The organism is Vibrio sp. HB236076 (assembly GCF_040957575.1).
GTDB lineage: Bacteria > Pseudomonadota > Gammaproteobacteria > Enterobacterales > Vibrionaceae > Vibrio.
This window is the reverse complement of record NZ_CP162601.1, coordinates 2,076,179-2,133,849: the sequence shown is the minus strand read 5'-3', so window position 1 is coordinate 2,133,849 and position 57,671 is coordinate 2,076,179. Positions and strand designations below refer to the sequence as shown.

At 45.9% G+C, this 57,671-nt stretch carries 43 protein-coding genes and 1 tRNA gene (2 of these 44 running past the window's edge); 27 read left to right on the top strand and 17 right to left on the bottom strand.

What is annotated here, in order from left to right; translation table 11 throughout:
• Positions 1 to 1,430: the 5' portion of an arginine--tRNA ligase gene (gene argS, locus AB0763_RS09360; protein WP_306100480.1), read on the bottom strand. The gene continues 304 nt to the left of window position 1, outside the view; 1,430 of the gene's 1,734 nt are visible here — the first part of the coding sequence; its start codon is at positions 1,428 to 1,430; the stop codon falls past the left edge of the window.
• Positions 1,431 to 1,751: 321 nt separating this feature from the next.
• Here argS and AB0763_RS09355 point away from each other — a divergent pair, with 321 nt between their 5' ends.
• The gene (locus tag AB0763_RS09355) at positions 1,752 to 2,357 is read left to right on the top strand and encodes a VOC family protein (RefSeq protein ID WP_306100479.1); all 606 of its coding nucleotides are present in this window, start codon (positions 1,752 to 1,754) and stop codon (positions 2,355 to 2,357) included.
• 78 nt (positions 2,358 to 2,435) lie between these two features.
• On the opposite strand, the gene purU is transcribed toward AB0763_RS09355, so the two are convergent.
• Positions 2,436 to 3,272 (bottom strand): formyltetrahydrofolate deformylase, encoded by an 837-nt coding sequence (purU, locus tag AB0763_RS09350; protein WP_306100478.1) that lies wholly within the window; start codon positions 3,270 to 3,272, stop codon positions 2,436 to 2,438.
• Between the two features lie 195 nt (positions 3,273 to 3,467).
• Between purU and AB0763_RS09345 the strand changes: the two genes are divergently transcribed.
• The 7 genes from AB0763_RS09345 (at position 3,468) to rnd (ending at position 10,985) form a co-directional block, all read left to right on the top strand.
• On the top strand, positions 3,468 to 5,399 hold the full coding sequence (locus tag AB0763_RS09345; RefSeq protein WP_306100477.1) for an ATP-dependent DNA helicase: 1,932 nt from the start codon (positions 3,468 to 3,470) through the stop codon (positions 5,397 to 5,399).
• Positions 5,400 to 5,407: 8 nt separating this feature from the next.
• Positions 5,408 to 6,106 (top strand): tRNA (adenosine(37)-N6)-threonylcarbamoyltransferase complex dimerization subunit type 1 TsaB, encoded by a 699-nt coding sequence (tsaB, locus tag AB0763_RS09340; RefSeq protein ID WP_306100476.1) that lies wholly within the window; start codon positions 5,408 to 5,410, stop codon positions 6,104 to 6,106.
• A gap of 43 nt (positions 6,107 to 6,149) precedes the next feature.
• A complete protein-coding gene (locus AB0763_RS09335) occupies positions 6,150 to 6,446 on the top strand; it encodes a chromosome partitioning protein ParA (RefSeq protein ID WP_306100475.1) in 297 nt (98 codons plus the stop codon).
• A 44-nt stretch (positions 6,447 to 6,490) separates the two neighbouring features.
• Complete coding sequence (locus AB0763_RS09330; protein ID WP_306100474.1) at positions 6,491 to 7,045, top strand: Slp family lipoprotein; 555 nt, start codon at positions 6,491 to 6,493, stop codon at positions 7,043 to 7,045.
• A 10-nt stretch (positions 7,046 to 7,055) separates the two neighbouring features.
• Positions 7,056 to 7,913, top strand: coding sequence for an alpha/beta fold hydrolase (locus AB0763_RS09325; RefSeq protein WP_306100473.1), 858 nt, complete (start codon positions 7,056 to 7,058; stop codon positions 7,911 to 7,913).
• Positions 7,914 to 8,015: 102 nt separating this feature from the next.
• A complete protein-coding gene (gene fadD, locus AB0763_RS09320; RefSeq protein ID WP_306100472.1) occupies positions 8,016 to 9,704 on the top strand; it encodes a long-chain-fatty-acid--CoA ligase FadD in 1,689 nt (562 codons plus the stop codon).
• Positions 9,705 to 9,860: 156 nt separating this feature from the next.
• A complete protein-coding gene (gene rnd, locus AB0763_RS09315; protein ID WP_306100471.1) occupies positions 9,861 to 10,985 on the top strand; it encodes a ribonuclease D in 1,125 nt (374 codons plus the stop codon).
• A gap of 68 nt (positions 10,986 to 11,053) precedes the next feature.
• Here rnd and minE read toward each other — a convergent pair whose 3' ends face one another.
• From minE to minC, 3 genes are read right to left on the bottom strand one after another with little or no spacing between them, the layout of a single operon-like run.
• Positions 11,054 to 11,323, bottom strand: coding sequence for a cell division topological specificity factor MinE (minE, locus tag AB0763_RS09310; RefSeq protein WP_306100470.1), 270 nt, complete (start codon positions 11,321 to 11,323; stop codon positions 11,054 to 11,056).
• A gap of 3 nt (positions 11,324 to 11,326) precedes the next feature.
• Entirely contained in the window at positions 11,327 to 12,139 is an 813-nt protein-coding gene (minD, locus tag AB0763_RS09305) for a septum site-determining protein MinD (protein WP_306100469.1), read from the bottom strand.
• Between the two features lie 20 nt (positions 12,140 to 12,159).
• Positions 12,160 to 12,825: a septum site-determining protein MinC gene (minC, locus tag AB0763_RS09300; RefSeq protein WP_306100468.1), complete on the bottom strand. Its 666-nt coding sequence runs from the start codon at positions 12,823 to 12,825 to the stop codon at positions 12,160 to 12,162.
• Positions 12,826 to 13,008: 183 nt separating this feature from the next.
• Between minC and AB0763_RS09295 the strand changes: the two genes are divergently transcribed.
• Positions 13,009 to 13,287 carry a YcgL domain-containing protein gene (locus tag AB0763_RS09295; RefSeq protein ID WP_306100467.1) on the top strand — a complete coding sequence of 93 codons (279 nt, stop codon included), beginning with the start codon at positions 13,009 to 13,011 and terminating at the stop codon, positions 13,285 to 13,287.
• 23 nt (positions 13,288 to 13,310) lie between these two features.
• Complete coding sequence (locus AB0763_RS09290) at positions 13,311 to 14,300, top strand: lytic transglycosylase domain-containing protein (protein WP_306100466.1); 990 nt, start codon at positions 13,311 to 13,313, stop codon at positions 14,298 to 14,300.
• Between the two features lie 109 nt (positions 14,301 to 14,409).
• Here the strand turns inward: AB0763_RS09290 and nagA are convergent, their stop codons facing one another.
• Complete coding sequence (nagA, locus tag AB0763_RS09285; protein WP_306100465.1) at positions 14,410 to 15,570, bottom strand: N-acetylglucosamine-6-phosphate deacetylase; 1,161 nt, start codon at positions 15,568 to 15,570, stop codon at positions 14,410 to 14,412.
• Positions 15,571 to 15,573: 3 nt separating this feature from the next.
• Positions 15,574 to 16,389, bottom strand: a complete 816-nt coding sequence (nagB, locus tag AB0763_RS09280; protein WP_306100464.1) for a glucosamine-6-phosphate deaminase — start codon at positions 16,387 to 16,389, stop codon at positions 15,574 to 15,576.
• 217 nt (positions 16,390 to 16,606) lie between these two features.
• On the opposite strand from nagB, the gene nagE reads away from it, so the two are divergent.
• The gene (nagE, locus tag AB0763_RS09275; protein WP_306100463.1) at positions 16,607 to 18,115 is read left to right on the top strand and encodes an N-acetylglucosamine-specific PTS transporter subunit IIBC; all 1,509 of its coding nucleotides are present in this window, start codon (positions 16,607 to 16,609) and stop codon (positions 18,113 to 18,115) included.
• 294 nt (positions 18,116 to 18,409) lie between these two features.
• On the opposite strand, the gene folD is transcribed toward nagE, so the two are convergent.
• Positions 18,410 to 19,270 (bottom strand): bifunctional methylenetetrahydrofolate dehydrogenase/methenyltetrahydrofolate cyclohydrolase FolD, encoded by an 861-nt coding sequence (gene folD, locus AB0763_RS09270; RefSeq protein ID WP_306100462.1) that lies wholly within the window; start codon positions 19,268 to 19,270, stop codon positions 18,410 to 18,412.
• A gap of 206 nt (positions 19,271 to 19,476) precedes the next feature.
• On the opposite strand from folD, the gene AB0763_RS09265 reads away from it, so the two are divergent.
• Positions 19,477 to 19,553, top strand: a tRNA-Arg gene (locus AB0763_RS09265).
• Between the two features lie 166 nt (positions 19,554 to 19,719).
• On the opposite strand, the gene AB0763_RS09260 is transcribed toward AB0763_RS09265, so the two are convergent.
• Complete coding sequence (locus AB0763_RS09260) at positions 19,720 to 20,730, bottom strand: transposase (protein ID WP_306100461.1); 1,011 nt, start codon at positions 20,728 to 20,730, stop codon at positions 19,720 to 19,722.
• Positions 20,731 to 21,321: 591 nt separating this feature from the next.
• On the opposite strand from AB0763_RS09260, the gene AB0763_RS09255 reads away from it, so the two are divergent.
• The 8 genes from AB0763_RS09255 (at position 21,322) to AB0763_RS09220 (ending at position 37,182) form a co-directional block, all read left to right on the top strand.
• A complete protein-coding gene (locus AB0763_RS09255) occupies positions 21,322 to 22,896 on the top strand; it encodes a diguanylate cyclase (protein WP_306100460.1) in 1,575 nt (524 codons plus the stop codon).
• A 460-nt stretch (positions 22,897 to 23,356) separates the two neighbouring features.
• On the top strand, positions 23,357 to 24,811 hold the full coding sequence (locus tag AB0763_RS09250; RefSeq protein ID WP_306100459.1) for a circularly permuted type 2 ATP-grasp protein: 1,455 nt from the start codon (positions 23,357 to 23,359) through the stop codon (positions 24,809 to 24,811).
• Position 24,812: 1 nt separating this feature from the next.
• On the top strand, positions 24,813 to 25,757 hold the full coding sequence (locus AB0763_RS09245; protein WP_306100458.1) for an alpha-E domain-containing protein: 945 nt from the start codon (positions 24,813 to 24,815) through the stop codon (positions 25,755 to 25,757).
• Entirely contained in the window at positions 25,754 to 29,107 is a 3,354-nt protein-coding gene (locus AB0763_RS09240; protein ID WP_306100457.1) for a DUF2126 domain-containing protein, read from the top strand. The genes AB0763_RS09245 and AB0763_RS09240 overlap by 4 nt, the downstream gene beginning before the upstream one ends.
• A 102-nt stretch (positions 29,108 to 29,209) precedes the next feature.
• Positions 29,210 to 31,750, top strand: coding sequence for a circularly permuted type 2 ATP-grasp protein (locus AB0763_RS09235; RefSeq protein ID WP_306100456.1), 2,541 nt, complete (start codon positions 29,210 to 29,212; stop codon positions 31,748 to 31,750).
• Entirely contained in the window at positions 31,747 to 32,628 is an 882-nt protein-coding gene (locus tag AB0763_RS09230; RefSeq protein ID WP_306100455.1) for a transglutaminase family protein, read from the top strand. The genes AB0763_RS09235 and AB0763_RS09230 overlap by 4 nt, the downstream gene beginning before the upstream one ends.
• Positions 32,629 to 32,872: 244 nt before the next feature.
• Positions 32,873 to 34,048, top strand: a complete 1,176-nt coding sequence (locus AB0763_RS09225; RefSeq protein ID WP_306100454.1) for an efflux RND transporter periplasmic adaptor subunit — start codon at positions 32,873 to 32,875, stop codon at positions 34,046 to 34,048.
• Between the two features lie 5 nt (positions 34,049 to 34,053).
• Positions 34,054 to 37,182, top strand: coding sequence for an efflux RND transporter permease subunit (locus AB0763_RS09220; RefSeq protein WP_306100453.1), 3,129 nt, complete (start codon positions 34,054 to 34,056; stop codon positions 37,180 to 37,182).
• 324 nt (positions 37,183 to 37,506) lie between these two features.
• Here AB0763_RS09220 and AB0763_RS09215 read toward each other — a convergent pair whose 3' ends face one another.
• The 3 genes from AB0763_RS09215 to AB0763_RS09205 are packed head-to-tail and all read right to left on the bottom strand — an operon-like array spanning position 37,507 to position 40,707.
• Positions 37,507 to 39,108: a sensor domain-containing diguanylate cyclase gene (locus AB0763_RS09215; protein WP_306100452.1), complete on the bottom strand. Its 1,602-nt coding sequence runs from the start codon at positions 39,106 to 39,108 to the stop codon at positions 37,507 to 37,509.
• A complete protein-coding gene (locus AB0763_RS09210) occupies positions 39,092 to 39,520 on the bottom strand; it encodes a hypothetical protein (protein ID WP_306100451.1) in 429 nt (142 codons plus the stop codon). Before AB0763_RS09210 ends, AB0763_RS09215 begins: the two co-directional genes overlap by 17 nt.
• Before the next feature lie 2 nt (positions 39,521 to 39,522).
• On the bottom strand, positions 39,523 to 40,707 hold the full coding sequence (locus tag AB0763_RS09205; protein ID WP_306100450.1) for a hypothetical protein: 1,185 nt from the start codon (positions 40,705 to 40,707) through the stop codon (positions 39,523 to 39,525).
• A gap of 711 nt (positions 40,708 to 41,418) precedes the next feature.
• On the opposite strand from AB0763_RS09205, the gene AB0763_RS09200 reads away from it, so the two are divergent.
• Positions 41,419 to 42,702 carry a PAS domain-containing methyl-accepting chemotaxis protein gene (locus AB0763_RS09200; RefSeq protein ID WP_306100449.1) on the top strand — a complete coding sequence of 428 codons (1,284 nt, stop codon included), beginning with the start codon at positions 41,419 to 41,421 and terminating at the stop codon, positions 42,700 to 42,702.
• Between the two features lie 132 nt (positions 42,703 to 42,834).
• Here the strand turns inward: AB0763_RS09200 and AB0763_RS09195 are convergent, their stop codons facing one another.
• The 3 genes from AB0763_RS09195 to AB0763_RS09185 all read right to left on the bottom strand — a co-directional run bounded on the left by AB0763_RS09195 (position 42,835) and on the right by AB0763_RS09185 (position 46,314).
• Positions 42,835 to 44,430, bottom strand: coding sequence for an ABC-F family ATPase (locus AB0763_RS09195; RefSeq protein ID WP_306100448.1), 1,596 nt, complete (start codon positions 44,428 to 44,430; stop codon positions 42,835 to 42,837).
• Positions 44,431 to 44,696: 266 nt separating this feature from the next.
• Positions 44,697 to 45,605: a methyl-accepting chemotaxis protein gene (locus AB0763_RS09190; RefSeq protein ID WP_306100447.1), complete on the bottom strand. Its 909-nt coding sequence runs from the start codon at positions 45,603 to 45,605 to the stop codon at positions 44,697 to 44,699.
• Between the two features lie 235 nt (positions 45,606 to 45,840).
• Positions 45,841 to 46,314 (bottom strand): peroxiredoxin, encoded by a 474-nt coding sequence (locus AB0763_RS09185; RefSeq protein WP_306100446.1) that lies wholly within the window; start codon positions 46,312 to 46,314, stop codon positions 45,841 to 45,843.
• Between the two features lie 270 nt (positions 46,315 to 46,584).
• Here AB0763_RS09185 and AB0763_RS09180 point away from each other — a divergent pair, with 270 nt between their 5' ends.
• From AB0763_RS09180 to AB0763_RS09160, 5 genes are all read left to right on the top strand, one after another.
• Positions 46,585 to 47,901 (top strand): PAS domain-containing methyl-accepting chemotaxis protein, encoded by a 1,317-nt coding sequence (locus tag AB0763_RS09180; protein WP_306100445.1) that lies wholly within the window; start codon positions 46,585 to 46,587, stop codon positions 47,899 to 47,901.
• A gap of 36 nt (positions 47,902 to 47,937) precedes the next feature.
• A complete protein-coding gene (locus AB0763_RS09175) occupies positions 47,938 to 49,413 on the top strand; it encodes a YdiU family protein (protein WP_306100444.1) in 1,476 nt (491 codons plus the stop codon).
• Between the two features lie 207 nt (positions 49,414 to 49,620).
• Entirely contained in the window at positions 49,621 to 50,619 is a 999-nt protein-coding gene (locus AB0763_RS09170; protein ID WP_306100443.1) for a TRAP transporter substrate-binding protein, read from the top strand.
• Between the two features lie 64 nt (positions 50,620 to 50,683).
• Complete coding sequence (locus AB0763_RS09165; RefSeq protein WP_306100442.1) at positions 50,684 to 51,331, top strand: TRAP transporter small permease; 648 nt, start codon at positions 50,684 to 50,686, stop codon at positions 51,329 to 51,331.
• The gene (locus AB0763_RS09160) at positions 51,328 to 52,689 is read left to right on the top strand and encodes a TRAP transporter large permease (RefSeq protein ID WP_306100441.1); all 1,362 of its coding nucleotides are present in this window, start codon (positions 51,328 to 51,330) and stop codon (positions 52,687 to 52,689) included. Before AB0763_RS09165 ends, AB0763_RS09160 begins: the two co-directional genes overlap by 4 nt.
• 282 nt (positions 52,690 to 52,971) lie before the next feature.
• Here the strand turns inward: AB0763_RS09160 and AB0763_RS09155 are convergent, their stop codons facing one another.
• Complete coding sequence (locus AB0763_RS09155; protein ID WP_306100440.1) at positions 52,972 to 54,306, bottom strand: sigma-54 dependent transcriptional regulator; 1,335 nt, start codon at positions 54,304 to 54,306, stop codon at positions 52,972 to 52,974.
• An 11-nt stretch (positions 54,307 to 54,317) separates the two neighbouring features.
• Positions 54,318 to 56,099: an ATP-binding protein gene (locus tag AB0763_RS09150; RefSeq protein ID WP_306100439.1), complete on the bottom strand. Its 1,782-nt coding sequence runs from the start codon at positions 56,097 to 56,099 to the stop codon at positions 54,318 to 54,320.
• A gap of 604 nt (positions 56,100 to 56,703) precedes the next feature.
• Between AB0763_RS09150 and tig the strand changes: the two genes are divergently transcribed.
• On the top strand, positions 56,704 to 57,671 hold the 5' portion of the coding sequence (gene tig / locus AB0763_RS09145; RefSeq protein WP_306100438.1) for a trigger factor. It continues 337 nt past the right edge of the window; only the first 968 of its 1,305 coding nucleotides appear in the window; its start codon is at positions 56,704 to 56,706; the stop codon falls past the right edge of the window.

The window sequence follows — 57,671 nt, the reverse complement described above, 5'->3', positions numbered from 1 at the left end:
ATACCGGCTTTGGCAAAAATAGACTTCACACGAGTGTAAGCGTATTGCATATAAGGGGCGGTGTTACCTTCAAAAGCGAGCATATTATCCCAATCAAACACATAATCTGTGGTACGGTGCTTTGAGAGATCAGCGTACTTAACCGCAGCCATGGCGACGGTTTGCGCAATGTGGGCTTTTTCTTCGCTATCGAGCGCTGAGTTCTTCGATTCAATTAAGGTTTTAGCACGCTCTTGAGCTTCGTCGAGCAAGTCTGCGAGGCGAACGGTTCCGCCAGCACGCGTTTTAAACGGGCGACCATCTTTGCCTAGCATCATACCAAAGGCGTGGTGTTCTAGTGAGACGTTCTCTGGCACATAGCCCGCCTTGCGCACGATAGTCCAAGCTTGCATGAGGTGTTGATGTTGACGAGAATCGATAAAGTACAACACGCGATCAGCGCCTAGGGTTTCGTAGCGGTATTTGGCGCAGGCAATATCGGTTGTGGTGTAGAGGTAGCCGCCATCGCGTTTTTGGATAATGACACCCATGGCTTCGCCGTCTTTGTTTTTGTACTCATCGAGAAATACAACTTGCGCGCCTTGGTCTTCTTGCGCCAATCCTTGTTCTTTAAGATCGGCAACGATACCAGCTAACATGTTGTTGTACATGCTTTCACCCATCACATCATCACGGGTTAGTGACACGTTAAGACGGTCGTAGTTGCGCTGGTTTTGGATCATGGTGATGTCGACCAGTTTTTTCCACATTTGCGCACAATATTCATCGCCACTTTGTAGCTTAACGACATAATTTCGCGCTTTTTCGGCAAAAGCTTGGTCTTCGTCGTAGAGTTTCTTGGATTCGCGATAAAAAGCCTCAAGATCAGAAAGCTCCATTGAAAAGTCGCCTTGCTCCTGTTGAACGCGCTCTAAGTTGGCAATCAACATACCAAACTGAGTCCCCCAGTCACCAATGTGGTTGGCGCGGATCACTTTGTGGCCGAGAAATTCAAGTGTGCGAACGACGGCGTCACCGATGATGGTTGAGCGCAGGTGGCCAACGTGCATTTCTTTGGCCACATTGGGGGCAGAGTAGTCGGCAACGATGGTTTGCGGTGCCGCTTTTTCTACGCCTAAACGCTCGTCATCTAAGGCTTTTTGCGCTTGAGTGGCAAGAAAAGCAGGGTCGAGAAAAATGTTGATAAAGCCCGGGCCGGCAATCTCGGTTTTACTGGCGATGCCATCGAGGTCTAAAACGTCCAATACTTTTTGAGCAAACTCGCGCGGGTTAGTACCAAGCTTTTTCGCGACGCCCATAACGCCGTTGGCTTGATAGTCACCAAATTGAGGTTTAGCGGATTGACGAACCGCTGCTGGAGAGCCTGCTGGTGCGCCGGCGGCTTCGAGAGCCAAAGAGACTTTGTCATTTATCAGTGCTTGGATATTCACTCGGGTTTCCTTCCTGTCAAGGAGTCAGTTAATCAAGGCAAAGTGAGCGCAATGCACTCTGTTTTGCTCGATCCTTGTTCAAGTTCACAAAAATAACCGACATAGTAGCAATTTTATCGCTTTTCATACAGCGCTCATGCGAGGAAATTTATCTTTTTATCCTCACATCATACCGGTGTTTTTGCTCGGTCATTGCTACGCCCTTGCACTTAGCGCATCTCCTGTTACACAGCATCCGATAACCCTTTCACATTCATCAATAGACTGGGCAATCGGTTAGACCTCTCACGATTTTCGTACTAGTATGGCGGCGAACAAATAATGAGGAATGTAACTGTGGCCGCGACACTGACAGAGCACAATCTAGAGCCGAGACAAATGATGGCAAACTTAGCCCCTTTTGCCGAAAGGGTTGAGCGTTTAGCCGAGCGACTGGGATTGGACATGACCGATTTGACCATTGACCATATTGCGCTGCGCATTAACTGCCCTTTGTTGGCGAGTGAGGCCCATCAAGCGTGGTTAGCATGGGGAGATCCTATCTCAACGGCAGAAATCAACGGCCGACCGATTGTGGTGATAAAATTTACTCAACCATTAACGTTTAAAGCATGGTCGATAGCGTGCTTAGAGTTGCCATACCCCAAAGCGGGGAAAATGTACCCGCAGCAAGGGTGGGAGCATATTGAGTGTGTGATCCCAAGTGAGGCGCAAGACATCGAGAGCTTTAAGCAAGAAGTGTTCGCCCAGTGTCCACGCTTGGCACAACGCTGGTCGCAATTAGCCTCGCTTGGTATAGACTACAAAGAATCAAGCCCAAAAGGGGAAGGAGAGAGATTAGCCAATCCGACTTTGGCTTTTAAAGCCGATGGCGTGTGCATTAAATTACACCCACACCGCTTAAGTGACATTATTGCCTCGGAGTAATAAAAAAGTTGGCGATGTCATGCCAACTTTTTTCTTCGCGTGATTTGCTGACGCAACGGTCAATGAGTGCTGAAAGACTTATAAAATGACCGTTTTGTTACCAGAGACAAACACATGGTCGTTAACGACTTTTTGCAAGGCTTTGCTCAACACATTTTTTTCCACGTCGCGACCCGCTTGCGCCATGTCTGTGGCACTAAAGTTGTGGTCAACCGGAATAACATCTTGTTTGATGATTGGGCCTTCGTCTAAATCATTGGTAACAAAATGCGCCGTAGCACCAATGATTTTAACGCCGCGATCAAAGGCTTGTTGATAAGGTTTGGCACCGATGAAAGCCGGTAAAAAGCTGTGATGGATGTTGATAATCTTATTTTGATAATGGGCGACAAAGTTTGGCGTGAGTACGCGCATGTACTTAGCAAGGACAAGGTAATCCGCATCGTATTGATCGATGGCCGTGAGCATGGCTTGTTCGTGTTCCTCGCGCGATAAACCTTCGTGACTAACAAAGTGATAAGGGATATCGAATTTTTCAGTCAAACTTTGCAGCTTATCGTAGTTACCGACGACAGCGGCGATGTCAACGTTTAGGCTGCCGTCAAAGCTTTTGATTAAAATGTCACCAAGACAGTGTGCTTCTTTTGTTACGAGGATCACAATGCGTTTGCGCTGCTGAGGGATCAGCTCGTATCGCGCTTCTTTAGGCAGTGCAAAAGCCAGATCACCTAATAGAGTTTGGTCGTTAAAATTGCCTTCAAGCTCGGTGCGCATAAAAAAGTCACCACAGCTATTATCCACAAACTCATTGTTGTGGATAATATTCAGTTGATGCTTGTAACAAATATTCGTGATCTTAGCGATAAGACCTGGCGCATCACTACAATGCGTCAACAGCGTCTTTTTTTCAGTCATTTGGAAAACTTCCGTGATATCTTGAATTGAATTAGAGTGATTAGGCATCAAGCCTTGCCGTTTTATAAGTAAAGCATTATTGCGATGGTTGCAAGCATTCTGTCGAAGTAAACGTTTGCTTTTACATGCGTTACCTGTTTTTGCTAACTTGAGCTACATTCACCATTGAGGTGATTGATATTTAGAGGCCAATCGATGATTTCAACGACCTTTTCTTCCCAAGGCGCTTTGGGCAAAGCCATTCCGGGTTTCCAGGCCCGACAAGCGCAGATCGATATGGCAGAAGCGGTGCAACGAGTGCTCACCGAAGAAGGGCAACTGGTGGTCGAAGCCGGGACCGGTACAGGTAAAACCTTTGCTTATTTGGTGCCGGCCTTGCTCAATGAAAAGAAAACCATCATTAGTACGGGGTCTAAAAACTTACAAGAGCAATTGTTTCATCGCGATTTGCCTTTGATGATCGACGCTTTGGGCTATCAAGGCAAAGTGGCGTTACTTAAAGGGCGCTCAAATTACTTGTGCTATGAGCGCTTGGAAAGACAAATGGCTGAGTGTCATCACCCAGGGGCTGATGCCTCTTGGTTATCGCAATTGGTCAAAGTTCGCAGCTGGTCTTCGTATTCTAAAACCGGTGATTTGGGCGATTGTGATGAGCTTGCCGAAGACAGCCCCGTTTTGCCGATGATCACCTCAACCAACGACAATTGTTTGGGCAAAGAATGTCCCCATTATCAAGAGTGCTTCGTGTTAAAAGCGCGCCAAAAAGCAATGGAGGCGGACGTGGTTGTGGTCAATCACCACCTGTTTCTTGCTGATTTGGCGATCAAGGAAACCGGATTTGGCGAGCTGATCCCCGAAGCGGAAGTGTTTATTTTTGACGAAGCCCATCAACTGCCCGATATTGCCAGTGAGTATTTTGGTCAATCGTTGTCGAGTCGACAAATTCAAGAATTGGCCAAAGACATCGAAATTGGCTACAGGATGGAAGCGAAAGACATGCGTCAATTGACTAAGGTAGCGGATCAATTACAGCAATGTGCTATGGACGTTCGCTTGCAATTGGGCGATTCTGGGTTTCGCGGCAATTGGCGAGAGGCATTTTCGTCACCGAGCATTCAAAGAGAGATCAGTCGTTTACATGATGCGCTGGATTTTGCGCTTGAAGTGCTTAAAATGGCATTAGGTCGTAGCCAATTGCTTGACGCGGCCTTTGAACGCGCCCACTTGGTCAAGGCAAGATTAGAGCGTGTTTGCGATGTCAATATTACCGGCTACTCCTATTGGTTTGATACGACCCCACGCCATTTTACCTTGCACATCACTCCGCTCTCAGTCGCGGATAAATTCCATCAACACCTTGAACAGCAAGGGGGGGCTTGGGTGTTTACCTCTGCCACCTTGGCGGTTTCTGAGAGCTTTGGCCACTTCACCGGGCGCTTGGGGTTGACCCCGAAAGAGCAGTTTTCGCTGCCCAGTCCCTTTGATTATGGCAAACAAGCGCGCTTGTGTGTGCCGCGCTATTTACCCGAGCCTAATAGCCCAGGTCTTGCAAGTCACCTAGTCAGGATGTTATCGCCGGTGATAAAAGCCAACCAAGGTCGCTGTTTCTTTTTGTGTACGTCACACCAAATGATGCGCGAGTTAGGCGAGGGATTTCGGCAAAGCCTAGATTTGCCAGTATTGCTACAAGGGGAAATGAGCAAACAAAAAACTTTGGCACAATTTATGGATTTGGGCAATGCACTGCTTGTTGCGACGGGCGCCTTTTGGGAAGGTATCGATGTTAGAGGTCAGGCCCTGAGCTGTGTTATCATTGATAAGCTACCCTTTACCGCGCCCGATGACCCTTTGCTTAAAGCGCGGATTGAAGATTGCCGCTTAAGTGGCGGAGAGCCTTTTACTCAAGTGCAAATCCCAGAGGCGGTGATCACGTTAAAACAGGGCGTAGGGCGGCTGATTCGCGATCAACATGATCATGGTGCCTTAATCATCTGTGATAATCGATTGGTTACTCGAGATTATGGCGGCACCTTTTTGTCCAGTCTACCTCCAATCCCAAGAACGCGAGATTTAGACAAAACCCTAGCTTTTTTAACACAAAACTCGAACATTACTGAATTAGAATAGAGAATAACATGAGTGTAAAAATCCTCGCCATCGATACGGCTACTGAGAACTGTTCTGTGGCGTTATTGGTCGGTGATACTATCTACAGTCGCAGTGAGGTTGCGCCGCGTGACCACACCAAAAAAGTGCTGCCGATGGTTGAAGAGATCCTGGCTGAAGCCAACCTTGAGCTCAATCAACTCGATGCCTTAGCCTATGGCCAAGGCCCGGGGAGTTTCACCGGTGTGCGAATCGGTATTGGTATTGCCCAGGGCCTAGCGTTTGGTGCTGATTTGCCTATGATTGGGGTATCGACATTAAAAGCTATGGCACAAGCGTGCTATCGATTGCACGGCGCGACGCAAGTGGCAACGGCTATTGATGCGCGGATGAGTGAAGTCTATTGGGCTCAATATCAACGCACCGGTGATGGCGATTGGCAAGTGTGCGGCGTTGAAACGGTGATTGCGCCTGAGGCCTTGGCCGATTATGTGTCGGTCGATGGGGCGACTTGGTATACCGCGGGTACCGGCTGGCAAGCTTACCCAACACTTGAACAATTGCCGCTGGAGAGGTTCGAAAGCGGTGTGCCGTTACCAGAAGCTCAAGATATGGTGGTGCTTGCTGCGCGCGATTGGCAACAAGGCCGTACCACAGAGGCAGAGCATGCCAGCCCCGTTTATTTACGCGATACCGTGGCGTGGAAAAAACTGCCTGGCAGAGAATAACACTGGTGATGCTCGCTTAATGTATTCAACTATGAGGTGATATATGACATCGATTAACGGTTTGCCTTCTTCGTCTATCCATGGGACACAAAAGTCCTCTCAACTTCGGCGTAAGAAAAAAACAACCTCATCGGTCTCCGACGTCTCCTCATCTGCGATAGTCAAAAAAAATGCCATCGATGTGAAAAACATGGCAAAGGCTGAAGACTCTGCTCAAGCGATCCATTATGACCTACCGGAAGGGCGCAGTCGCAAAGCGTTGCAAGAGTATATGGGAGTCCTTCATCAAGCCAAACGCGAGGAATTAGCTCAGATGCTTGGTGTCGATCTTTATATCTAACCTTGGAAAAGGAATGATTGAAACCCTGAAAGTGGAGAGTAACAATGACGAAACGAGCAAACCTATTCTTGTTGGCAGCGTTATTACTTTCAGGGTGCGCAACGATTCCACCGGAACTCGCCATCAACCAAGAGTCGACCTCAGTAATCACGCGTTTGTCCGAGTGGCAGCAAGATACGCCGCTCAATACACCCCTTCGTCTTGGCGGGGTGATTGCCAGCGTTGACAACCTGACGGACAGTACGCGATTGACAATTGTTTACTTGCCAACCAAAGCTTCGGCAAAGCCAGATATACGTTATGAACCCCGAGGGCGTTTTATCGTTTACAGTTCGACCTTTCTCGACCCAGTGGCCTATGCACCGGGCCGTTTAGTCACTGTACTTGGCAGGGCGAAAAAAACCACAGAGCAAAGTAAGCAAGGCCAGTATCCTCTAGAGTTGCCCGTTATGCAGGCTCAAGCCGTGCATTTATGGCGAGTTGAACGCTATCTTGATGAGCCGGTCTTAGGCAGCCGTATTTTTGACTGTCCTCATCCTCGTTGTTTCGGTGCACGCCCTTGGCCTATGCGCCATAAAGTGATCGAAATCGTCAAATAAAGGACTTGTTTTGTTCCACTCAAGAACTGTTTTTACCGAGAGTGCTCAGATTGCGCTATTGGAGTGCGGCGATGGTAATCGTGCTCCTTTTACCATGGTGTTCCTTCATGGCTGGTTAGACAATGCTGCCAGTTTTTTTCCTCTTGTTACTGAGTTGAAAGATCATCTGCCATTGGGGCATTACGTGTTACTCGATCTTCCTGGCCATGGTCTGTCAAGTGACAAACCAACCGGTCATTATTACAGCTTTCACGACTATATTGACGATATTCACCAGTGTTTGGCGCAAATAACCAGCAATAAGCTTGTTATGGTGGGTCATTCACTTGGTGGTATGATCGCAACTTGTTATAGTGCAGCCTTTCCTGAGCACCTGCTGGCCTTGATTCAAATTGAATCGTTTGGGCCGCTTCCAGAAGCGGAAAATAAAGCCGTAACCAGGTTGCGCCAAGGGGTGATTGGCCGTGCTCGCCGCCGCGCAAAAAAGGCTCAGCCCGTCATCAATAAACAGCAGGCCATATCGCTGCGTGCCAGCAGCACGGGATTGAGTTGTGAGCTCATCGCCCCAATCGTTGAGCGAGATTTACAACCTAGCTCTCACGGTTGGCAATGGCGGCATGACCCGCGTTTAAAATGTGATAGCCTGTATCGAATGAATGAACATCAAGCTTCGGCATTTTTGTCGTCGGTGAGTTGTGCGCATTTGGTGATTTTAGGAGAGAGTGGTTTCTCTTCACTGAAGCAACGGCGACAAAACTGGCCGCAAATAGACACAGTGCACATCGGTGGTGGGCACCATTGTCATTTGAACTCAACGCAAGCATGTGCCAACAAAATAATAACGATAGTCAATAAAATTAACCCCTGAGTTTTGCAAGGTGAAACTGGCATAATACGCCGATTTTAATGGTGTGACTTATGCAAACAAAGCCAACGTTTCCCTTGCTTGACTTTACATAAGGAGCACAACGTGGAAAAGCCATGGTTAACTCGTTACCCGGACGATGTCCCTGAATTGATTAACCCTGATCAATATGAATCCTTAGTCGATATGTTCGAACAATCCGTTCGCAACTATTCAGACCAAGCGGCTTTCGTCAACATGGGGACAGTGATGACGTTTCGCAAACTCGAAGAGCGAAGCCGCGCATTTGCTGCCTATTTACAAAACGAGTTAAAGCTCAAAAAGGGTGCCCGTGTTGCTTTGATGATGCCCAATTTATTGCAATACCCAGTCGCGCTTTTTGGTGTGCTGCGAGCGGGATTAATTGCGGTCAATGTCAATCCGTTGTACACACCAAGAGAGCTTGAGCATCAACTGAATGATGCCGATGCGACCACTATTGTCATTGTGTCTAACTTTGCTAATACGCTGGAAAAGGTCGTGCACAATACGCCAGTCAAACATGTCGTTATTACCAGTTTGGGACAAATGCTGCCTCGCGCGAAAGGCACACTGGTCGATTTTGTCGTCAAATACGTGAAAGGCATGGTGCCGAAATATGAACTGCCCGGGGCCATTTCGATGAGAAAAGCGGTCAAAAAAGGCCGTCGGTTACAATATGTAAAACCGTATATTTCCAGTGAAGATATTGCGTTTTTACAATACACCGGAGGGACGACAGGCGTGGCCAAGGGGGCTGTCCTCACTCATCGCAACATGATTGCCAACGTGTTACAAGCTAAAGGAGCGTATGGCCCTGTGCTAACGCCATGCCGAGAGCTCGTGGTCACGGCGCTGCCGCTTTATCACGTTTTTGCATTGACGGTGAACTGTTTATTGTTTATCGAAATGGGCGCACAAAACTTATTGATCACCAATCCTCGCGATATCGACGGTTTTGTCAAAGAGTTGGCCAAATACCCATTCAGCGCCATCACTGGCGTTAATACACTGTTTAATGCACTAGTTAATAACGAAGACTTTCGCGAGCTCGATTTTCAGCACTTACACCTGTCTGTCGGCGGAGGGATGGCTGTCCAACGTTCAGTCGCCGAGCGCTGGAAAAAGATCACGGGTATTCACTTACTCGAGGGCTATGGCCTGACTGAATGTGCGCCATTAGTCGCCGGTAATCCCTATGATTTATCGGATTACTCTGGCGCGATTGGTTTGCCTGTACCGTCGACGGAAATTCGCATTGTCAATGACCAAGGTGAACCCCAACCACTTGATGCGGTGGGGGAATTACAGGTGCGAGGACCGCAAGTCATGCAGGGCTATTGGCAGCGCCCAGAAGCGACGAAAGAAGTTCTTAACTCGGAAGGGTGGCTATCAACGGGAGACATTGTTCAATTTGGAGAAGACGGACTGCTGCACATCGTCGATCGCAAAAAAGACATGATTTTGGTCTCTGGGTTTAACGTCTACCCGAATGAAATTGAAGATGTGGTGGCGTTGAGTCCAAAAGTGCTTGAAGTCGCAGCCATTGGTGAGCCCCACAGTAGCTCTGGAGAAGTGGTGAAAATTTACGTCGTCAAAAGTGATGACACACTAAGCAAAGAAGAAATTATCGAGCACTGCCGTCAATATCTGACGGGCTATAAAATCCCTAAGCGGGTGGAGTTTCGCGATGAGCTTCCCAAGAGTAATGTGGGCAAGATTCTTCGCCGAGTCTTACGTGAAGAAAACGACGCTAAGCTCAAGCAAGACAGCTAAATCAGAAAATTGTTATTGAGCGTGATAGAATACCGGCAAATGCCGGTATTTTTTGTGATGCGCTTGAGGTCTGTTCTACGTTGTGATGAGCAGCAAACCTTAACACTAGCCTGGCAAAATCACCGGTTGTTAGCCTAATTCAAAAGCGAGATTTTTGTGGATTATCAATTAATAACAGACAACAAAGCCTTAGAGAAACTCTGCCAAAGTGTTCGTAATAGCACTTGGCTGATGTTGGATACGGAATTCGTCCGCATTCGAACCTTTTACCCAAAGCTTGGGCTAATCCAATTATTCGACGGCGAGCAACTGGCGTTAATTGACCCGCTAACCATCGATGACATGACGCCGTTTGTCAAACTGTTAAACGATAAGACAATCACCAAAGTCTTACATGCGTGTGGTGAAGACATTGAAGTCTTTCAGCACGCTTTTGGTTGCATTCCTTATCCAATGGTGGATACCCAGATTATGGCTGCGTTCTTAGGTCATGGTTTATCGACCGGCTTTGCTTCTTTAGTTCAACAATATTTAGGGGTTGAACTCGATAAGAGTGAAGCGCGAACCGATTGGTGTGCTCGGCCTTTAACTCAAAAACAAATGCAATATGCGGCGGCGGATGTCTTTTACCTATTGCCTTTATTTGAGCAATTAAAGCCGCAATTAGAGCAAGCAAACTGGTGGCAAGATGCATTGCAAGAGAGTCAGCACCAAGCTCAAAAGCGGCTCTCAAACACCGATATCGCACTCTTGTATCGTGAGATAAAAGGGGCGTGGAAGTTGACATCGCTGCAATTGGCGCGTTTGCAACCATTAGCTGAGTGGCGTTATCGAGAAGCGGTTAAACGGGACTTAGCACTTAATTTTATCTTTAAAGAGATCGATCTTTTAGAAGTTGCACGGCTGGGATTAACGCAAAAACACGCGATGTTAGAAGCGGGGATGGATGAGCGCAGCGTTATGCGTCATGGCAAAGCGATTGCTAAATTGGTGTCTGATGCCAATGAATTACCGACGGATAGCCACCCAGAGAAAGTGATTCGATTGGTTGATGAAAATCAGTACAAGCAAACGTTTAAGACTTTAAAAGATGTTGTTCAGAAGGTCGCAAAAGAAACCGGATTAGCAACGGAGTTTTTGGCGTCGAAAAAGCAAATCCATCAACTGATCAAATGGGTTTGGCACCACAATAAAGCGCCACACTGTTTACCGGATGTCATGCAAGGGTGGCGTCAGCCTTTACTCGGCGAAGAAATGCTGGTTAAGTTGGTGGAAAATTAACAGGCAATGTGAATGAAAAGGCTCACAGCATTACGCCACGAGCCTTTTAAGCACTCAGTCTTTACAATTTAGGACGACTTTTCGTCTTCTGGCAGTTTGACATTGAGCTCTAGTACTGAGATGTCGTCGTCTTTTTGTTCAAAAGTCAAATCGACCATGGACGGGTCGACATCGACGTATTTTGCAATGACCTTTAAAATATCTTCTTTGAGTTGAGGAAGATAAGACGGAGCAGGTTCATCACTACTACGACGTTCCGCCACGATGATTTGCAGCCTTTCTTTGGCAAGATTGGCGGTTGTTTTCTTGGCTGGGCGGAAAAATTCTAATAGCGACATAACTTAGCCTCCAAACAGTCGTTTAAAGATTCCTTTCTTTTCTTCCGTCAGGAAGCGAAATTCGGTTTGATTGCCGAGTAGGCGATCGACAGTGTCAGAATACGCCAAACCCGCGTCGGTTTCACTATCAAAAATAACAGGAACCCCTTTGTTTGATGCGTTGAGTACCGCTTGGCTTTCTGGGATCACACCAAGAAGAGAAATGTGTAAGATCTCTTCAACATCCGTAACACTTAACATTTCACCTTGTGAAACCCGTGCTGGATTATAACGGGTGAGCAGTAAGTGTTGTTTGACAGGCTCAAGGCCTTGCTCTGAACGGCGAGATTTAGAATCTAAGATGCCGAGAATTCGGTCTGAATCACGCACAGATGAAACTTCTGGGTTTGTTGTGACGATGGCTTCATCGGCAAAGTACAATGCCATTAACGCGCCTTGCTCAATACCTGCTGGGGAGTCGCAAATGACAAAGTCAAACCCCATCTCATCGAGTTCGTTCAATACTTTTTCTACGCCCTGGTGGGTGAGCGCATCTTTATCACGAGTTTGAGAGGCAGGTAAAATAAATAAATTATCCGTGCGCTTATCTTTGATAAGAGCTTGGTTAAGCGTGGCTTCACCATTGATAACATTAACGAAATCATAGACAACACGGCGTTCGCAGCCCATGATTAAGTCTAGGTTTCGCAAGCCGATATCAAAATCGATGACGGCCGTTTTCTTGCCTTTTAGTGCTAGGCCAGAAGCAATTGCTGCACTCGACGTGGTTTTTCCAACGCCGCCTTTACCAGAGGTCACAACGATTATGCGTGCCATGTCTTTTTCCTTATTAAAAATTATACCGAAAGTGTTTCTATACACAGCGAGTCTTGTTGCAAGCTGACCAAGACTTTTTGCTGCCAACATTCTCGTTCTATTTGTTCGCTAAGCCAGTAACTACCTGCGATAGAGACCAGTTCAGCTTGTAAGTCGTTACAAATAATATGCGCTTGTTTTTGGCCATTGGCCCCTGCGATTGCTCGTCCCCGCAAGGTTCCGTGAATGTGAATCGAACCATCGGCGATGACTTCGGCTCCGGCACTGACATGATTGAGAATAACCAGATCACCATTGGGGGCGTAAATCTGTTGACCAGAACGTATCGGCGTTCGGATCACTTTTGTCGGTGTCAATTCAGGCGGGGGCGCTTGGTGGCTCTTACCTGAGGAAAGGATCGCTAAACCGGCATCGCTCGCTTGGTGTTGCTGCTGTTTGTCCTTCGTCCCTGTAATGCCAACAGGCACTAACCCTTGGTTTTTTATTCCTTGCTTAAGTGCTGAAAAATCAATTTCTTGCTGATCTACATTTGCAATATTGATCACCAAAGGGGCGCTAGCGAAAAAACCAGGGGCTTTTTCTACCTTTTGTTTGATAAATTCGACGGTGTTATCAACATTATTATCAGCAAGGTGTAAAACTGATAGTGTGAAGCTACTGCCTTTCAGATCCGGATTGAGTGACATCGCGATCCTGTGCCTATATTAAAGAGCGTTACCTTATAATCATGAACTCATGTTATATTCCAACTCAAATGTCAGCAAGTTAACTTGTTGCCAATTGCGTATTAAACTGGCAATTTTTTTATTTTTTTGATGCCTCCCTCGTTAATTGTGAGGCTCAACAAGTTTGATAAAATAAGGTAAGACATGTTTTGTTCTATTTACAAAAGCGCTAAAAAACCGGGTGCGTACCTTTATGTGCCCAAAAAGGATGATTTTTCACAAATTCCTGACGCATTAATGACGATGTTTGGCAAACCAACTTTGGTTATGGTGGTCAATCTCTCTGGGCGTACTTTGGCGCAAGTGAATGTGGATAAGGTCAAGGCCTCTATACAAGATGAGGGGTACTTTTTACAACTGCCGCCGCCGCCAGAAAATTTGCTAGAACAACACAAAGCGAGAAAAAAACAACAGTCAGAATAGCCGTAGGCCAGCAGGAGGGCTTAATGCGAAAAACCATCTCGACCGCACTAGGCGTATTAGCGATAGTGTTTCAATCCGGAGCGTATGCACAATCCGACAAAGTGACCTTTGACCAGTATGTGGTGGAATTAAAAAAACAAGCGATTGAACAAGGGATATCGCCCAATCTCGTCGAACGTGCGTTTGCTGATGTCACTTATCATCCCAGGGCTGTTAAAGCGGATCGCAACCAGCCAGAGAAACGTTTGACCTTGGATGAGTATATTCCTCGAGCGGTACCAGACTGGAAAGTCAAGCAAGCGCAGCAGCTCTATGTGCAATATCAGCAACCGCTTGAGAGGATCAGCAAGGAATACGGTGTGCCTGCTCGTTTTATCGTTGCACTGTGGGGCGTAGAGAGTAATTTTGGTCGTTACACTGGCGGCTATCAAGTGGTTGATGCTCTCACGACCATGGCATACGAAGGGCGACGTGAAGCCTTTTTTAAAAAAGAGTTGATGTCTGCGCTTAACATTTTGCAGCAAGGGCATATCGAGCTCAAAGACTTTAAAGGCTCTTGGGCTGGTGCGATGGGCCAACCTCAATTTATGCCAAGTTCATTTCTTTCCTTTGCCGCGGATGGCAATGGCGATGGCAAGAAAGACATTTGGCAAACCCCTGAAGACGTCTTTGCTTCTGCGGCCAATTATCTCAAACAGGCGGGGTGGGATGACACGTATACCTGGGGGCGGCAAGTGCATATTGCGAAAGATTTCGACCTTAGCTTACAAGGGCGTGAATTGGGCAAAGAAAAAACCTTGCAGCAATGGCAAGCACTGGGTGTACGTCGTTTTGATGGACGCGATCTACCCAGGCCATCAACACCGCTACAAGCCTGGTTGATCGCGCCTGACGATGCAGATGGACGAGTGTATTTGATTTATAATAACTACAATGTATTGATGAAGTGGAACCGCTCTTACTACTTTGCCTTGGCGGTCAGTCATCTGGCCGACCGCATCGTGATGCCTTAATACTGCACCTGTTATAGAATGGGCAAACTGCTTATACATAGGGTCTGCCCAACGTTAAGACCGCGTCACTATGGCGAAGAGGGACTCGTTTAGTGCTTTGCTTTTCGATTTACGGCTCCGTTGAACCGAGAGACTGTCTACCATTGACCCACGTGGCTGTTATCTTCACATTGTGATCAAATTGAACGAGGTTAGCAACCCAGCCCGGTTTGATTAGGCCTAATTTATCTTCAATGTTAAGGGCTTTAGCTGGGTAGAGAGTGGCCATTCTAACGGCTTCGTCTAGAGGCAAAGCCAAGTGGTGACAAAGCTGTCTTATTCCCTGATCCATCGTCAAAGATGAGCCGCCGAGCGTGCCGTTTTCATCGACGCACAATCCGTCTTTTATGAATACTGTCGCGCCACAGAAATCAAACTCCGTCATCGATTCAGGCGCTGATGCGGCGGCAGTGGCATCGGTGACTAAGACGAGCCTTTCACCAAGGATTTTTTTGGCCAAACGAACATTGGCCCAGTGAACATGGTAGCCGTCGGCTATGATACCTGCATAGACGTCTTGGCTATCGTATATCGCCCCGACCACACCAGGCTCTCGTCCATTGGCCGTTGGGGTCATGGCATTGTATAGGTGAGTGGCAAAATTGATTCCCGACGCAAAGCCTTGCATCGCTTGATCGTAACTGGCTGCACTGTGTCCAATACTGACGATAATACCGGCTTGAGCGAGAGCTTGAATGTGCTCTTGGCGATTGACTTCGGGCGCAAGGGTGACTTTTTTCAGCCAAGGCGTTTGTTTGCTCAACCAGTTGATCATCGCGGTGGATGGTTGACGAAGTTGCTCTTTAGGGTGGATACCCTTGCGAATGGGGTTGGTATATGGGCCTTCTAGATGCATCCCCAAAACCTGGTTTTGATGCGCTTGCATGTCTTCACTGCACGCCTTGATCGCCGCCTTAATCGTCTCGTCACTGTCACTGATCAGAGTAGGTAAAAAGCTGGTGGTGCCAGTCAGTAAATTGGTCTGTTGCATGTGACGCAAGGTGTTTTTCGTTGGCTGGTGATTAAACATAACGCCACCGCAGCCATTGAGTTGTAAATCGATAAACCCGGGAGCGAGGTACTGACCCTTGAGATCAATTTTGCTAACGTCTTTATCGAGCGGCGTCGATGCGTTGACGATATCAACAATAAGCCCATCGTTGATAAGCACCATTTTGTCGGTTAGGGTTTGTTCACCGGTCAAAATGACCCCATTACACAAAGCAATCATGATTTACTCCTCGAGGTGATTGAATTTTGCGATTTCAGCGCGTTCGATGTGTTGAAAGTGTTTGAGCGTTTTCACTTTGAGCTCTTGGCACGCGTCAATATCGCTGACAATGATACTATCACGGTGGAGTTGTAGGTAGGAAATTGGCGATAAATGATTGATACTGCCTTCAATGGCATCACTAATGGCGTTTGCTTTGTGGCTTCCGGTCGCCAATATCACGACCGTTTTCGCTGCCATAATTGTCTCTATCCCCACAGAGAGAGCATGAGTAGGGACTCGCGCAATGTGATCGGCAAAAAAGCGTGCATTGTCCATGCGTGTTCTTTCACTCAATCGGCACAGACGTGTCCGTGAGTGCAAGGAGGTACCCGGTTCATTAAATGCGATGTGTCCGTCACTACCGATACCGCCAAGAAACAAATCGACTCCTCCAAGTTCTTGAATCTTTGCTTCAAAGTCGACGCACTCGCTCGTCGGGTCAAGGCTACCACCGTCGAGCCTATGAGTGTTTTGAGGGTTGATATCGATATGATCAAAAAAGTGGTGCTGCATAAAATACCAGTAACTGTCTGGTGACGTTTTGGCGAGCCCGGCGTATTCGTCCATATTAAAAGTGACCACATGTTCAAAACTGATGCGATGCGCTTGATAGGCTTGAATGAGACGTTGATACGTCGCTAACGGAGTGCTGCCGGTTGGAAGGCCTAATACAAAGGGGCGTTGAGCGGTTGGGGCAACTGTGTTGATAGCGTCAATTATGTACTCAGCGCTCCAAGCTGCCACTTGGTGGGCGCCTTCAAAAGCAATGAATCTCATCAGACTTCCTCCCTGGTGTTCTTAATCATTGGTGACATAAACGATATAAAAATAAAATTATGTTTTTCACGGTGTTAAGCTTGTTAGTGCGTGTTAATATCTTTGCCATCATAATGACACAATACCGATGCGTTATCACACCGGCTTCGAGTTGGCGATTGTTTTGTTCTCGTACTCAAGGTCATCAAACTGGCATCACATTAATACGGAGTTTGACATGAACCCTTTGGGATATCTGCAAAAATTGGGTAAGGCGATTATGCTTCCTATCGCCATTTTACCCGTGGCAGCCATTTTACTGCGCTTGGGACAGCCCGATTTACTGAACATTTCATTTATGGCCCAAGCCGGTGGTGCCATCTTCTCACAATTGCCTTTGCTTTTTGCCATCGGGATTGCCGTCGGTTTGGCAAAAGACGAGGCTGGAGCGGCAGCATTGGCTGGAGCCGTGGGGTACTTAGTGTTGACAGAAGCCGCTAAGACCATCAATGCCGATATTAATATGTCTTTTTTCGGTGGCATCATTGCTGGTATTGTCGCTGGCCATAGTTACAACCGCTTTCACGCTGTTAGTTTACCGTCTTATTTGGCTTTTTTTGCAGGTAAACGTCTAGTGCCGATCGCCACTGGGTTGATCACTTTAGCACTCGCGGCTGTGTTTGGTGTGGTGTGGCCTATGATCCAGCAAGGGATTGATGCTTTTGGTCATGCAGTAGCTAATTCGGGGGCGTTAGGGCAGTTTTCGTATGGTGCGCTAAATCGCGCTTTGATACCCGTGGGGTTACACCACGTGATGAACTCAATTTTTTGGTTTGGACTCGGCGAATGCAGCAAAGTTACCTATGAACTTGGTCAGTCGCTACACACCATTTGCGTAGAGCCTTCATTGGCTAAGAGTTGGTTAGTCGGTGATGTGATACCGTACATTGATGGCAGTCATATTCAGTCTATCGCCAGTGAAACCACCCGCGGTGATCTCAATCGCTTCTTTGCCGGCGATCCCAGCGCAGGTGTCTTTATGACAGGTTTTTTCCCTATCATGATGTTCGGCTTGCCCGCTGCAGCGTTAGCGATGTACCTGGCTGCACCAGCTTCTTCTCGTCGTCAGGTTGCTGGTGTATTGTTCTCTGTTGCCATCACGGCTTTTTTAACAGGGATTACAGAGCCACTTGAGTTTTTATTTATGTTTCTTGCTCCCGGTCTATACGTCGTGCATGCATTGTTGACCGGCTTGTCTTTAGTTGTGACCAACTGGCTGGGTATTTATCACGGTTTTGGCTTTTCAGCGGGTTTATTTGACTTAGTGATCAACTGGGGACTGGCGACGAAGCCAATGTTACTCATCGCCGTTGGTTTGGCCTTTGCAGTGATTTATTTTATTGTCTTTTATCTCACCATCGTGGTATTTGATATTAAAACGCCAGGGCGTGAACCGGTTGAAATAGGACTTGACTCAGACACGGTTAAGCCCAATGCAACACAGTCGGGCACATCAGCGCAGCAGTACTTATCTGCATTAGGGGGCGCAGATAATATTCAGCACATGGACGCGTGTATTACTCGCTTAAGGCTCACCTTAACTGACAGTAACTTAATCCAGGTAGACACGCTTAAAGCGTTAGGCGCAAGTGGTGTGGTCAAGCTCAATGCCACTCATGTACAAGTCGTGGTTGGCCCACAAGCAGAGATCATAGCCGGACAGATTCGCACAATCATGGAAACTTAAACACCGTATTACTTCGATAGCGACAAAAAACAAGATAGGCCATCAATCACATTGATGGCCTATCTTGTTGTACCCACCTCACAATAGGACACCCAACAACATTTTCCGGACACCCAGTAAATTTGGGTTCAAATAAGGAGGTTCAAATAAGGACACTCATATATTACCGCGAGGATTTATTCGAAAATTTGCAAATAAACCATTTATGTCTCGGTTATATTCAGAGTGTCCGTAACCTTTCGACCTCATGTTTCTGGAGGAGTAGTGATAGGGCTGACACCTATTTACAGTAGGTTAGTTTTTAGTGTGGTATTGCTCACAGGCGAGTAGCGTGTTTTCAATCAAGCTCGCTACTGTCATTGGGCCAACGCCACCGGGTACTGGAGTAATATGGCTGGCATTTTGACTGGCAACCTCAAACTCAACATCACCGACTAACTTGCCATCATCCATACGATTAATACCCACATCGATCACAATCGCGCCTTTTTTAATCCACTCTCCAGGAATGAAATTGGCTTTGCCGACCGCCACGACTAACAAATCGGCTTGGCGTACATGAGATTCAAGATCTTTGGTAAAGCGATGACACGTTGTCGTCGTACAGCCCCCGAGTAGAAGCTCTAATGTCATCGGGCGACCCACGATGTTTGAGGCTCCGACAATCACAGCGTGTTTACCGTGCAGTGGAACGTTGTATCGATCAAGTAATGTCATGATTCCTTTTGGAGTGCATGAGCGCAGTTTAGGAATTCGCTGGGCAAGACGACCCACATTGTAAGGGTGGAAGCCATCGACGTCTTTTTCAGGGGTGATTCGTTCTAGTACTTTGGTTGAGTCGATACCAGCAGGCAAGGGCAGTTGCACTAAAATGCCATCAATTTCTGGGTCTGAGTTTAATTGATCAACTATTTCAAGTAATTGCTGCTCATTGGTTGAAGCAGGTAAGTCAAAAGACTTCGACACAAACCCGACTTCTTCACAAGCACGGCGTTTGCTACCTACATACACTTGTGAGGCTGGGTCTTGTCCAACCAGCACAACAGCAAGACCAGGAGCTCTCAGGCCTGCTTCAACTCTTGCTTTGACGCGAGCGGCGACTTCTGAGCGTACGGTTTGAGAAATTAATTTTCCATCAATAATTTGAGCCGTCATGTGTGTCCTTTAAACTAATTAAACTGATCGAGTTATTTGGGACAATTGTCGCAAAAAAAAGCCTGGACATCCACAGGCAAACGATTGCTTTTGTCGTCAGCAGGTGTAAATTTAGCGTTCTGATTTTTTTTTAGTCATTCAAACCAGCAATTTAGATAAAACCGTTGATTTCATCATTTTTACTCGTATAATCCCATCCCTGTAGCGCGCCCTTAGCTCAGCTGGATAGAGCACGTCCCTTCTAAGGATGTGGTCGTAGGTTCGAATCCTACAGGGCGTGCCATTTATTCAAAAGCCTCGATAGTTCACAAGCTATCGAGGCTTTGTCGTTTAAAAGCCATGAAAAAGACAAATAAATATAAATAATACAGTCAATTACCTGAAACAGTGATCGGTCTGTAAATACTTTGGTTGTCATGGTGGGGAAATAGCGTTGAAAAAGTTCAATGTTACCCAGAACGCTTTTGCCTTACCCATGCCCTGTTGGTGTGCTGGGCGTACCTTTTGAGTTCATCAACACTGCCAACAGCGCAACTAAAATAAAGCCCAAATCGATCGCAAAAGCTTTGCCAATGTTCATCATCGAGTTCGAGCTCATTGAGCAGTGGGATGTTGCCGCTAGAAAGTAGACCAGGCTTAGAAGGGTGAGCAATTTTGCCCAAATTTTCAATAAGCTGAATGTAATCAAGTAAAGAATACTCAACACCGTTATAGGCGCTCATGCGGGGTGTTGTTGTGGTACGTTGGTTACCTAAGAAGCCGTAAAGTGATTTTTTCTTAAGATGTGATACTTGCCCAAGCCCACTATCCTCGTCACATGCGTGACCATGAAGCCTCTCGTAAATAGAAGTATAGCTTGATTGCTCGAGCTTATCGGTGATCCCTGCGCGAACGGGGTTTAAATCCACATAAGCCATACAAGCTAGTAGCGCCCTTTCATCGAGTAAAGCTTGAGATTTAAATCGACCTTCCCAAAATCTGCCTGAGCACATTTCTTCTTTGTTTGCTTGTCGAGCAACATATTCATTGATGTTTCGCATAAACCAGGAGATGTCCATCAATCGGGATCGCCACATCTTAATGATTTCCAGTGCTTTGATTTCCTCTGCTTCACTGACTAAATCATGATCTAACCACTGTTGGATCAAGTTGGGTTTCGAGTATAAGGTCGTCCAGCGCTCAATAACCTCTTTATTAGACCAACTTTTCGCTTGTTTTTCATCGACATGAAGTACCAAATGATAGTGATTAGACATAATGGCATAAGCGCAAATATCTATAGCAAAGACCTGAGAGAGCAACCGAAGCCGCTCTATAAGCCAGACCCGGCGGTGCTCGAAATTACGGCCGCTGTAATCATCTTGCCCACATAGATAAGCCCTTCTCACACAACGAGAAATACAGTGATAATAAGCGGTGTCTTGCAAAGATATCAGAGAGGAGCGGGCTTGAGTCATCATAAGGCCTTTGCTGTTATTATATACAGTTGTGTAAAATTTAGTCTCGCTTGTCGATGTTGTCAAATAGGTCAGAATCGATGTCGATCTGGTTTCAGGTGAGCTAGATGGGCAAACTAATGTACGTTGACACCCCATAATAGGACACCCAGCCAATATATTCTGGACACCCAATTAATTTAGAGTAATAAACCTCTTATGTATCGGTTATATAAAGAGGGCACAAAATTATGACTGTCCCAAACATTTAAGGTGAGCACTCGTCCTGCTCAAGTTATTTGACTGTCCTACAAATAGTCTGTCCTACAAATAGTCTGTTGAAGTTAATGACTGTCCTTAACAATCTGTTTCAGAATACCAAACCAAGGTAGCGGTTTCGTTTTGACAGCAACGTGATGGCGAATGTAATCCTCAACTATAAGAAGTCAATGCGTATGAGTGTCGTTAAAACCGTTAGTAAGACGCAAAAGATTCATGACAAAGGACAAAGTTTTCAAGATGCAGAAGTACATCGTTAACCGAGTTGGTTATATTGGTATGAATTTATGTCCTAAAAATGAACGCCATTAGCAATGGGTGAATAAGAAGCGCGCAATGAAACTTAGGTATTTGTTTGTCACCATTTTTTGTCTTTTAGCTATGCTGCCGATGATGATGTTTTGGTTGTGGCCGTATTCTAAAGCGCTCGATTCAGAGCTTAATGATGTTCGCGAGCGACATCTAGTGATCGCGCAAAACTTGTCGGGTGCGTTTGAGCGGTATTATCGCGATGTGACCAGTGTCTTTAATGTTTTGGGGTTGCAACAGTCATCGCAATTAAAATCCGCAAACATGAAATATTTGCTGTCGAGTTATTACTTCGACCTCATTGTAAAAACCGACGACAATGGCGTGGTAGTACAGTGTTTGTTTGACGGGGACCGAGGCTGTCCCGCGCGGCTTAGCGCATCAATCATGGCACATGCTCGTGTGTCCTTACAGCCTAAAACAGTGAGCGTATCGACCGTTACTCGCGATGATGAGCTCAATACAGGGCCGATACTGTTGGTGGTTAAGCCATCAGGATCACACTGGTTAATTGGTTATCTTTCAACGCAATACATCGTAGAGATGGGCAAGAAAGTGGCGTTTGGTGAAAAAGGGCATGCGGCGATTGTTGATCAAGCGGGGAACGTTCTAGCTCACCCGTTGGATAGTTGGGTGGCCAGTGGTAAAAATATTGCCAAAGTGAGTGCAGTACAAAAAATGCTCGCAGGGCAAACGGGGGTCACTGAGTTTTATTCACCGGCGCTGAAAGACGATATGGTGGCAGGCTTTACCCAAGTCTCAAATGCGGGGTGGGGCGTGATGGTACCACAACCCAAAAGCGAGCTTAAAGCGAAAGCGGCAGCCATTGATAAGACGGCAGGTACCGTTATGTTTATCGGTCTACTACTCGCCTTAGTGATTGTTATTCCTGTCTCTGTGTTTCTCATTCGTCCATTGGAGCGATTTTTATTGTCCATTAAGTCAATAGAGCAGGGTAAAACAAAAGCGCCGGTCGATTTTGCTACGTCGCGATGGACCCCAACAGAGATTAAGCAATTAAAATACGCGTTTGCTGAGCTAATGGAAAATGTACAAAGTAATCAAAAAGCCATCGCCGAGTTGGCATTTATTGATTGTGTGTCTGGGTTGCCGAACCGGGCTTATTTTGAAACGTTAACGATGAAAGCTTTAGCTGATCTTTGCCCTGAGCGTGATATAGCTGCAATGGTGTTTATAGATTTTGATGATTTTAAGAAGGTCAATGACAACTACGGTCACCGAGTGGGCGATAAGTTGCTAAAGTTGTTTAGTCAGGAACTCGCTTGGCAATGCTCTCACAGTATGAACCCCACATTGAATTATTACGACAACCTTCCCGATATTATCCCCACTCGATTGGGCGGTGATGAATTTGCGCTTTTTATTCACCGAATGAAAAGCACAGAGCAAATTCACCAGTTGGTTGAGCAAATTACTCAGGCCGTTTTTACCGAATACGCCATCGATGACGACCTTGCGATTACACTTTCTGGCAGTGTTGGTCTTGCTTTGTATCCAGAACAAGGCCGCAACTTTGACACCTTGATTAAACTGTCTGATTTGGTCATGTATCAAAATAAAGCCAGGCGGAAAAGTGCCTGATTGAGGTGGGAAAATGAACAACCCTATAGCTCTGTATCTGGAGTGAATAGAAAGAGCAGAGCAGGGTGAAAAAACAGTAAACATCGCCACTACTGGGTATTAACCATTTTGTTAATTTAATCTTTTCAGCAACTTATGCTTGTCATTTGCTTACGCCTTTGTATGATACTAATTGAATTTATACGCAGTTTTTGGTGCCAATTTACAATTTGAATTCCTTTGTTGCACTATTGTGAAGCGCAGGGGTTAATCTTGTGAGCGAGCGCAAAAAAACATTTAAAATTAACAGTATCAGTTAGGCCTATAAATTGCTTGCTGTTTTATATCATCCTGAAGTAACCGAGTATCGATGAAAGCAATGTTGGCTTTCGACAGCGTGGTCAGTGTTTACTTCGACACAAAAATTCATCGATATTTGGCCATGGATGCCAACATAATTTATAGATGACAAGGATGCCATATGAGTGTAATTACCGAATCATACAGTAGCGGTGAGTTTTTTGATGAGCTCATTGATGGAGAAGGGAATTTTCGAGATTGCTCTCAGCGGTTGTTGGAATACTTGCAAAATTTGCCCCCAGAAGAGCTAGAAAAGCGCCGTGAAGCCGCAGAAACCACCATACAAGACATGGGAATCAGCTTTACGGTCTACACGGATGAGGGCAACATTGATCGTTCATGGCCTTTTGACATTGTGCCAAGAACCATTGATGCCAAAGATTGGGAAGTGGCTGAGCAAGGCCTGAAACAGCGTCTAACGGCACTGAATCAATTTATCGATGATTTGTACCATGATCAAAATTGCATCAAAGATGGCATTATCCCAAAACACATTATCGCTGAATCGAAAAACTTTCGACCCGAGTGCATTGGTGTTTCGCCCCCTTTTGGTGTGTGGGCTCATATCTGTGGCACTGATTTGGTGCGTGCCGGTGATGGCCAGTTTTACGTTTTAGAAGATAACCTTCGCGTACCTTCTGGTGTATCGTATATGCTGGAAAACCGAGCATTAACCAAACGAATCCTACCCGAGCTGTTTGAAAATGACGACATCATGCGCGTCGACAGTTATACCGCACAGCTTTTTGATACGCTAAAATCCCTCGCTCCAAGGCAAGTGGCCTGTCCGGAAATTGTTGTACTCACCCCAGGTATTTTTAATTCTGCCTATTTTGAGCATGCTTTCCTTGCGCAGCAGATGGGGGTCGAATTGGTCGAAGGCAGCGATTTATTCGTTGGCGACGATGATTGCGTGTACATGAAAACCATCGAGGGGTTAGAGCGAGTCGATGTAATTTATCGTCGAATCGATGATGATTTCCTCGACCCAGAAGTCTTTAATCCCGATTCAATGTTGGGTGTCCCTGGTTTGATGAAAGCGTGGCAGTTAGGCAATGTTGCACTGGCTAACGCACCTGGTGCTGGGGTTGCCGATGACAAAGTGGTTTACGCTTATGTGCCAGCGCTGATTCGCTACTACCTAAATGAAGAGCCTATATTGCCCAATGTAGAAACTTTCTTATGTGAAGACGAGCAGCAACGCGAGTACGTGTTGGCGAATTTAGACAAACTGGTGGTTAAACCTGCCAATGAATCTGGGGGCTATGGTATGTTGGTTGGTCCTCATTCAACGGCAAAAGAGCAAGCCAAATTTGCAGAGTTAATCCAAGCGAACCCGCGTAACTATATTGCTCAGCCAACCTTAAAATTATCCACCGCACCCACCTTAGTCTCGCCTAATAAATTAGAGCCGAGGCATTTAGACCTCAGGCCGTTCATTTTACAAAGTGATAAAACTTACGTAACCACAGGCGGTTTAACTCGGGTTGCAATGAAAAAAGGCTCTTTGGTGGTCAATTCCTCACAAGGCGGCGGTAGTAAAGACACATGGATTGTTAAGAGCAAGGAGGATTAATATGTTATCAAGAGTGGCCGAGCGCCTGTATTGGAGTGCGCGTTATTTAGAGCGAATTGAAAACATTGCCCGTTTGCTCAGTGTCTACGACGACTTGTTATTGGATTTACCAAGAGATGTGAAAGTGTCTTGGTACAATTTGATTGAAATTAATGGCAGTGTGGCGGATTTTGCCAAAAAGTTTGATAAAAAAAATGAGCACAATGTCGTGCGCTTTTTATTAATGGAAGAAGCGAACCCAAGCTCGTTATTGTGCTCGTTAAAAAGTTTAAGAGAAAACATCCGCACGACACGAGATGTATTGCCGGAAGAAACGTGGGAACTGATTAACGAGCTTGATCTTTACGCCAAAAAGCACGTGCAAAAGGGCATTCAACGAGGCAATCGATTCCAATACCTCAATAACATTATCGAGGGATGCCAAAAAGTGATTGGTTTGCTCAACAACGCCATGTGCCGTGATGCCGGTTGGCGCTTTATGCAAATAGGTCGCTATTTAGAGCGCGCTGATATGAATACCCGTATTTTGGATTCAGCTATTTTTATCAAAACCAATGCCAGTGACGATGAGCAACACCTGCTCGAGCCCATTTTGTGGCCAAAAGTACTGAAATCTCAAAGTGGTTATCTAGGCTACTTACGCAGTAAGAGAACCGCCATTGATGGCAAAAACACCGTCGACTTTTTACTCTACGATGAGCACTTTCCTCGTTCACAAGCGTTTTGTTTACAACAGATCCGCACCGCGATGGAAAAATTGCCTCGCTGTGGCAGTTTGATAGAAAAAATCGAATGTCTTATGGGCAAACAATACGATACCAGTAATGAAGCCTGTATCAATGGCGATTTAAGCCATTATCTAAACGAGATACAACTCGGCTTTATTTCGGTTAATGCCATGGTGGCAGATAACTGGTTTCACTTTCAGCACGGAGATGCAGCATGACCATTAGAGTCGCCTTAGTTCACAAGACCTCTTACGATTTTGATCGCGAGATAAATGTCGCTCCGCATGTGCTTCGCTTGCGACCCGCACCCCATTCTCGTACTCACATTCACGGTTATTCCCTCAAAGTAAAGCCAGAAGGTCATTTTCTCAATTGGCAGCAAGATCCTTTTGGCAATTATCAAGCGCGGATCGTCTTTCCGGAGAAAGTCAAAAAAATGGAGTTCGAAGTTGAGGTGATCGCCGACATGACGGTGATAAACCCTTTCGATTTCTTTATTGAAGAATACGCAGAAAAGTACCCGTTTCACTACGACAAATCGTTAGCCGATGAGTTGTTGCCGTATCTCAAAACCAGTCAAGACTGTCCTGAGCTCGATGCTTGGTTGGCCGATGTCGATACTAAAACACCAACTCGTATTGTTGATTTCTTGGTTGATCTAAACAGTAAATTGGCCAACCAAATCGACTATGGCATTCGCTTAGAGCCCGGCGTGCAAACTTGCCAAGAGACGTTAACGCTCAAAAAGGGCTCGTGCCGTGATACGTCTTGGCTGTTGGTGCAAATCTTGCGCCGTTTGGGGCTGGCTGCACGCTTTGCCTCAGGGTATTTAGTGCAGTTAACCGCCGATGTCGAAGCGTTAGATGGCCCGTCTGGTCCGAAAGAAGATTTTACCGATTTGCACGCTTGGTGTGAGGTGTACCTACCGGGTGCCGGTTGGATTGGGCTTGACCCGACCAGTGGTTTGTTTGCCGGTGAGGGCCACATTCCCTTGGCGTGTACACCTGAGCCAAGCTCTGCAGCCCCCATCACTGGCGCAACCGATAAATGTGAAACCAAATTTGACTTTAGTAACCAGGTGTTTCGCATTCACGAAGACCCGCGCGTGACCAAACCATATCCCGATGGTGAGTGGGACAACATTAAAGCGCTGGGCTTTGCCGTTGATGAGGTATTAGAACAGCAAGATGTGCGTTTGACCATGGGCGGAGAGCCGACTTTCGTATCGATTGACGATATGGACTCTGAGCAGTGGAACACCAAGGCACTTGGGGATGACAAGCTGCGTTTGGCTAAAGATCTCTTGCTGCGCCTCAAAGCGCAATTTAACGCGCAAGGGTTGTTGCACTACGGTCAGGGGAAATGGTACCCAGGCGAAGAATTGCCGCGTTGGGCGCTAGGGTGTTTTTGGCGTACCGATGGCGAAGCTTTGTGGCACCGTCCCGAGTTGTTAGCGGATGTTGACAAAGATTATCAACACACGGTAGAGGATGCGAAAGCGTTTGGGCGACAATTGTGCCGTTCACTCGGTCTTGAAAGTGAGTATTTACAAGCTGCTTATGAAGATAGCCTGTACTATTTGTGGCAAGAGCGAGCATTACCCGTTGATGTCGATCCGACCAAGGCGTCATTAAAAGACGATCTTGAGCGTCGCCGTTTAGCGGCATTACTCACTCGCGGCTTAGATGTCGAAACCGGCTTTGTGTTACCGATCGAGCACCAAAGTCAGGGCTGGGTGAGCTCTCATTGGCCGCAGCGCGCTGATGTGATTACTTTGATCCCTGGCGACAGTCCGATGGGATTTCGTTTACCGCTCAACTCACTGCCCGCGGTGAGTGAAAAAGAGCGCCCTCAACAGACCGATCCTTTCGCGCCACGTGAATCATTGCTGGCTTATTCACCCGATACGCACAGCTCGAATCAGGCTTTTGCCCGTCCTCAAACCACGCAGCCTCAAGATGGCAAGCTCGGCGACTCACAAGCGGTGATCCCAACCGCGATTTGCATTGAGCCAAGAGAGGGCAAACTGCATTTATTTTTGCCCCCCATGACGGCACTTGAGCATTATGTAGAATTGCTTTATCACATTGAGTGCACTGCGAAAGCCTTGAGCCTTCCGGTCGTGATTGAAGGTTACGAACCACCGAAAGACCCTCGATTACAAAAATTCTTAATCACGCCAGATCCCGGCGTGATTGAAGTGAATATCCATCCGTCGAGTGATTGGGCTGATTTGGTGGAAAAAACAGAGCTGTTGTATCGAGAAGCCCATTTTAGCCGTTTAGGCACGGAAAAATTCATGCTTGACGGTCGTCATACTGGCACCGGAGGGGGGAATCACATTACCTTAGGCGGCCCGACTCCCGAAGACAGCCCATTTTTACGCAAGCCAGATTTGTTGCGCAGTTTTGTCACCTTTTGGCAGCACCACCCAGGCTTGTCCTATTTGTTCTCTGGCATGTTCATCGGGCCAACTAGTCAAGCGCCAAGGCCTGATGAAGGCCGTGATGAAGCGCTTTACGAGATGGAAATTGCCTTTCAAAATTTCCCAGAGGGCTTGGTAGAAACCCCTTGGCTAGTGGATCGCTTAATGAGGAATTTACTGGTCGATGTCACAGGTAATACCCATCGCTCAGAGTTTTGTATTGATAAAATGTACGCGGCCGGTAGTGCGAGTGGTCGTCAGGGATTACTTGAATTTCGCGGTTTTGAGATGCCGCCTCACCCGCATATGTCTTTGGTACAAGTGTTGTTATTACGCTGTTTGGTGGCCCGCTTTTGGCAAGCGCCGTACACACACCCTCTCGTGCGTTGGGGCACCTCACTACACGATAAATTTATGATGCCTTATTATGTATGGCAAGACATAAAAGAAGTGGTGGATGATCTACAACGTCACGGTTTCCCATTCAAACTTGAATGGTTAATCCCCTTTGAAGAGTTTCGCTTTCCCCATTATGGGCGTCAACAAATTGATGACATCGAACTGGAGTTGCGTTGGGCTATCGAACCTTGGCATGTTTTGGGTGAAGAAGTCACGCAATCGGGCACCAGTCGTTTTGTCGACTCGTCTGTTGAGCGTTTACAGGTGAGAGTCACAGGCTTGACCGACAGCCGTTACGTATTGGCGTGTAATGGTCGCCGTGTGCCGCTGCGCTCAACCGGTCGCAAAGGCGAATACGTGGCAGCGGTACGTTATAAAGCGTGGGCACCGCCGTCGGCTTTACACCCTACACTTGGGATGGACTCGCCGCTGGTGTTTGATCTGATTGATACTTGGAATGGCTTGTCGATTGGCGGTTGTACTTACCATGTCTCACATCCAGGTGGTCGCAGTTATGAAACACTGCCAGTGAATGGCCATGAGGCAGAAGCGAGAAGAGTGAATCGGTTCTGGGATCACGGTCTGACTCAAGGTCCGTTTCAACCCGCTCCTGAGTTTAACGCCATTCGCGGCTTTTTTGATAATGGCGAAGCGCCAAGGCCAATGGCGCCTCCGGCAGAGGAAATTTGTCACGAATACCCCAACACCTTGGACTTACGTAAAAAACCAGTGCGAATGTCTTGATTTTACGCACTTTTTGATTAGTCCTTAGCCTAGTATATACTAAGGACTAATCCTTAACCTAGGTCGGCGTATTGCCGGCCTGTTTTTGAGTCTGTAAACAAGATGACCACGTCGCCGATAATTTACCCTTACCACGCTCCGATGGGAGCTTTTGATGAAGTCTTTGACTTACATCAGCAAATCTTGCCGCATTGGCAGGGTATGTTTACCCATCTTTCCTTGATCAAAGAGCGAGGTATTGAAGAATTACACCTTCGCGCGCAAAAGATCTTGCGCGATGACGGCGCGACTTATGATTTAAAAAATGATCCTCTCTCACCAGAAGTTTGGTCCCTCGATGTCATTCCTAACGTTATTGATGCGCAGCAATGGGCTCATGTTGAGCAGGGATTGGTGCAAAGAAGTGAGTTGTTTAATCTAGTTTTAAAAGATATTTACGGAGAACAACGATTAATTCGCGAAGGCATCATCCCCCCAGAAGTGGTGTTTGGTCACCCCGATTATTTGCGCCAGTGCCACGGTGTCGAGGTTCCGGGAGAAAAACAGCTTTTGTTACATGCCATTGACTTGGTTCGAAATATCAATGGGCAATTTTTGGCAATAAGCGATCAAACGCAAGTGCCTTCAGGGATTGGTTACGCTTTAGAAAATAGAACTGTGATTTCACGGGTGCTTCCTAGTGTGTTTCGCCGCAGTAATGTGAAGCGGTTATCGAGCTTTTTCCATACGTTAAAAAATACCTTAAACCAATTAGCCGCGGACAAAACAGATGATCCTAAGATCGTTATTCTCACGCAAGGCACCAGCAGTAACACTTATTTTGAACAAGCTTACCTAGCGAATTATCTCGGTTACTCATTGGTACAAGGCAGCGATCTCACGGTTCGAAATGGTCAATTGTGGCTTAAAACCTTAGACGGTTTATCGCAAGTGGATGTGGTGTTACGTCGCACGGATGATAAGGATTGCGATCAGTTAGAATTGAGCGCGGATTCGGCTTACGGGGTGCCAGGTCTGATGGAGGTAGTCCGTAATGGGCAGGTGATTTTGGCCAACCCAATCGGCAGTGCCGTGCTCGAGGCGCCGGCTTTAATTGCTTACTTGCCGACGATCTGTGAATATCTACTCAAGCAACCTTTACTATTGCCAACCGTCAATTCTTATTGGTGTGGTGAGGCAAATAGTTTGGATTACGTATTACAAAATATTGACTCGTTAGTAATAAAGCCTGCATTTAGAAGGGCGCAACGAGAATCTATTTTCGTGCGTCACTGTAGCCCGGAAGAAAAAAACACCTTGATCGCCAGTATAAAAGCCACACCAGCGCAGTTTGTTGCCCAAGAGTATGTGCCCGGTTCGATTGTCCCAGTATGGGAAAACCAGCAAATTGAACGCCGGCCAAGCTTACTGAGAACGTTTACCGTCGTTAAAAACGACACTTATGTGGTGATGCCAGGTGGCTTAAGTCGAGTGGCAAAGACAGAGAAAGATTACTTTATTACTCGTTTGTCGGGCACATGGAGTAAAGACACTTGGATTTGTGCCGACAAGCCAGATAAGACTCATCAATCGATGCTCGATGAGGATAATCTTAAAGAAGTGCAACTTGGCCACATTCCCAGTCGCGTTGTCGAAAACTTCTTTTGGCTGGGGCGCTATGCCGAGCGAGCGGAGTTATGTACTCGTTTTATGCGCGTGGTATTTAAGCAAATGAATGGCATCGAGCTACTGGAAACCACCAGTCGAGATGTGCTCTTGACCGCTTTTTCTAAGCAAACGAATTGCTTGCCCGGTTTTTTAGAGCCAAGTGGCGATTTGTTGGAAGAGCCCGATGGTGAATTGGCGGATTTGGTCGTCAATGCCAATCGGATTGGCAGTATCAAATCGAATTTGCTTGCCATGTTGACTTGCGCTGAACAAGTGAAAGAGCGCTTGTCGGCAGACACACGTATTATCCTCAACAAATTAAGGGACGATTTAGGACGGTTAGACAAAACCTACAAGTCTGGCTTACCTGAGGTGCCCGAAGATTCATTAGACGATATTGTCACCGTATTATTGGCTTTATCGGGTTTGAGCAGTGAAAGTATGCTGCGCGGGCAAGATTGGATTTTCTTACAAATTGGCCTGCGCACTGAAAGGGCGATTCAAACGGCGAAATTATTGCAATCGACTCTAACCACAAGTTTAGAGAGGTATGCTCAAAAACAAGTACTAGAGTCGGTATTATTGAGTGTCGAAGCGCTGATTTCTTTTCGTCGTCGTTATCGCAACAAAACCCAAGTGCAATTTGCCCTCGACCTACTGATGGTTGACAGCAGTAATCCGCGTTCTTTGGTTTATCAAATTGAACGACTAAATGAGTTTTTAACCCTGTTGCCTAATAATCAGGCCAGTGTTCCGGGTGGCTTAACCGCAGAAAAAAGACTCATTTTAAAAACACTCAGTGATATTCAGTTAAGTGATTTAGAACGGTTATCTAAAACCCATGCACCGACAAAAGTACGAGAAAAACTCACTGATTTCTTGGCGCAACTCATTGAGCAATTAGAGCAGTTTACCTCAATTATCAGTGATAAGTACTTTGATCATACTGCCGGTCCACAACAATTAAACAAACCCAAATGGAAGTTGGATGTATGAAATATCGAGTTCGGCACACCACGTGTTATCAATACAGCAGTGCGGTGACCTTGTGCTACAACTTGGCGCATCTGGTGCCAAGAAATACCGGCACTCAGAATTGTTTTTCGCGACATATCGAAGTCTCACCACGGCCGGTTTACCAAACGGAGCGCAGTGATTATTTTGGTAATGAAACGGTGTTTTTCTCAATTCAAGAGCCGCATAAAAAATTGACCATCGATGTGGTGAGTTACTTAGAAGTGATGCCTAACCTTTGGTCTGAGTGGGTGGCGAACCACCCATTGACCTATAAACAACTCAAAACCTTGCTCGATACCCCGATGTCAGAAGAGATTCGGCTGGTGAAGCAGTACTGCTTAGATTCGGCTTACATTCGAGCTACGCCAGAGATCAAAGCGTATGCAGAGAGTGTCTTTCAAGAGGATATGCCCGTTCTGCAATCGGTTAATGCATTAAATCATAAGATTTTTACCGAGTTTACGTTTGATCCGGCTGCAACCGATGTCACGACGCCTCCAGAGACGACCTTGGTTGAAAAGCGAGGAGTGTGCCAAGACTTTGCTCAATTTGCCATTGCCTGCTTGCGCTCGATGGGGTTAGCAGCGCGCTATGTCAGTGGCTATATAGAAACCCTTCCTCCTCCTGGCCAAGAAAAACTGGTCGGCTCAGATGCTTCTCATGCTTGGTTTGCTGTGTATCTTCCAGAGTTAGGTTGGGTTGAGTTTGATCCCACTAATGACCAAATTGCCGGTGAGCAGCATATTGTTACTGGCTGGGGCAGAGATTACACCGATATAACTCCCTTACAAGGCGTTGTATTTGATGGCGGGGACACTCATGCGCTTAATGTCTCTGTCGACGTCGCCAGAATTTAGCTATCTCGTTTCGTGATGATAAACATTCAGTTAGCGAGTTACTCGGGCCGGTATCTTGCCTTTGGGCTTGCTAACATTCTACAAGCTCTCTTCTTTTTGCTTCGCTTTAGTCAATAAGCACGTTCTTGCGACTTTTTATACGGTTTATTGGTGCAAATTTGGCATCAATATTTTTAAAAAATCCCTCTAGGTATTGATGCCATAAATACGTAGTATGCCCTCCTATTTTACGTGGGAGAAAATCATGAGAAACCTAGCCCAGAGGGTTGTTGCCCTGTCGATAGTGGTGGGACTGACGGCATGTGGTCAGCCACAGGCAGAACAAAGCCCTGCACCTAAGCCATTGTCTATTGATGTTGTTAAAGCGCAATCAGTGCCAGTTCAAGCCTGGCATACGTATACCACAAGGCTTGAAGCCCCTGAGCAAGTGATTTTAAAAGCCCGCGTATCAGGACAAATAGATAAAGTGCTATTCACCGAAGGCGAGAAAGTCACCAAAGGGCAGGTGCTCTTTAGTATGGACGCTCGCCCTTTTAAAGCAGAAGTTAAACGTTTAGAGGCTGAGCTTATTAGTGCACAAGCAGGCCTTGAGCAGGCGCGTCGTGAAGCATCACGAGCCAAACGCCTACTTTCAAACCATGCAATGTCTCACGAGCAAGCCGACCAACGGGCATCGACTCTGCGCCAAGCTCAAGCCGGCGTTAACGCGATTTTAGCTCAGTTAGAGTCAGCTAAACTCAACTTAGAGTTTAGTCAGGTCAGTGCGCCTATTTCAGGTGTGATCTCTCGGGCTTTGGTGACGATAGGTAATTATGTTTTTGCCGGTCAAACCACGTTAACCACCATTGTGTCTGATCAAAAAGCCTATGCGTATTTTGATATTGATGAGCGCACGTGGAATCGAGACTTTTCTCAGGTGAGTGCACAAGACCGTTTGCCCGTGTCACTCGACCCGCTTGAGCGCGACCAGTCAGTACCCGGTGTCATTGATTTTATTGATAATCAGATAGACACCACCACAGGAACTCTGCGTGTGAGAGGCGTTTTTGATGCTCAGGCGTATCATTTATTACCCGGCGCATTCGCCCGAGTTTCGATTGCCGCCCAAGAGGTAAAAAACCTGCCAGTGATCCCAGAAAGAGCGATTGGAACGGATTTGAAAAACCGATTTGTGTTGACGCTTGATGAGCAAAATACACTGCAATATCGCCTCGTTAAACTCGGTGAGCAATACGGTCAGTATCGAGCGATCTTATCTGGTCTCGAAGCGGGAGAATTCGTCGCCGCAAATGGTCCGGCTCGCGTTGGTCCAGGGATGCCAATTACCCCAAATGAAGTGTCATTAGAGTTAGAACAAACGGCATTTTCTCTAGGCGGTCAAGCCGACAAGTCCACCTTAGCAAATAGGTTAGCGAAATAACGGTTATGAACTTTTCACACTTTTTCATTCAGCGGCCCATTTTTGCCGCAATGCTGTCTTTGGTATTTGTGATAACAGGACTATTATCCCTGTTTCAATTGCCAGTTAGCGAATACCCCGAAGTGGTTCCGCCAACCGTTGTGGTCAGTGCCAGTTACCCTGGTGCCAACCCAAAAGTGATTGCCCAAACGGTTGCTACGCCTTTAGAGCAAGAGATCAATGGTCTTGAAAATATGCTCTATCACTCTTCTCAAGCAACCAGTGATGGCCTTCTTACCTTAACGGTGACCTTTGCCCTCGGGACGGATCTTGATAAAGCTCAGGTACAAGTCCAAAACCGAGTCAACAATGCATTGCCTCGGTTGCCAGAGGAAGTGCAGCGCTTAGGGGTAACGGCGGAGAAGTCCTCTCCAAATCTTGCCTTGGTGGTTCATCTTGTTTCACCCGAGGGAAAACAAGACACCTCCTACATGGCTAACTACGCCGACATACACATTCAAGATGAGCTTAAACGCTTACCAGGGGTGGGTGATATCCGATTGTTTGGTGGCGCTAAATACGCCATGCGTGTGTGGTTAAATCCGCAGGCACTGGCGGCGCGTCAATTAACCGCCAGTGATGTGGTTAGTCAACTCAGAGAGCAAAATCAACAAGTAGCCGCTGGCTCATTGGGATCTCAACCGTCAGGGGTTGCCAATCAATTTCAAATTTTGCTCAATGTAAAAGGCCGACTTGAAAGCGTTGAAGAGTTTGAAAATGTCATCGTCAAAGTTGGCCAAAACGGCCAGATAACACGCTTAAAAGACGTGGCTAGAATTGAACTCGGGCAAGAGAACTACGCACTGCGTGCGATGTTAGACAATCAGCCGGCGTTGGCGATGCCAGTGTTTCAGCGACCGGGCTCAAATGCTATCGAATTGTCAGACGATGTACGCACTACCATGGCAAGGTTGGCGAAAGATTTTCCGGCCGGAATGACGTATGACATCGCTTATGACCCGACGGTATTTGTGCGTGGCTCTATCGAAGCGGTAATCGATACCCTCCTTGAGGCCATTTTATTGGTGGTTATTGTGGTGGTGGTCTTTTTACAGACCTGGCGTGCCTCAATTATTCCGTTGATCGCGGTGCCTGTTTCCTTGATAGGGACCTTTGCGGTGATGCAATTATTGGGTGTGTCGATTAACACCTTATCGTTATTTGGTTTAGTCTTGGCCATCGGGATTGTGGTAGATGATGCCATCGTGGTGGTGGAAAACGTGGAACGCAATATCGAAGCGGGTCACAGTCCTTTTGAAGCGACAAAAATTGCCATGAGTGAGGTGACTGGGCCGATCATTGCGATTGCATTTGTGTTGTGTGCAGTGTTTATCCCAACCGCTTTTATCACGGGATTATCCGGGCAATTTTATAAGCAGTTTGCTTTGACGATTACCATTTCAACGCTGATTTCTGCTTTTAATTCTCTGACCTTATCACCGGCGTTAGCCGCGATTTTGTTAAAGCCTCATCACGCACCGAAAGATAAGTTAACTCGTTTGCTTGATACGTTATTTGGCCGTTGGTTGTTTGTACCTTTTAACCGTTTGTTTGACAAAGGGGCGAAAGGGTATGAAAAAGTAGTGAAAAAGCTTATCCGTTTGAGTGTCGTGGTCGGCGGGGTTTACTTACTCTTGATCGGTTCGACAGTAGGGTTATTTCAAGCGGTACCCGGTGGTTTTATTCCCCAGCAAGACAAACAGTACTTGGTGGCGATTGCACAATTGCCTGACGCGGCAAGCTTAGATCGCACTCAAGAGGTGGTTGAGCACATGCAAGCCATCGCTCTAGAGGTTCCGGGCGTGTCTCATACCGTGGCATTTCCCGGCTTGTCGGTCAATGGATTTACCAACAGCACCAACAGCGGTATTGTATTTGTGACCTTGGAAGACTTTGCGAAGCGACAATCGCCCAGTGAATCTGCGATGGCCATTGCCGGGGCGCTCAATCAGCAATTTACTGCGATTGATGAAGCTTTTGTCGCCGTTTTTCCACCGCCACCGATACTGGGGTTAGGCACCACTGGTGGTTTTAAATTGCAATTGCAAGACCGTGGCAATAAAGGGTTTGAAGCATTGTTTAACGCGCTACAAACCGTGACCAATCAGGCTCGTCAAGACCCGGCGCTGACTGGGCTATTTTCGAGCTATCGTATTCAAGTACCGCAAATGGACATTCACATTGATCGCGAACAAGCTCTTGTACAGGGCATTGCGCTCAATGATGTTTTTACCACTTTGCAAGTCTACTTGGGATCTGCGTACGTCAATGATTTTAATTTATTCGGTCGTACGTACCAGGTCAATGCACAAGCCGACGCGCAATATCGCAGCCAGCGTGAGCAAATTATGCAGCTCAAAGTACGCAATGCCGCGGGGAAAATGGTACCACTTGGTTCGGTGCTCACTGTTGAACCCACTACAGGTCCAGATAGGGTGATGCATTACAACGGTTACATCAGTGCGGAGCTCAATGGTAGCCCTGCGCCAGGGTACAGTTCAGATCAAGCCAAGCAAGCGATAGAGCAGGTATTGGCCAAGCATTTACCAAAAGGGATCAGTTACGAATGGACAGAGGTGACTTATCAGCAAATTTTGGCTGGTAATACCATGGTGTACGTTTTTCCATTAGTGGTGCTTCTGGTCTTTATGGTCCTTGCCGCACAATATGAAAGCTTGCGTTTGCCACTCGCGATTATTTTGATTGTACCTATGACTATTTTTTCCGCGTTAGCCGGAGTCTATGCTCTGGGGGGAGATAATAATATCTTTACGCAAATTGCTCTTATTGTATTAGTGGCTTTAGCATCAAAAAATGCCATTTTGATGGTTGAGTTCGCCCGAGATAAGCACAAGCAAGGTGCTACGCATATGGAGGCCATCATCGAAGCATGCCGATTGCGCTTGCGCCCGATTTTAATGACGTCGATAGCCTTTACGGCTGGGGTTATTCCTTTGGTGTTGGCAACCGGTGCCGGAGCAGAAATGCGTCAAGCGATGGGTAATGCGGTGTTCTTTGGCATGATAGGGGTTACGGTATTTGGCTTGTTGTTCACGCCGGTATTCTATCGCTTACTGACACCCAAAGATCAGTAAACGCCATTCAGTGCTTTGATTAGATCTAATACCAATCTGATTAAGTATGTGATCAATGATAGCGTAGTGATCAAGCTTGAGAACAAGGCAAGAAAATAATCTAAGTAGTTAGTCCACAGGTTATTTTCTTAACAATGTTATTGAGTTTTTTAACCTGCTAGGGTGACCAGCTACTTAGTTAGATTGGTATAAGGCCTCTTTGCACAGCAAAGAGGTCTTTTATTTTGTTGTAGGCTTGAGTATTACCCCCTTTTTAGGCGTGACTTTCTCAGTCACATTGAGTCAATGAAAAAGGGAGCGGGTATCGACGGTCAACCTAAGGCCTCAGATAAAGGTTGCCTCTGAGCCGAGCAAACAAAAGCCATTTCTACCGTTTCGCTTAACTTGATACATGGCTTCATCGGCGAGGTTAATTAAGTGCGCCATATCCCGACCGTGAATCTCAGTACAAGAAACACCCAAACTCGCTCCAATAGACACAGTCAGCTGTTGATTGATTTCTATCGGTTGCACGAGTCGAGTAAGGATATTTCGAACTAAGGCATTCAAGCTGCTGACGGCACCTATCGGGTATTGAACGATCACTAAAAACTCATCGCCTCCCCAGCGACAGACGAGGTCTTGGCTTAAGATGGCACCCATCAGCCGCTTGGCTGTTTCAATCAAGACTTTATCGCCAGCCTCATGCCCATAGGTGTCATTGACGGGCTTAAAGTGATCCAAATCGATTAACACAATCGCAGTAGAATGATTTTTGTCTTGGGTGTTTTCAAGGCATTTTCGCAAGTAGCGCTCTGCAGAGCGGCGGTTATAGAGGGTCGTCAAGGAATCAAAATCGGCTTCAAATTGAAACTTTTTCTCTCGACTGGCGCGCTCGGAAATATCATACATGATGGCCTCTATGAGGTGATGCCCCGTCTCTTCTTTAGCCAACGACAACAAGCAATGATACCACTGCTCTTTTTTTAAGTGGGTTTTAAGACGAAAATCATCATTGACTAAACGCTGAGTATCTAGAACATTTTTTAGACTTGAATGCATCCTATGCGGCGATTCAAATAGGTCGGGGAAAAGCAGTAAATCCGTTTGCGAGGTACGCAATCGAGTATTTTTTTGCACCGTGTTTTTATACGCTTGGTTGGAAAGAACGACTTTACCTTCGCTGGTCATCAATACAATGCAAACACTGGCTTGTTCAAACAACAGTCGAAATCGCTTCTCTACGCGTTCTATGGTCTCTCTTAGCTGTTTTTCACGTTCTAACGTATCGTGTATGGAGGTTAACAAATAGTTCGAGTGTTTGACCAATTGACCAATTTCATCACCCGGGTATTTGGGTTGATAAGCGAGTGCTTTGTCTTTGCCGGGCAAGACGCTGTCAACCGATTTTTTTATTCTTTCTAATGGTGTGGTGAGTTGTTTTGATATCAAGACACTGACGAGAAAAATAATGACGCCGGCATAGACAAATAAACCAAGAGAGTAATAAATAGCGGTCATTTGGGCATTGTGATCAATAAAGTTTTGTCTGGGATAAATTTCTAAAATACCGACGGTTTCATCGTGTAAAAAAGGGGATGGTAGGTCTAAGCTGTAGGGGGTGGTTGTTTTTCTTTCACTGAAAGAATTACTGGTGACAGAAAAGTCATTTTCCCCGCGAATACTGGCTAGGTTAACGATGTCATTTTGCGTTAGGCCGCGCAGCACTTGCAAAGCTAATTCCTGGTCACTTAAATAAGCGGCAATGGCGGCACTGTTTTGTACGGTATGCGCTAATTGATGAATTTGAATATTTTGACGCTGAAGTTCACTTTGATACGTCGCGTGGTAAAAATAGGCCGCACTCAAAGACGCCAAAATGAAAGAGGCGATAAAAATCGATAAAGCAACTCGAAATACTAAAGTGTTTTTAATCTTTTTGAACACGAAATACCTCTTTGACACTGTCATCTAGCCACTGGCTATCAATGTAGGCAATAGCTCCAGGGGCTTTTCTCACCGCTTCGATTATCGACTGGTCATCACTCAACTCTTGCGGAGGGGACGCCCGTCCAGTAAAGAGTAATCTTGCCCAATAAGCATTGACTTGAGCGAGATTTTTATTGATCAAGTGATGATAAAATGATGCTTTTATTGACGATTCACTTTGGTCAAAAGGACGAGCGCTTTGACCATGGCGAAAAGCTTTTTGTTTACCCATGAATAAATCGATGATTTCTCGTTTTTCTAATGAAGAAATCGGATTGTTTAGATTGACAATCACGACGACTTCCGCTGCCTTACTTGGCAAACTGAGAAATAAACAAAATAATAATGGCAATAATAAAATAGTTTTCATAATTAAAAAATAAAGTCGAGTTTGAGAGAAAACGTGTTAATGATTTCATCATTGCTATTGATCTCGTCAGAGACCCAAAGCACGCCACCGTATTGCTTTATCCAAGTTCGATCCCATTGCGCTTTCAGTGCGAAGTTTGGATAAAAATCCCACCGAAATCCTAACGAAAAGCTGTGTTGGTTTGCTGAAGTTTTAAAAGCGGTGTCAGCAATCTCTTGAAGTTCTGATAAAAAAGCAGGGGCACCATCGACCGAGCGAATGCGTTCTGTAGGCTCGACAAACCCAAGCGAAGAAAATAAAGTCCACTCATCAAATTGATAACCCAAACTGGTGTAACCTGCCCAAAAATCCCCTAAAAGGTCGGTTTCAAACACAGTGTAACTAAGCTCGGTTTGCCACAGCCAAGGCGTGCCTTCATAGCGAAACCCCGTTGAGTAATAGTGAATACTCGTGTCTTTAAGCAACAAACTATCTGCGTAGGTCGATGCTTCAGGCCACAAAGGCGTGATTGAATTTAATGCATTTCTCAACTCAACTAGGTTGGAAAGGTCATCGGTAAACTCTGTATACGCCGCGCTTAAGCGATAAAGCCAAGCTTCGGTATCGTATTGAAGTTTTGCGCCAAACATGGGTTCATTTTTAAGCTCGTAGACTTCGCCATTGCGATGGATAATTTGTTTGGTCGTACCGCCATACAAACGAAAATTAAGTTGATTGAAGTCGAAGGGAAAAGTATAGCCAAGCTCAAATCCATCGTAGTAGTCCATGCTAAAGGGGCCGTAAAACTCCATAGACGGGTGGGCCCAGAGATAAGCAAAGCCAACGTTGCGATAATCCGACAATAGGTAAGTTTCTAAACCGATTCGTCCTAAACGGGCGGTAAATTGATCGTCGTTGTATTGGACAAACAGACGTTGCAGGTAAGAGTCGATATCGTGTTCAAAATACGTTTGACCAATCAGCTGACTGCTCACTTTCCAGCGGTGGTTGAAGTGGTAATCGACTTGTACACCCAGCAAAGACTCTCCCCAGTAGGTATTATTGCTGCTTTTTTTTTGTTGGGCGAGATAGTTAGGCACGGCAAGTGTCTCGTTACCAGTGTGTGTCACCGCCAGTGAGCCAAAACCATTAATGTCCCAAGCGTGATTCGCTTGGCTGATCGAGGGCAATAGTAATGCCCAAAACATTACCCAAGTAAGCCTTTTGGTGATGTCTTTTCCCACAATGAGCCTTTGTTTAAAAATGTCAGTATCATGAATGAGAGTATAGGATAAGATAACTTTATGATATTAATGAAATGAGTAAAGACGTGTATGGATCACAAAATTTCAATGATGGTGGCGGGTAGAGGTAGGAGGTCCAGGTGACAAGAGCGATAAATCAATATCGCTCTTGCAACACAGCAGATTAATTAAGCTTTTTTGATCGCTTTTTTAATCTTTTTAACTTTAGCTTTGGCTTTTTTTAATGATTTTTTAAGATCTTTTTTAGATTTACTTGCTTTGGCCATTATGGGCTCCTTAGTTAGATTAGTGGTGATTTTGTGCGAGTTTTGCAGACATTTTTTCGGTACCCCGAAGGATAGTAAGTGAATGCCTTACATTAAAACGCGTCAATATCATCATACAAAATGAGTAAGACTTTCTAGGGCCAAGCAGAGGGTTTATGCAAATTTATGACAAAGGTATGAAGGTTTAGTTTCGTATTGTGAGTTGGTTCTATCTTTTTACTTACATGGATGTAACAAATTTAAAATACGTGTCGCCATCTAATAAAAAGTGAATTGGATCTATTTTTTACCTTTAATTCTGCGTGAAATTCGCGTCTCGAGAAAAGCCGTTTATACTTATTCTTATATATTAATTATATTATTAAAAAATAAAGGGTTAGGAGAGTGTATGTGGTCTTTTGGCACAAAAACAAACAAAAACTCGCTGGATAAGAGCGACAGTGCGCATGACTTGGCTGCGATTAGAGCAAATACAGCTTACATCGCTTTTACCCCAGATGGTGTGATATTGGATGCAAATGATAACTTTCTCCAAGTCGTCGGATACAGCAAAGAGGAAGTCGTAGGACAGCACCATAAAATATTTTGCCCTGCGGAGTTAATTAATTCGCAAGAGTACGTCAACTTTTGGCGTGATCTTGGACTAGGTAAGGCCACATCTGGCACCTTTAAGCGCATTGGTAGCCAAGGAGATTGCATTTATCTGGAAGCGAATTACTTTCCAGTAAAAGACGACAAAGGCAATGTCATTAAAGTGATTAAAATTGCCAACAATGTCACTCAACAAACCAAAGAGAAAATATCTCAGCATTCTATTTTATCCGCTCTTGATAAGTCGGCCGCGGTGATTGAGTTTGATACAGAAGGCAATATTCTCAACGCGAATAGTAATTTTCTCAAAACAGTCGGCTATACCCTAGATGACGTAGTCAATAAACATCACCGTATTTTCTGTTTTCCTGAGTTTTATCAAGAGAACCCCCATTTTTGGGATACGTTAAAAAGCGGTGAGTTTTTTACTGGTCGCTTCAAGCGAAAAAATGCGTATAACGAAGTACTTTGGCTTGAAGCCACTTATAACCCGATTTACGATCAAAATGGCAAGGTGCACAAAATTGTTAAGTTTGCCACTGATATTACTCAACGTATGAATACGGCATCTCAAGCCGTTGAGTTGGCGGCTGCCACGTCAGAGCAAACGTCGCAAATAACCTCACTGTCGATTCAAGTGCTTAATGATGCGGTTCAAACGTCACAAAGTATCACCACTCAGGTCAACGAAGCATCGCAAATTGGTGGGCACTTATTAGAACAATCTAAAAATATTGACCAAATTGTCACCACGATACGCTCTATTGCAGAGCAAACCAATTTGCTGGCGTTAAACGCGGCGATTGAGGCTGCCAGGGCGGGAGAGAGCGGCCGTGGTTTTGCCGTCGTCGCCGATGAAGTGAGGACTTTGGCTTCACGCACGGCGTCAGCAACCGAAGAAATCGCGACAGTGGTGGGTAATAACACTTCGCTGATTGAAGAAATGGATAACCATTTAACCTCGGTGTCTGGCGTTGCGGTTCACGGTCAAGACAGCATTAACAACGTGGCTTCAGGGCTTGAGGATGTGGCGCGTGGCGTTAATCGGTTAGTTGAAATGGTCGAGAAACTTAAGCCGTAACCCCAATATTCTTGGCCAATCTTCGACTCAAGATAATGTGACTCAAACCGGCTCGCCAATGTATCAAAAGCTCTACTCGTTCTCGAGTAGAGCTTTTGATTTTAGCTCGGGAAGAGTTCCTATCGCCAGAGGTTACTGCGTGAGTGCGCGTTTGGCGAGATACTCATCATAGGTGCCATGGAAATCTTCGACGCCTTGGTTGGTGATTTCGATAATTCGGGTGGCAATCGACGAGACAAATTGACGGTCGTGAGAGACAAACAGCAAGGTGCCTTTGTAGTTCTCGAGCGCCAAGTTCAATGCTTCAATTGACTCCATATCCATGTGGTTGGTTGGCTCATCCATCAGTAAGATATTTGGCTTTTGCATGATAAGCTTACCAAACAACATACGGCCTTGCTCTCCACCAGAAATGACTTTTACCGACTTTTTGATGTCGTTTTGAGAGAACAGCATACGGCCAAGAATACCGCGTACCGTTTGTTCATCATCACCGTCACTCTTCCATTGTCCCATCCAATCCAATAACGTCATATCACGTTCGAAGTCATGCGCGTGGTCTTGAGCGTAATAACCAATATTACTGTTTTCAGACCACTTGATTTCGCCAGACTTAGGCGTCATCACTTGGGCGAGTGTGTTGAGTAGGGTAGACTTACCGATACCGTTTTCACCGATGATCGCTACTCGCTCGCCAACTTCGACTCGTAAGTCAATGTTGTTAAATAAAATGTTATCTTCGTAACCTTGGGTTAAGCCTGTTACTTCTAATGCATTTCTAAACAACTCTTTTTCTTGCTCAAAGCGGATAAAAGGCGATTGACGACTGGATGGTTTGACTTCGTCAAGCTGAATTTTATCCAATTGCTTTTGACGAGAAGTCGCCTGCTTTGCTTTAGATGCATTGGCTGAGAAGCGGCTGACAAAGGTTTGCAGTTCGGCAATTTGCGCCTTTTTCTTGGCGTTGTCGGCGTGTAAGCGCTCTCTTGCTTGCTCGGCGGCAATCATGTATTCATCGTAGTTACCAGAAAACAGTCTGAGTTCACCGTAATCAAGGTCTGCCATGTGAGTACACACGGTATTGAGGAAGTGGCGGTCGTGGGAAATAATGATCATAGTGCAGTTGCGCGCTAGAAGAATCTGCTCCAACCAGGCAATAGTGTGCATGTCCAAGTTGTTGGTAGGCTCGTCGAGTAATAAGATCTCAGGTTCTGCAAACAAGACTTGCGCCAAGAGAACTCGCAATTTGAGACCCGGTGCAATTTCACTCATTAAGCCAAAGTGTTGATCTTCAGCAATCCCAAGCCCAAGCAATAATTCTCCTGCGCGGGCTTCGGCAGAGTAACCATCCATTTCGGCAAACTCAGTTTCTAAATCACCGACGCGCATTCCGTCTTCATCAGACATTTCTGGTAAAGAATAAATGCGATCGCGCTCTTCTTTGACCTGCCATAATTCTTTATGGCCCATGATCACAGTATCAATGACACTGTAGTTTTCAAATGCGAACTGATCTTGCCCTAATTTGGCCATACGCTCGTTTGGATCTTTAGAAACAACACCAGCAGAAGGCTCGAGTTCACCACCTAAAATTTTCATAAAGGTAGACTTGCCACAGCCATTGGCGCCAATTAGGCCATAGCGGTTGCCATTACCAAATTTTATTGAGATATTTTCAAACAGTGGCTTGTCGCCAAATTGCATGGTGATATTTGCAGTAGTTAACACAGAAGGTACCCAAAGTTGTGTGTGGACAGTGATATAGTCACTGCTTGGCTGATTCGCTTTTTATCACGCTGAAAGCACGAGAGTCGGACATGCTGAGATAATCGCTTTGTGAAAACACATAATAACAAAAAATGTGAACCTTATCACTAGTGAGCGATGCAAATTTACTCCTCTGCTTGGTATGTAATACAGCAGAGGAGCTTTTAGATCCGTGAGTGAATGCCGAAGTAAAATGGCCTCTAAAGCAAGTAAGACACGGTTGTGAATTAGGCTTTTGACCAAAGGTGCAATTGCTTGTTGAGCGATATAAACTGGGCGTTTAAATGACCCATCGACTCTTTTTCGGCCTCAGTATAGATGACCGCTTGATCAACATTGTTGTGGATTCGCTCAATTGCTTTTGTTGCAATATTGACATCATCGACAACGGCGGCAATGCGTTCTTCAATTTTGGTACTCGAGGCACGAGCGCGAGTAGCAAGATTTCTCACCTCATCGGCCACCACGGCAAATCCGCGTCCTTGTTCACCCGCCCGAGCGGCCTCGATAGCCGCGTTCAGAGCCAGTAAGTTAGTCTGGTCGGAAATATCGTTGATCTCCAAAGCTAACTCATTAATTTGCATCACGCCTTGGCCGAGCTTTTCGATATCGCCCTTAAAATTGCGAATGAAATCCGCGTCCGCTTTCGTCGCTTTGGCCGAGTGGACGAGGTTTTGATTGCTTTTCTCTAAGCCAGCTGCAATTGATTCACAATTGGGCAGTTCGGCTTGAAACGCTTCTCTTTGTTGATGACGAACGTGATTGTGTTGTTCGTTTTCTGCGAGCAACTCTTGTAATTGGTCTGTGAGTGTATGGTGTTGCTCTTTTGCCTGTAGTACGTCCTTTTTCAGCTGTGTTATTTGGGCTTCTGCTTCTTCGACACGCTCAAGTTGGCTTTTTTTCTCAGCATTGAGTTGCTGAAAATACGCCTTTAATTGATTGAGGTTAGCGTGTTGACCAAAGTCGGGAATATGAGCCGAAAGCAAACCGGACCAACTATTTTTTTGCTGACGTTCGTTCACGAAAGCGGCTAATAATGAGGCGGCGACAAAGAGTAAAACAAAAAAGAAACCGTGAATGAGCGTAAAGCGATCGATAAATAAAGTGCTGCTAAAAACCGTAATAAGAGCGGCCATACCATTGCACATAAGTAAGGAGCGAGTAAAACTGAATTGAGTAGACATTTGCATAGTACAAAAATAAAAAGTGGCGCTATTAAAGCAAAATAATGATCATTTCACTAATGATATTTCCGTGAACCTTACGCCTTGAGATGGTGACGTATAGACATTGGCTTAAATGATGACACCAGAAAATACAGCACAAGGTGATACAGTGACTGTACCAATTCACACAGCCACTGAGGCTTGTTTATAATAAATCGAGAATGGTTTCGGCGTTCGACACTTCAAATCGTTTGGGTTGCTCGATATTCAAGTGCGTCACAACACCATCCTCAACGATCATGGCGTAACGTTGTGAACGAATACCGCCAAAGCCTTCGGTGTCTTTCTCAAGTCCAAGTGCGCGTGTAAAGCTCGCATCGCCATCGGCCAACATCATAATTTCCTCGGCATTGCTCACTCGGCCCCACTCACTCATGACAAACACGTCGTTGACGGACACGCAAGCAATGATATCCACGCCTTTTGCCTTTATTTTATCGGCTAAGACAACGTAACCAGGTAAGTGAGACTCTGAACAAGTTGGCGTGAATGCACCCGGAACCGCAAAAAGAACGACTTTTTTGCCGGCGAATAACGAGTCGGTTTGGTGAGTGACGACACCCTCTTCTGTGCGTTGTGATAGATAAGAAGAAGGTAATGTTTGGCCTGTTGTGATCATAATAGTGCTTCCTTGTCAGTGAAAGAGTCAATAGTGGCAGGTGAAGTAAAAAGGCGCAATCTCTTTTACGCCTTCAAACGTTAATCATAAAACTGTCACCAAAAACACATATTATTACACTTAATGCGTGATCTTTGGCGGATAAGAAGCGACTTATTGTTTCCATAACATTGCCTCTTTACCTCAGTCTTTCAAAGTCAAGATGACGTATTAACAATAGTTACAGGCTAGGACTAAACAGGCTTAATCACTTGAAATAAGTAGGTTTATATGTTTGGTTCAAACAAAAAAAGAAAGATTCAACAACTCGAGGCTCAGCTACAACGGTCAAACGCGGTATTAAATGCGATAGAGCAACACGTTGCGGTTATTGAATTTTCCCCCCAAGGCGAGATTTTACACGCAAACGCCCATTTACAGCACTGCGTGGGGTATTCAGCTCAACAGTTGGTCGGGCAACATCATCGAATGTTGTGCTTTGCTCGTGAGGTGAATGACGAACGATATCAAGCGCTGTGGCGTCAACTCAATCGCGGTGAGTCCGTTATGGGGGTCTTTCGGCGCCAACATCAAAATGGCTCAGAAATCTGGTTACAAGCTACCTATTTTCCCGTGATCGAAAAAGGCCACGTTGTAAAAGTGATGAAGATTGCCAGTGATATCACGGTGCAACATCAACAGCGTTTAGCGTCGTTGAATGTTCTTGATGCGTTGCAGCGTTCATTCGCCATTATTGAGTTTTTACCCGATGGTACGATTGTCGATGCCAATGCCAATTTTACTCAAACGGTGGGATATCAGTTAAGTGACATCAAAGGGCAGCATCACCGTTTGTTTTGTCCTCCAGCCTTTTTCCAAGACAATCCGGATTTTTGGCCACGGTTAGCGGCGGGCCACGCGTATGCCGGAAAGTTTCTACGGCTCAATGCCCAAGGTGATCCGTTGTGGCTTGAAGCGATATACAACCCCATTATTAATGAACAAGGTGAGGTGGTTAAAGTGATCAAGTTTGCCACGGATATTAGTCACTCACAAAAAGAAAGCCAGCGGGCATTGCAGGCGGCAAGAAATGCGCACTCAAGTGCCTTGGCGACGAAAGCGACCGTTCATCAGGGATTAATTTCTTTAGCACAAATGGGCGAAGTGTCTGGGCTGATTGAGAGTAAAGTGGTCAATGCCGAAGAAAAAGTGCAAGAGTTACACATTCAGTCGACAAAAATTGAGTCTATTTTAGACACGATTCGCGACATTGCCGAACAAACGAATCTATTAGCGCTCAATGCAGCGATTGAAGCGGCGCGAGCAGGCGATCAAGGTCGAGGGTTTGCCGTCGTAGCCGACGAGGTCAGAAAGCTTGCCAATCGCACGGCACAATCTACCGCGCAAATTTCTCAAGTGATCACGCACAATCATCAATTGACTAACCAGGTCGGCGAGGCTATTCAAGCGGTGGTGGGGATTGCTTGTGAAGGTAACCAAAAGTTGGATCAAGTTCAGCAATTGATGGCCGAAATCGAATCTGGCGCAACACAGCTTACTGAGACGGTCAGCGGATTAACTCAAGTAAAGGGCGAAGAAATGTGTTAGCGTAGCGACCTATGTTACCCCGCCTCAGGAGTGAGTATGTCCATTTGGCAAACAGCAAAGCGCGTAGAACACTATCGCCTATTAGATCCAGCACTGTACTCTTTTGTCCCCACCACCGCCTTGAGTGCCCCCAAACTGGTGAAGTGGAACAATAGCTTGGGAAAAGCACTTGGCTTGTCTGATGATGGTGATACGCAAGAGCAATTTGTCTTACAAGTTAGCAATGGTGAGTGTGGTGATGAGTTACCGCCATTGGCAATGAAATACACCGGCCATCAATTTGGTGTTTATAACCCAGAACTTGGCGATGGGCGAGGGGTGTTGTTTGCCGAGCTGATAGCGCCCGATGGCAAGGTGTGGGACTTACATTTAAAAGGTTCGGGTCAAACGCCTTACTCTCGTATGGGGGATGGGCGGGCGGTCCTGCGCTCGACACTGCGTGAGTACCTTGCTTCTGAAGCACTGCATGCTTTGGGGATCCCGACAACGCGAGCCTTAGCATTAGTGACCAGTAACACCCCAGTGCAAAGAGAGCGTGTGGAAAAAGCGGCACAATTGATCAGAGCTACGCCATGCCATATCCGGTTCGGGCATTTTGAGTATTTGTTTTACACCGAGCAACACGAAGAGTTGCAAGAGTTGGCCGATTGGGTGATTGCGCGCTACTACCCAGAGTGTCAAGAGAGCCAGAACCCTTATCAAACGTTGTTTTTCTCCGTGCTAAAAAACACCGCCAAGATGATCGCTTACTGGCAGGCTTATGGTTTTAATCACGGGGTCATGAACACGGATAATATGTCTATCATTGGCGAAACGTTTGATTTTGGTCCTTATGCGTTTCTCGATAGTTATCAGCCGAGTTTTGTGTGTAATCATTCCGATTACCAAGGTCGCTATGCTTTTAATCAGCAACCTAGAGTCGCGCTTTGGAATCTATCTGCACTTGCTAATGCTTTTTCTCCCCTTGTTGATCGCGAGGCGTTACACGACATATTGTCCCGCTTCGACCCTTTGCTCAGTCGCGAATTTAGTGTGCTCATGCGCGCCAAGCTCGGCCTTATCGAGCGCCAGGAGGGGGATAGTCAACTCTTTTCGACCCTGTTTGAACTGTTGAATCAAAATCAAATCGATTACACACTCTTTTTCCGTTTGTTGTCCAACCTAGATAGCATCGATGAGCAGACGTTAGTCGATGAGTTTATTGATCGCGAATCTGCCCGCCAGTGGTTGTCTCTTTACACGGCTCGCTGTCAACAAGAATGCTCTGCCGATGGGCAGCGATTGTCTGCCGAGCAACGTTGTGCGGCAATGCGCAGAGTCAACCCCAAATACATTTTGCGCACCTATTTAGCGGAGCAGGCGATTCAACAGGCTGAGCAAGGCGACTTTTCATTTTTTGAGCAATTAAATCGCGTTTTAGCACAGCCGTTTGATGAGCATCCACAAGATCAAGAGTTGGCTAAACGGCCACCGGATTGGGCTAGTTCTATTACGTTAAGTTGTTCTTCATGATGGGTCATTGTCGACCCATTGGCAAAATTAATGGGTGAAAATTCACCCATTAATTCGAAGCGCGATGAGATCTCGCTCATTTCCCCATCGTGATGTTTTTTATTAATATTATGATTTGATTTGTCTTTTTTTTAACTGTTTTCGTTGGCCTAAACCTTGCCCTTATATAAATGCGTTGAGCATACATTTATAATAAGGAGAATAACCATGTTTAAGCCTCTGACCCTAATCGCCGCTTCCGTTTTAGCTGTAACCAGTTTTCAAGCCGCGGCCAATTGTGAACCCGGTGAAATTGTCATCAAGTTCAGCCATGTCACCAATACCGATAAACACCCTAAAGGCATTGCCGCCTCATTACTTGAGCAACGTGTGAATCAAGAGATGAACGGTAAAGCGTGTATGCAGGTGTTTCCAAACTCAACCTTATACGACGATGACAAGGTACTAGAAGCCTTGCTTAATGGTGATGTTCAATTAGCGGCTCCATCACTGTCCAAATTTGAAAAATTTACCAAAAAGTACCGCATCTTTGACTTGCCTTTTTTGTTTGAAGATGTCGATGCCGTCGACCGCTTCCAAAATTCTGCTGCCGGGGAAACTCTCAAAAATGCAATGAAACGACGAGGTTTACAAGGTTTGCAATTTTGGCATAACGGCATGAAGCAAATTTCAGCCAATCAACCGTTACTGACGCCAGAAGATGCAAAAGGTTTGAAATTTCGCGTTCAAGCGTCCGATGTTTTAGTCGCGCAATTTGAACAACTCGGCGCCAATCCACAAAAAATGTCGTTTAAAGAAGTCTACGGCGGTTTGCAGACCAAAGTCATCGACGGGCAAGAAAACACCTGGTCTAACATTTACGGTAAAAAGTTTTTTGAAGTCCAAGACGGGGTGACAGAAAGTAATCACGGCATACTCGATTACTTGGTGGTGACGTCGAATGCATTTTGGACAGAGTTACCTGACGATGTGCGCGAGCAACTCGATACCATTATTCACGAAGTCACCGAAGAGAGAAATGCGGAATCGACCAAAGTGAATTTAGCCAACCGACAAAATATCATTGAAGCTGGCGGTGTGGTGCGCACTCTCACCCCCGAACAGCGCCAACAATGGGTCGATGCGCTTAAACCGGTTTGGAATAAATTTGAAAAAGATATAGGCCAAGATCTTATCGATGCAGCTCTGTCATCTAACAAAGGGTAATAAACGGTCTTTTCCTAGCAAATCATGGGAGGCGTTGCCTCCCTAATTGAGAAGTGAATGGGTTATGGAATCATCAAAAATAAAAAAAATCGGTCAATGGACGGATCGCATTGAAGAGACCTTGATTGCTTTTTTTCTCGGAGCAATGACGTTGCTGACCTTCGCCAACGTGGTCTGCCGATATGTGTTTAATAGCAATATTTTGTGGGCATTGGAATTAACGGTATTTATGTTCGCATGGATGGTCTTGGTTGGCGCGTCATATGGAGTGAAGAAGCAGTTTCACATTGGTGTCGATGTCATCATCAATATGCTCTCCCCTCCAATGAGAAAAACGATGGCCCTGCTGTCTTGCTTGTGTTGTTTGCTGTTTGCGAGTTTGTTGCTTTACGGCTCTTGGACCTATTGGTATCCGTTTGCAACTGACCGTGCCTGGTATGAAACCGATGATATTCCGATGCCTGAAATGCTGCAATTTATGGCAGATTGGCTCAACGAAGGCGAGCGCTATGAAAAGATGCCGCGCTTTATTCCCTATTTGGCTCTGCCATTGGGGATGGGGCTATTACTTTTTCGATTTATTCAAGTCGCTTGGCAAATTGTGTGTGGACAAAGTGACCGCTTAATTGCTGGCCATGAAGCCGAAGACGATATGCAGGGGTTAAGTGATGAGATGGCCGACGCGTTTGATGGCAAGGAGCGTAACCAATGACAATTCTCTTTTTATTTCTCATGGTGATTGCGTTTATGCTTATCGGTGTACCGATTGCCATTTCTTTAGGTTTATCGAGTGTGCTCTTTTTGTTGTTGCACTCTGATGCTTCTCTTTCTTCTGTCGCGCAGACATTATTCAATGCTTTCGCTGGCCATTACACGCTATTAGCTATTCCCTTTTTTATCTTAGCGTCTAGTTTTATGTCCACTGGCGGAGTGGCAAAGCGCATTATTCGCTTTGCGATCGCCATGGTCGGTTGGTTTCGAGGCGGACTTGCTATGGCCTCTGTGGTGGCGTGTATGATGTTTGCCGCTTTGTCAGGGTCATCGCCTGCTACCGTTGTGGCGATTGGCAGTATTGTGATTGCCGGTATGGTCAAAAATGGTTACAGCAAAGAGTTTGCCGCTGGCGTGATTTGTAATGCGGGTACGTTAGGGATTTTGATCCCGCCATCGATTGTGATGGTGGTGTATGCCGCGGCGACCGATGTTTCGGTAGGTCGGATGTTTCTTGGCGGAGTGATCCCTGGGTTATTGGCTGGTTTAATGCTTATTGTTGCCATCTATGTTGTTGCTCGAATTAAACACCTTCCGAAACAACCCTTTGTTGGATGGCGAGAGGCGTTACTGTCGGCAAAAGAAGCCAGTTGGGGGCTGTTGTTGGTGGTGATTATTTTGGGGGGGATATATGGCGGGGTCTTTACACCCACAGAAGCGGCGGCTGTAGCAGCGGTTTATGCGTTCTTTATTGCCAACTTCGTCTATCGAGACATGGGGCCATTTGCCGACCAGAACAACCCCCATTCTGTGCCAGTTAAAATCTTGCAAACTTTTGTGCACCAAGACACCAAAAAGACCTTATTTGAGGCGGGTAAGCTAACGATAATGTTGTTGTTCATTATCGCCAACGCATTGATTTTAAAACATGTACTGACAGAAGAGCGCATCCCTCAGATGATCACTGAATCCATGCTCTCAGCAGGGCTAGGACCGATCAACTTTTTGATTGTGGTCAATGTCCTCTTGTTGATTGGGGGGCAGTTTATGGAGCCTTCTGGCCTTTTGATCATTGTTGCCCCTTTAGTGTTTCCCATTGCAATCGCGCTGGGTATTGACCCGATCCATTTGGGGATCATGATGGTGGTCAATATGGAAATTGGCATGATCACACCACCGGTAGGGTTGAATTTATTTGTCACCGCTGGGGTGGCTAAAATGTCGATGTTACAGGTAGTAAAAGCCGCGTTGCCTTGGGTAGCAGTGATGTTCTTGTTTTTGATAATCGTCACTTACATCCCATGGGTATCGACTTGGTTGCCAACTATGTTAATGGGGCCAGAAATTATCACCAAATAAGGTGAACACCCACTCACCTTGATTGCTAAGAGATAACAAGGTTATCGCCAACGTCGTTTATTATCGGGTTGACGGCGTTGGCGAGCTTGCCTGATGATGCTTTGAGATACTCGGCTATCTCTTAGATAAACGATTATATTGAGTCTTTATAGCCTAGCGGTTAAAAGCCATCAACGGCAATACAGCGCCCCTCACGGCAGGGGCCGTTGTGAGTATTCATTGAGTGGTAGCAAGGCAGGGCTCAGAGAGTCATTGCTTTGTGTGCGTTTGTTAAGCTTAGTGTCACCCTTTATAGTGCTCTTTAACCAGTTGATACTTTGCCATTTTGTCATAAAGCGTCTTACGAGCGAGTCCTAACTTTTCCATGGTCAATTTTATGCTCCCTTGACACTCTAACAATGCCTGGGAGATCGCGGTTTTTTCAAACTCCGCCATTTGTTGCGTTAACGTCAGTTGGGAAGATGCGTTGATATCGTGGTTTTGCTCTAACTCGCCAAGCAGTACAAAACGCTCAGCGGCATTGCGCAGTTCACGCACATTACCTGGCCAATCGGCGCTCATTAGCTGGTGTAAGGTATTCCCATCGAGCGCACTGGCATCTTTTCCATATCGAGAAGCGGCAACGAGTAGAAAGTGGTGGAACAGAGCAGGGATATCTTCTTTGCGTTCACGCAGCGGTGGGATTGGTAACGTCACTACGTTGAGCCGGTAGTAAAGATCTTGACGAAAATCCCCTTGGTCAGCGGCTTTTTTAAGATCGATTTTTGTGGCGGCAATGACTCGAATGTCAATCGGCGTTAAGGTATTGGAACCGACTCGTTCGATTTCTCGCTCCTGCAGTACGCGTAAGAGGCGAATTTGAGCTTGCATTGGCATCGACTCGATCTCGTCAAGAAACAATGTCCCTCCACTGGCGTATTCAAACTTTCCGATACGCGCTTTATCCGCGCCAGTAAACGCCCCTTTTTCATGGCCGTAGAGTTCACTTTCGATTAGGTTTTCCGGTACCGCTCCGCAATTGACCGCGACAAAGTGCCCCTCGCGACGAGCACTTTGTTCGTGTAACGAGCGTGCTACGAGCTCTTTGCCAGTGCCCGTTTCACCAAACAACAAAATATCGGCTTGCGTGTCTGCAACCTGATAGATGGTATCGCGCAATTGCAAAATTGCAGGGGTGTTACCAATGATTCTGGGTCCTAAAGTTTGGCTGGCTTGTAAACTGCGCTTTAAACGTTGATTCTCAGCCGTCAATTGTCGTTTTTCACTGGCGCGATAGACGATTTCGATCAGGCGATCAACGGCAAATGGCTTTTCGATAAAGTCGTAGGCGCCGTTTCTCATCGCGGTCACCGCTGTGGAAATATCCCCGTGACCTGTGATCATAATGACGGGTAAATCTTCGTCTTTGTGCACTATGGTGTTGAGTAAATCTAGGCCAGAGATCCCAGGCAAACAAATATCACAGACCACGACATCAATCACTGGATTTTTGTCTAATGCCAACAACGCGCTCTCTGCATCGTGAAAGCACAGTGCTTCAATACCTGCCAGTTCAAAGCTTTGTGCAATGGCACTGTTTAAATCGCGATCGTCATCAATAAATAAAACATGACACATAAAAGAAACCTCTATTGGCTACAGGGCAGTTGAACAGTAAACCTCGCCCCTTTTAATGTTGGGCTTGGCGAAGCATAAAGATCGCCTCCCATATGCTTGAGAAGGTGATGAGAAATGGACAATCCAAGTCCTAATCCTTTGCTTTTACTGGTGACAAAAGGAGAAAAAACCGAGCTCTCTTGTTGTGGGGGTAAACCACACCCATTGTCATCAACGTGGATAGACAGGCTTCGATCTGCATTGAGTTCGGTACTGATAAGTAAGATTTTATCCGTTTCCTCGGCCATCGCGTCAATGGCATTGGTGACTAAGTTGATGATGACTTGTTCGACGTGGATAGGGTTAACGATGACCTTTGGGCAATCTTCTATTAACGCGATATTCACGGTGATCTGCTGTTTTTTTAATTCGGGGTCGAGCAGTACTTTACACGAGAGTAACAGTGGGCGAAGTTCGGCTTCTACCAGCGTTGTCGGATCGGATTTTCTAGCGAAAGCTTTGAGTTGATGGCTGATTTTCGCCATTCGTTCGGTCAAATCGCCGATGCGACACAAGTTGTTTTCGGCCATGTCGTATTGCTCTTTGCGAATAAATGCCACGGCATTATCGGCAAAACTTCTTATCGCTGCTAAAGGATTGTTGAGTTCATGACTGATACTGGCGGACATTTGTCCTAACACCGCAAGCTTAGCTGCTTGAATCAGTTCGTTTTGAGTGTTGATAAGCGCTTGTTCGGTTTTCATCCGTTCAGAAATTTCGGCTTGCAATTCAGACGTGCGCGCCATGACTTGTAATTCAAGCTTTTGATTGGCGGCTTTTTGTAGGGTTTCAATCTGGATAAATTTTTGCCGGCGATGGTCGTACAGTTGCCAGATAAGCCAGATAGTGACAAATAACAACGAACACAGCGCAAAGTAAATCAACATACTGATCCAAATACTGTGTTTTGCAGAAAAAATACGCATAGTCAAATGCAATTTCGGCAGGGGTTTGGATGAAACAATCAAGGTGCCAAAGACCTTGTCTACCGCGGAATTTACTTCGGTCACTAAAGGCGAAAAATCGCCAACAAAATCCAGTGACTCAATGTTTGTATCTAGATACTGTTGACTGTCAGTAATGCGCTGACGGACCTTAGCATCAAGTGGCGCAAGGCTTTTTAACAACCATTGAACTGTACTGGACATAAAGACGATGTTGCGATCGTCGGTCGCGACAAACACACTGCTTTTGTCTTTCCAGATAGACTCGATGGCGGTGAGATCCATTTTGATTACGACAATGCCAACCGCTTGAGCTTGGTTATAAATGGCGTGCCCGTAATAATAACCTCGAGTTCCCGAGGTCGAACCCAAGGCAAAGTATTCACTTTTGCCAAGGCTCATTGCTTGGCTAAAATAGGGGCGAAACGCAAAGTTTCGGCCAATAAAGCTGGTGTCTTTTTGCCAATTACTGGCCGCTAAGGTGGTCCCTAAGTGATCGAGAAGGTAAGTATCTGACGCACCAATAATGGCATTGACCTCTTCAAGGTAACGGTTGGTTACGTCAATTTGTGCTGCGTTATCGGCATGGCGTAAGGCTTCGAGTAGCGCAAGGTCGTTTGACAACAGTCGAGGTAAATGAGCGAACTTGTCGAGGCGGTTTTCTATGTGACTGGTAAAGCGTTCGAGTTGCAGTTTGTGTTCATCGAGTAACCCTTGATAACTGACTTGTTTCACCCCGATCATGCCGAGTATAAGCAAACACAGATAACTGACAATAAACCAAAAGGTAAGACGATTGACGCTGAACATTAAACCACCTGAACTTTTTTTCCATCATAAAGCGGATGCAGGTGTTCACTGAACGAAAGGTGAATAAAACAAGAGCTTGATCGGATTTAAATCTAAGAAAATTGATCTATTTCACCTTGAAAAGCCCATTTTTGTCCCCATTTTTGGTTTAAGCGTGGCAATACCCGTTAAAAGTGTGCTCAAAAAGCGTAAATTTTGCGTATTCCCTGTTCACACAGTGGCGATTGGCTCGACACTGAGACTTCCTCTCGTTAGAATGTCGCGTCTAAAATTTTGTCCAAGGAAGCGATTTGAAATAATTCTGCGCTTTCCTGATGTTGGTAAAACAACATCGAACTTAATAATTCGTTTAGGTGCTCTTTTTGTAACAATCTGATTAATTATGTGGTCAATGATTGGACGGTAAATAAGCTTGATAACAAGGCTCGAAAAGAAATCGTTGCTTGGCAATGGATTGTCTTAACGCCGTTGTCGGGTTATTAACCCGTTAAATCGACCAGCTATTTAGTGAGATTGGTATTATGAGCGCAGACAAGGATGGAATATCGGCATAACGGTGTTCCTTTGCTCAGACTCACTGAGCCACTTTTGAGGTTTATATAAAATGCAAGTAACTGTTGAAACGCTAGAAGGCCTACAGCGCCGTCTTAACATTACTGTTCCTGCGGCTAAGATCGAAGACGCAGTCACAGCTGAACTACGTAACATCGCTAAAAACCGTCGTTTCGATGGTTTCCGCAAAGGCAAAGTGCCATTGAAGATGGTTGCAAAAATGTACGGCAGTGCCGTTCGTCAAGACGTTCTTGGTGAAGTAATGCAACGCAACTTTATCGAAGCGATTGTGAGCGAAAAAGTAAACCCAGCAGGCGCACCGACGTTTGAACCGGTTACCAACAAAGCAGGTGAAGACCTCGTTTTCAACGCAACATTTGAAGTATACCCAGAAGTTGAACTCAAAGGCCTTGAAAACATCTCGGTAGAAAAACCAACAACAGAAGTCAACGACGCTGATGTTGAAGAAATGCTAGAAACGTTGCGCAAGCAACAAGCCACTTGGAAAGAAGTTGACGCGCCAGCAGAAGCGGGCAAGCGTGCGACTATCGACTTTGTTGGTTCAATCGACGGCGAAGAGTTTGAAGGCGGCAAAGCGGAAAACTTCCCTCTAGAAATGGGTGCTGGCCGCATGATCCCTGGTTTCGAAGACGGTATCGCAGGCAAAACTGCCGGTATGGAATTTGAAATTGATGTGAACTTCCCTGAAGATTACCACGCTGAAAACTTGAAAGGTAAGGCGGCTAAGTTTGCCATCAAACTGAACAAGGTTGAAGAACAAGAGCTTCCTGAGCTAACGGATGAATTCGTATCTAAATTCGGTGTTGCTGAAGGCGGCGTTGAAGCATTGAAAGCGGAAGTTCGCAAAAACATGGAACGCGAGCTAAAACAAGCGATTAAAAACCGCATCAAAGAGCAAGCGTTAGATGGCCTTGTTGAGCAAAACGACATTGAAGTGCCGGCTGCTCTTATCGATCAAGAAATTCAAGTACTTCGCAAGCAAGCGGCGCAACGCTTTGG

Bases quoted from the DNA above. Each gene is read 5' to 3' on its own strand.
- AB0763_RS09355 (WP_306100479.1), top strand. From the start codon at position 1,752: ATGAGGAATGTAACTGTGGCCGCGACACTGACAGAGCACAATCTAGAG.
- purU (WP_306100478.1), bottom strand. From the start codon at position 3,272: ATGACTGAAAAAAAGACGCTGTTGACGCATTGTAGTGATGCGCCAGGT.
- AB0763_RS09345 (WP_306100477.1), top strand. From the start codon at position 3,468: ATGATTTCAACGACCTTTTCTTCCCAAGGCGCTTTGGGCAAAGCCATT.
- tsaB (WP_306100476.1), top strand. From the start codon at position 5,408: ATGAGTGTAAAAATCCTCGCCATCGATACGGCTACTGAGAACTGTTCT.
- AB0763_RS09335 (WP_306100475.1), top strand. From the start codon at position 6,150: ATGACATCGATTAACGGTTTGCCTTCTTCGTCTATCCATGGGACACAA.
- AB0763_RS09330 (WP_306100474.1), top strand. From the start codon at position 6,491: ATGACGAAACGAGCAAACCTATTCTTGTTGGCAGCGTTATTACTTTCA.
- minE (WP_306100470.1), bottom strand. From the start codon at position 11,323: ATGTCGCTATTAGAATTTTTCCGCCCAGCCAAGAAAACAACCGCCAAT.
- minD (WP_306100469.1), bottom strand. From the start codon at position 12,139: ATGGCACGCATAATCGTTGTGACCTCTGGTAAAGGCGGCGTTGGAAAA.
- minC (WP_306100468.1), bottom strand. From the start codon at position 12,825: ATGTCACTCAATCCGGATCTGAAAGGCAGTAGCTTCACACTATCAGTT.
- AB0763_RS09295 (WP_306100467.1), top strand. From the start codon at position 13,009: ATGTTTTGTTCTATTTACAAAAGCGCTAAAAAACCGGGTGCGTACCTT.
- AB0763_RS09290 (WP_306100466.1), top strand. From the start codon at position 13,311: ATGCGAAAAACCATCTCGACCGCACTAGGCGTATTAGCGATAGTGTTT.
- nagA (WP_306100465.1), bottom strand. From the start codon at position 15,570: ATGATTGCTTTGTGTAATGGGGTCATTTTGACCGGTGAACAAACCCTA.
- nagB (WP_306100464.1), bottom strand. From the start codon at position 16,389: ATGAGATTCATTGCTTTTGAAGGCGCCCACCAAGTGGCAGCTTGGAGC.
- nagE (WP_306100463.1), top strand. From the start codon at position 16,607: ATGAACCCTTTGGGATATCTGCAAAAATTGGGTAAGGCGATTATGCTT.
- folD (WP_306100462.1), bottom strand. From the start codon at position 19,270: ATGACGGCTCAAATTATTGATGGAAAATTAATTTCTCAAACCGTACGC.
- AB0763_RS09260 (WP_306100461.1), bottom strand. From the start codon at position 20,730: ATGATGACTCAAGCCCGCTCCTCTCTGATATCTTTGCAAGACACCGCT.
- AB0763_RS09255 (WP_306100460.1), top strand. From the start codon at position 21,322: ATGAAACTTAGGTATTTGTTTGTCACCATTTTTTGTCTTTTAGCTATG.
- AB0763_RS09250 (WP_306100459.1), top strand. From the start codon at position 23,357: ATGAGTGTAATTACCGAATCATACAGTAGCGGTGAGTTTTTTGATGAG.
- AB0763_RS09245 (WP_306100458.1), top strand. From the start codon at position 24,813: ATGTTATCAAGAGTGGCCGAGCGCCTGTATTGGAGTGCGCGTTATTTA.
- AB0763_RS09240 (WP_306100457.1), top strand. From the start codon at position 25,754: ATGACCATTAGAGTCGCCTTAGTTCACAAGACCTCTTACGATTTTGAT.
- AB0763_RS09235 (WP_306100456.1), top strand. From the start codon at position 29,210: ATGACCACGTCGCCGATAATTTACCCTTACCACGCTCCGATGGGAGCT.
- AB0763_RS09230 (WP_306100455.1), top strand. From the start codon at position 31,747: ATGAAATATCGAGTTCGGCACACCACGTGTTATCAATACAGCAGTGCG.
- AB0763_RS09225 (WP_306100454.1), top strand. From the start codon at position 32,873: ATGAGAAACCTAGCCCAGAGGGTTGTTGCCCTGTCGATAGTGGTGGGA.
- AB0763_RS09220 (WP_306100453.1), top strand. From the start codon at position 34,054: ATGAACTTTTCACACTTTTTCATTCAGCGGCCCATTTTTGCCGCAATG.
- AB0763_RS09210 (WP_306100451.1), bottom strand. From the start codon at position 39,520: ATGAAAACTATTTTATTATTGCCATTATTATTTTGTTTATTTCTCAGT.
- AB0763_RS09205 (WP_306100450.1), bottom strand. From the start codon at position 40,707: ATGTTTTGGGCATTACTATTGCCCTCGATCAGCCAAGCGAATCACGCT.
- AB0763_RS09200 (WP_306100449.1), top strand. From the start codon at position 41,419: ATGTGGTCTTTTGGCACAAAAACAAACAAAAACTCGCTGGATAAGAGC.
- AB0763_RS09190 (WP_306100447.1), bottom strand. From the start codon at position 45,605: ATGGCCGCTCTTATTACGGTTTTTAGCAGCACTTTATTTATCGATCGC.
- AB0763_RS09185 (WP_306100446.1), bottom strand. From the start codon at position 46,314: ATGATCACAACAGGCCAAACATTACCTTCTTCTTATCTATCACAACGC.
- AB0763_RS09180 (WP_306100445.1), top strand. From the start codon at position 46,585: ATGTTTGGTTCAAACAAAAAAAGAAAGATTCAACAACTCGAGGCTCAG.
- AB0763_RS09175 (WP_306100444.1), top strand. From the start codon at position 47,938: ATGTCCATTTGGCAAACAGCAAAGCGCGTAGAACACTATCGCCTATTA.
- AB0763_RS09170 (WP_306100443.1), top strand. From the start codon at position 49,621: ATGTTTAAGCCTCTGACCCTAATCGCCGCTTCCGTTTTAGCTGTAACC.
- AB0763_RS09165 (WP_306100442.1), top strand. From the start codon at position 50,684: ATGGAATCATCAAAAATAAAAAAAATCGGTCAATGGACGGATCGCATT.
- AB0763_RS09160 (WP_306100441.1), top strand. From the start codon at position 51,328: ATGACAATTCTCTTTTTATTTCTCATGGTGATTGCGTTTATGCTTATC.
- AB0763_RS09155 (WP_306100440.1), bottom strand. From the start codon at position 54,306: ATGTGTCATGTTTTATTTATTGATGACGATCGCGATTTAAACAGTGCC.
- AB0763_RS09150 (WP_306100439.1), bottom strand. From the start codon at position 56,099: ATGTTCAGCGTCAATCGTCTTACCTTTTGGTTTATTGTCAGTTATCTG.